The following is a 52,725-nucleotide window of genomic DNA, read 5'->3' as shown; positions in this document are numbered from 1 at the left end:
TGTTTGGCTGGGTTGATGTACTTCCCAAGTAGGACGGCACTCGTGGAATGTCGTGTGAATCTGGCGGGACCACCCGCTAAGCCTAAATACTTCTTGATGACCGATAGCGGACCAGTACCGTGAGGGAAAGGTGAAAAGTACCCCTGGCGGGGAGTGAAATAGTACCTGAAACCGTGTGCCTACAATCCGTCAGAGCCCGGCCGGCCTTTTGGCAGTGGGGGTGATGGCGTGCCTTTTGAAGAATGAGCCTGCGAGTTAGCGGTGTGTGGCAAGGTTAACCCGTGTGGGGAAGCCGTAGCGAAAGCGAGTCCTAATAGGGCGATTGAGTCGCGCGCTCTAGACCCGAAGCGAAGTGATCTAGCCATGGGCAGGTTGAAGCGCCGGTAAGACGGCGTGGAGGACCGAACCCACTTCAGTTGAAAATGGAGGGGATGACCTGTGGTTAGGGGTGAAAGGCCAATCAAACTTCGTGATAGCTGGTTCTCCCCGAAATGCATTTAGGTGCAGCGTTGCGTGTTTCTTGCCGGAGGTAGAGCACTGGATAGCCGATGGGCCCGACCAGGTTACTGACGTTAGCCAAACTCCGAATGCCGGTAAGTGAGAGCGCAGCAGTGAGACAGTGGGGGATAAGCTCCATTGTCGAGAGGGAAACAGCCCAGACCATCAGCTAAGGCCCCTAAGCGATAACTAAGTGGAAAAGGATGTGGAGTCGCAGTGACAACCAGGAGGTTGGCTTGGAAGCAGCCACCCTTGAAAGAGTGCGTAATAGCTCACTGGTCAAGTGATTCCGCGCCGACAATGTAGCGGGGCTCAAGTTATCCGCCGAAGCTATGGCACTCCGGTTTTCCGGGGTGGGTAGGGGAGCGTCGTGTAACCAGTGAAGCAGCGGAGTGATCCAGCGGTGGAGGTTACGCGAGTGAGAATGCAGGCATGAGTAGCGAATGATGTGTGAGAAACACATCCGCCGATTGATCAAGGGTTCCAGGGTCAAGCTAATCTGCCCTGGGTAAGTCGGGACCTAAGGCGAGGCCGACAGGCGTAGTCGATGGACAACGGGTTGATATTCCCGTACCGGCGAAGTGACGCCCATGATGAGGCGCATGATGCTAACCATCTGAAGCATGCGTGACCGATCCCTTCGGGGTGAGGCGTGTGTGTGGAACATGGGACCCAAGTGTGTAGTAGTCAAGTGATGGGGTGACGCAGGAAGGTAGTCGAACCGTAGCGATGGTTGTCTACGGGTAAGCGTGTAGGGCTGTGTGTAGGCAAATCCGCACACTGTATGCCTGAGACGTGATACGGACCCGTTTGGGGAAGTCGATGATCCTATGCTGTCGAGAAAAACCTCTAGCGAGTCATGAGCCGCCCGTACCCCAAACCGACTCAGGTGATCAGGTAGAGAATACCGAGGCGATCGAGCGAACCATGGTTAAGGAACTCGGCAAAATGCCCCCGTAACTTCGGGAGAAGGGGGGCCCGGATCGTGAACCCACTAGCTGGGGGAAGCGTGAAGGGCCGCAGAGACCAGGCCCAAGCGACTGTTTACTAAAAACACAGGTCCGTGCGAAGTTGTAAGACGATGTATACGGACTGACTCCTGCCCGGTGCTGGAAGGTTAAGAGGACGGGTTAGCCTCACGGCGAAGCTCAGAATTTAAGCCCCAGTAAACGGCGGTGGTAACTATAACCATCCTAAGGTAGCGAAATTCCTTGTCGGGTAAGTTCCGACCTGCACGAATGGAGTAACGACTTGGGCGCTGTCTCAACCGTGGACTCGGCGAAATTGCACTACGAGTAAAGATGCTCGTTACGCGCGGCAGGACGGAAAGACCCCGGGACCTTTACTATAGTTTGGTATTGGTGTTTGGTTCGGCTTGTGTAGGATAGGTGGGAGACTGTGAAGCGCACACGCCAGTGTGTGTGGAGTCAACGTTGAAATACCACTCTGGTCGTACTAGATGTCTAACTTCGGACCATGATCTGGTTCAGGGACAGTGCCTGATGGGTAGTTTAACTGGGGCGGTTGCCTCCTAAAGTGTAACGGAGGCGCTCAAAGGTTCCCTCAGCCTGGTTGGCAATCAGGTGGCGAGTGTAAGTGCACAAGGGAGCTTGACTGTGAGACAGACATGTCGAGCAGGGACGAAAGTCGGAACTAGTGATCTGGCCACGGCATGTGGAAGCGTGGTCACTCAACGGATAAAAGGTACCCCGGGGATAACAGGCTGATCTTCCCCAAGAGTCCATATCGACGGGATGGTTTGGCACCTCGATGTCGGCTCGTCGCATCCTGGGGCTGGAGTAGGTCCCAAGGGTTGGGCTGTTCGCCCATTAAAGCGGCACGCGAGCTGGGTTTAGAACGTCGTGAGACAGTTCGGTCCCTATCCGCCGCGCGCGTAGGAAACTTGAGAAAGGCTGTCCCTAGTACGAGAGGACCGGGATGGACGAACCTCTGGTGTGCCAGTTGTACCGCCAGGTGCATGGCTGGTTGGCTACGTTCGGAAGTGATAACCGCTGAACGCATCTAAGCGGGAAGCACGTTTCAAGATGAGGTTTCCCACCCTTTATGGGTTAAGGCCCCCTACAGACTATGGGGTTGATAGGCCGGAGGTGTACAGCAGTGATGCCCAGCCGACCGGTACTAATAGGCCGAGGGCTTATCTTTCATAAACCCTCAACAAAAACAACAAACGAAGACCGTCAAGTCTCGCGTCCACAACCAACTGTTGTAACACAGGTTTGGTCACCCCGATAGTGGTGATCTCTAGAGTTACGGCGGCCATAGCGAAGGGGAAATACCCGGTCCCATCCCGAACCCGGAAGTCAAGCCCTTCAGCGCCGATGGTACTGCAACCGAGAGGCTGTGGGAGAGTAGGACGCCGCCGGACATATCTTTGCGCAGGGCCACCTCTTCGGAGGTGGCCCTGCTGCTATTTGTGCGCATTTTCGATGCGCTGTGTCGAGCTGTCGAGGTGCGCCGTATTGGGCCCGTCGAGACGAATGTCGGGCCCTCTTCGCGCCACGCCCGGTTGACGTGGGCTGCCATGCGAGGTCCAATGTCATAGTTGCAGTCCGTACCAACAACACCTCGAACAAGGAGTTCCCATGGTCAAGAAGCTGCTCATCGCCGCCGTCGTTGCCGCGGGTCTCGGCGTGGCCATCAAGCTGGTCACCAGCCGCTGATTCAGAGCTTCTCCAGCTGCCCGGTGCCCTTCGAGGTGCCGGGCAGCTGTCATTTGGTGCCCTGTGAGGCTTCCTCGTCCGGGGTGACCGAGGCAGCAGGAGCGATGGGCTCTTCCTTCGGGACGTCGACCTCAGCCAGTGACCGGCGAGCGCCGGGGATGGCGAGGATGCCGCCGACCATGAGGAAGAGCAGCAGGCCGGCGAGGACGAGTAGGGACTCGACCGAGAACTGATCTGCGAGCGGGCCGAAGACCACCATGGAGAGCGGCATGGCAACGGACATGACGATCCCGACGATGCCGAAGACTCGCCCCTGCATCTCTGGTTCGACGCGCTCTTGAAGGATGGTGAATGCGGGTGCGGTCAGGGCCGAGAAGGCGACCCCGATCAGCAGGCCGAAGACGAAGAAGACCCACATGTTGGTGGAGACTCCGAGTCCGACGACGAACAGCCCGATGAGGACGACGGAGCCGACCATCAGGCGCATGCGGTGGACGATCTTGGGTCCGAGCACGGCCATGGCGGCGCCGCCGGCCAGCATGCCGAAGCCCCAGAACAGCTCGTTCGCGGTGAGCTTCCAGACCTCGTCGCCGAAGGTACGGGTGACCATGAGCGGGGTGAGGTAGGAGGGGGCTCCGACCATCACCATGACCAGCGTGAAGAGAACGAGGATCCAACGCACGTGCGCATGGGTGGAGACGTACTTGAGGCCGGCGCGGAGGTCGCCGAAGTAGGAGACCTTCCCCTGGTCGGGGCGTACGAGGCGGGCGACCGGGACGAGAGCGAGCAGGCCGACACCGATGAGAGCCGTGATCGCGTCGACGAAGAAGACCGCGACGATGTCCATGCTGGCGTAGATCACCGCGGCGAGTGCCGGGGCGAGGAGCGTCATTGCGGACTGGATCGTCTGGAAGGCTCCGTTGATGCGGAGCAGCTGAGACTCCGGCACGATCTGCGGGATCATCGCGGTGACCGCAGGCATCTGGATGCCGGCGAAGACCGAGCGGATGGCCAGGGCGAGATAGATGATCCAGAGGTCGTCGATCCCACTGACCATCAGGCCGGCCAGGATCAGGGTGGCGACCGCAATGGTGGCGTCGGATCCCATGATGAGGAACTTGCGGTGATGTCGGTCGGCCCAGACGCCGCCGAAGATCGACATGAACGCCTGCGGGAGCATCCCGAAGACGAGGCTCAGCATCAGCACTGACCCGGACCGGGTCTCGATGGTGAGGTGCCACATCACGGCGTACATCACCAGCATCGAGCCGAGCAAAGATACCGTTTGGCCGGCGAGGAAGATCGCTGCGTTGCGCCTCCAGCCGGAAAGCTCGTCGGCGGGCATGCCGAACAGCCTTAACCCGGACGCGGAACGCGTCAACCGACTTTGGTCTCGCGCGGCTACGCCAGGATCAGTGGCGGGCCGTGGTGGGTCGAGCGGGCGAGCACGTCGCCGTCGAGGTTGAGTGCGGGACCATCGGTGCGGATGTCCCAGCCCGAGGCCGTCTGCGCCGGCGGTACGCCTTCCATGCTGACGTGGGCGATGGGCAGGCGCCCACGCGCCTCGGCGACGGCAGCGCGTACGCCGGTGCGTACCTCGATCGGCCAGTACTGCTCGGTGATCGACTGCCAGACGACCGTGAGCACATCGGCGTCGGTCGCTTCGGTGAGCTGTTCCTTCAGCCAGGTGTCGGCCGAACCGACGTCGACGACGGGCGGGTCGCCGGCCGCGACCTGCAGGGCACCGGCGAGCCGGGCGTGACGATCGACCTGATGGGGCCATACGAACGAGGTCAGGTACTCGCGTCCCGCCGCGGTGGAGACATCGACAGGGGCGAGGTCGCAGCCACGGCGCGCGACTACCTCGAACGGAACCGGACGTACTCCGGAGCTCTGGGTGTCGATCGTCAGCGGGCTGTCCGTGGGACCGTACGCCCAGTCCTCGCCGTAGAAGTGGTAGCGGTCGACGAGCAGGTTGAGCCCCGCCGAAGCGCCCGGCTCGAGCAGCCGGATGCGGTGCAGGCCGGTGCGGCGTACGGCCTCGAAGATCCCGATGAGGAGACAGGCGGAGCGGCCGACCTCGTTGGTCTGGGGCGCCACCTCCAGACCTGCGCGGAGCTCATCGACGTGAGCTGCGAGCACCTCCTTGAACAATGGCCAGGCGGTGACGTACGCGTCGTTGCCTCCGAGGTTGGGATAGAAGCATTCGATCTCGGGAGCGTCGCCACGGAGAACGATGCGGTGAAGAGCCGCCAGGAGGCGCAGTTGCACGGCATCGGCACGGGAGGCGTCGAGGTGATCCCGGCAGATCTCAGCCACGGGACCACCCGCATCGAGGTCGTCCGCGAACCGGTTGAGCAGCCAGCCGTAGAGGTGCTCCTCGTGGCCGAAGTGGTCGCGGAAGAGCTCGGAGAGAGTCGCCATGGGCACATCCAAGCACTGACGCGCGCTTGCGAGTGTAGGTAAGGTAAGCCTTACTTAAACGGGAAATGGAGCTGGCATGGGATTCGACGACGGCCGCAAGCTGAAGGGCGTGTACGCGGCCGAGGTGCTGCACAACAAGCAGGTCACGCCGCACATGGTGCGGCTCACCTTGGGAGGCGATGATCTGCGACGCTTCCCGCAGCGCGGCTTCGACCAGTGGTTCCGGCTCTTCCTGCCGCGACCGAACGGAGAGGCCACCAACTTCGACGCGGTGCCCGAGAAGCTCGGGACGATCGACTACCTGAAGTATCTGAGGCATGGCGACCGGCCGCCGCTGCGCAACTACACCGTGCGCGAGCACCGGCCCGACCTCGGTGAGATCGACGTCGACTTCGTCGTGCACGGGGATCTCGGGATCGCGGGTCCGTGGGCGCGTACCGCACAGCCCGGGGAGAGGGTCGTGCTCATGGATCAGGGCACGGGCTTCGACTTCGCTGCGGACGCGTCGTTCCACCTGCTCGTCGGGGACGAGTCGGCCCTTCCGGCGATCGTCGGGATCCTCCGAGACATGCCCCGCGACGCACGCGGCCTGGCAATCATCGAGATCCCGGACATGGCCGACGTCCAGGACGTCGCCGGGCCCGAGGGGGTCGAGGTGCGGTGGCTGGCTCGAGGCGACTCCGCCGCACAGCCCGGGGCGCTGGCGATCGCCGAGGTGAAGGCGTTCACGCCCGAGGTGCCGACCACGCTCTCGGCCTATCTCGTCGGTGAGCGGACGATCCCGGCAGAGGGACGGCGCCATCTGGTCTCGGTCGGGGTGCCCAAGTCGCGGATCACCTTCGTCGGCTACTGGCGGATCGGCAAGGCGCAGGCGTAGAGCCTGGCGCTCGCCGATCCGCCGGGTGCCTGGACCTCAGTTGAGCAGGTCCTGGATGGAGGTGCGGATCTGGTCGAAGGCGAGCCAGGCGAAGATCAGGGCGCAGATGATGAGGCCGATGTTGGAGACCCACTTGTTGCGCCACTCCGCGGGAGTGTGGCTGGTGTTGAGGAGCCAGAGGAGCGTGACGGCCAGGAACGGCATGAAGAAGGCGCCCAGGACGCCGTAGATGAGGATCAGCCAGGTGGGCTCGTCGGCGAGCAGGAGCCAGATCATTGGCGGGAAGGTGAGCCAGAGGATGTAGGAGCGATACCAGATGCCGCCGCTCTTGGCCTCGGGCTCGTCGGCCTTTCCACGGATGGTCCCCATGAAGTCCGCGAACATCAGGCTGACGCCATTCCAGACGCCGACGAGGGACGACATCGCCGCGGCCCAGAAGCCGATCAGGAAGAGCTTGCCGAACCAGTTGCCGTAGCGGTCGGCGAGCACCCTGGACAGGTCGAGCATGCCCTGGTCGCCGGTGCCGATGGCGATGTTGGCCGAGTAGAGCAGCTCGGCGCCGACGATGAGGGTGGCGACCACGAAGATGCCGGTCACGACGTACGCCGTGGCGTTGTCGATCCGCATCACGCGCATGAACTGCGGCGTGTGCCAGCCCTTCTCCCGCAGCCAGTAGCCGTAGGCGGCCAGGGTGATCGTGCCGCCGACGCCGCCGGCGACCGAGAGGATGTTGACCAGGGAGCCTTCGGGGATCGTCGGGACCAGGCCGACGAGGAGGTCGGGGAGGTTAGGCAGGGTGACGAGCGCCGCGCCGACCATCGTCACGAACATGATGCCGACCAGGACCGCGAGGAACTTCTCGAAGAGGCCGTAGCGGCCGGCCCACACGATGGCGAGACCGATCAGGCCGGACAGGATGCCCCAGACCTTCACCGACGCGAACGAGAACAGCGCGGTCAGTGCCAGGCCGGTGCCGGCCATCGCGGCGGCACCGTAGATGAAGCCCCAGATCACGATGTAAGGACCGAAGTAGATCGTCGTCCAGATGCCCAGACGCCGCCATCCCTGGAAGATCGTCTCGCCGGTCGCCAGGGTGTAGCGCCCGGCGCCCTCGACCAGGACCACCTTCAGGACACATCCGACGACGACGGCCCACAGCAGGGCGTAGCCGTACTTGCTGCCAGCGATCAGGGTGGCGACCAGGTCGGCGGCACCGACACCGGTCGCGGCCACCACGAGACCGGGTCCCAGGATCCGCCATCGAGGGGCTTCGGTTGTCTCTGTCCTCGCTGCGTGTGACATGGGGGACAGGTATACCCCGTTTTAGGTAAGCTCCGCGATCTTTTGCTGAAGGACGGCACGTTCCCGGTTGTTCGTGCACATCCCTGCCGCCCGCTCCAGCTCCTTGCGTGCCTCGACGGTTCGGCCCAGCCGGCGCAGGAGCTCTCCGCGTACGGTCGGGAGGAGATGGGTGTGGTCGAGCCGCTTGTCCTCGGCGATCCGGTCGACGAGCTCCAGAGCTCGCAGCGGTCCGTGGGCCATCGCCACCGCCACGGCCCGGTTGAGGTCGACGATCGGGTTGGGTGCGATGCGGCCCAGGGCCTCGTAGAGGACGATGATCCGCTCCCAGTCGGTGGTCTCGACCGAGTCGGCGACCCCGTGGGTGGCGGCGATCGCGGCCTGGAGCCCATACGGGCCGAGGCCCCGTGGGGTCGCCTGCTCGAGGGCGGCCAGGCCGCGGCGTACGGCACCTTGGTCCCATCTGGTGCGGTCCTGGTCCTCGAGGAGGACCGGGTCGCCGGCGGCATCGGTGCGCGCCGGGAAGCGAGAGGCGGTCAGCTCCATGAGCGCGAGCAGTCCGTACGCCTCCGGCTCGTCGGGCAGCACGCCGATCAGCACCCGGGTCAGTCTCCGCGCCTCGCGCGCGAGGTCGGTGCGGATCAGATCCTCGCCGGACGTGGCGGTCGAACCCTCGGTGAAGATCAGGTAGAGGACGTTGAGCACGCCGGCCAGACGCTGCCGACGCTCGTCGGGAGACGGCACCTCGAAGGGGACCTTCGCGGCCGCGATCGTCTTCTTGGCGCGGGTGATCCGGGCCTGGATCGTCGGCACGGGCACCAGGAACGCCCGGGCGATCTCCTCGCTGCTGAGGCCGCCGACGACCCGGAGGGTGAGCGCCACCCGGGCCTCCTTGGACAGCACCGGGTGGCAGGAGACGAACATCAGCGCGAGGACGTCGTCATCGATCCGCTCGATGTCCAGCTCGTCGTCGTACGCCTCGTCCTGGTCGTGGGCGATCGCCTCGTACTTCTCGCGCTGGACCCCGGCGCGGCGGATCGTGTCGATCGCCCGCCGCTTGGCAGTGGTCATCAGCCAGCCGACCGGGTTGGCCGGCTGGCCGTCGCGCGGCCAGGAGACCAGCGCCTCAGCGAGGGCCTCCTGGGCCGCGTCCTCGGCGAGGGCGAAGTCGCCGGTGTAGCGCGCGAGCGCGCCGACGATGCGGGCGGACTCGATACGCCAGATCGCCTCGACGGCGCGCGTCGCGTCACTCATCGGTGTCTCCCCGGGTGGTTTCGGCCCTCAGAGCTGCCCGGTCTTGGTGCGCCAGTCGAGCTCCTTCTGGATCCACGGGTTGTCCTGCGGAAACTCGTCGATCGTGGGCACCCGGCGGATCTCGACGGCGGAACCGGGGAAGTAGCTGAGCCGCTTGGCCCACTCGACCGCCTCCTCCTTCGAGCCGACCGAGATCAGGTAGAAGCCCCCGAAGAGCTCCTTGGTCTCGCCGTACGGACCGTCGGTGACCACCGGCGGCTCGCCCGCGTCGGCGTAGGTGACGACCGTGTGCTCCTCGGGGTCGAGGCCCTCCATGGCGAGCACCACGCCCGCCTTGATGAGCTCGTCGTTGAGCTGCCCCATCTTCTCGAGCATCTGCTCGAAGGGGATCTCGGCCATCGCGGCGTTCTGCTTGTCCTCGTCGATGGTGCGCCAGATCAGCATGTACTTCGGCATCTCGGTTTCTCCTGTGTCGGTCGGGCCGTCTTGCCGGCCCGTTCACCCCTTGGTCGAACGAGGTCTACGCGGGATCGACAACGCTGCCAAGAATATTTTCGGGACCCTGTTCAGCGGGTGGGTAGGTTGGGGACGTGAAGATCTCGTTGTGGCCCAGTCCTGCCGTTCCCACTGCCGACATCCTTGCCGAGGCGCAGGCGGCTGACCAGGCCGGTTGGTACGGCGTCTGGTTCGCCGACCACTACATGCCCAACACCGGCTCCGAGGACAGCGACGACGGGCCGATGCACGAGGTCTGGGGGGTCCTCCCGGCGCTGGCCGCGACCACCGAGAACGTACGCATCGGGCCCCTCGTCTCCCCGACGACGATCCATCACCCGGCGCTGCTCGCGAACCGGTCCGCGACGATCGACCACATCGCCGGAGGGCGGTTCGTGCTCGGCATGGGTGCCGGCTGGCAGATCAACGAGCACAAGGCGTACGGCATCGACCTGCCGAGTGCGAAGGTGCTGGTCGACCGGTTCGAGGAGGCGATCGAGATCACCCGGTCGCTGCTCGACAAGCCACGTACGACCTTCGAGGGGACCCACTTCCAGCTCACCGACGCTCCGTGCGAGCCGAAGCCGGTGGCCTCGCCGCTGCCGATCCTGGTCGGTGCCAAGGGACCGCGGATGCTGCGCGTCGTCGCCCGGCACGCCGACGAGTGGAACACCTGGGGCACGCCCGAGAGCGCCGGCGCGGTGCGGGCCAAGCTCCTGGAGGCGTGCGAGCAGGTGGGCCGCGACCCCGCGACGATGAAGACGACCACCAACCTCATGCTCGACCTCGACGGTGCGAACCCGGGCTTCGCCAGGACGCAGACGGGCTCGGCCGGTGAGCTGCAGGACCTGATCGGCCGCTATGTCGAGGCCGGGTTCGACGAGTTCATCCTGCCGACCTGGAATCTGGGTGAGACCGGTGCCGAGCGGATCGAGCGGGCGGCACAGCTCAAGGCCGAGGTCCTCGACCCGGCACTCTAGGTCCGCGCGAGGATCGCACTGTTGATCACGTCGGTTCCCGGAGCGTCGACCTCGGGGTTGGCCTCGGCGACCACGTTCAGGCCGGCGAGAGCCTGCGGACCGACCTGCGGGTAGAGCAGCGTACGCAGCCCCCGGGCGCTCCGCGCCAGGACGAGGCCGCCCGGGGCGAGAGCGGTGACCGCCTTGCTGAGCACATCGGCTTTGGCGGCATCGTCGGACCCGACCAGGCCGGCGAGAAGCACGACGTCGACGGGGTGCGGTGGCGTGGCGGCGGAGGCCTCGGCGTGCTCGAACGTCACGCCGACGGCACCCAGGCGTCCGAACGCGGCGGAGGAGAGCCGGATCGCCTCGGCGTCGTGGTCGACGCAGTGCACCGCGATGCCCTGGACGGCCAGACAGAGCGCGGTCAGGGGGAGCGGCCCCGAGCCGAGGAGCAGCACGTGCCGTGGGACGGTGCCCTGGCGGCGTACGGCTTCCAGCTCCATCTCCACGAGGCGCCGGTAGTTCTCGCGGTAGGGGAAGCGGGCGAATGCCGCCGCGGGGTCGGGGGCGCGCGAAATCTGGCGGGCCCAGACCCGCTCGAGCGCATGCTCGCCGGCGGACGCGACCGAGCGGAAGAGAGCCGGTGACCGCGACGGCGGCAGTGCGGCCAGCACGGTCTCGGCCTCCGACTCGGGCACGCTCAGCACCGCGGTCACCAACCGGTTGAAGAGCGCGTCGACGACGATCCCGGGCTCCAGCGACGGCTGGTCGAGCAGGTCGTCGAGGGTGGAGACAAGACGTTCGTCGATGGCTTCGAACGTTCCCGGATTCACAACCGGCCACCCTTCCACATCGGTGACGGCCGCTGCACGGTGATCCGTCAGGAGCCCGCTCCGCGGCACGGAAGTCGCCTCACCCGTATCCCACGCGTCGGCGGCTCGGTTCTGGGACGATGTAGAACTACGCCACTCGGCTCCGACGTATCCCCGTAAGCACGCCTACGGAAGGCGCCGACGAAAGGGAAGAGCCATGAAGTACGTCATCCTGATCCACTCCAACCCGCAGCCGTGGGGTCACCCGACGGGTGACTTCATCCCCGAGTTCCAGTCGCTGCCGCAGGCCTCCAGGGAGAAGCTCAACGCGGCCTTCGAGGGGATCATGGAGGAGCTCTCGGCCAACGGTGAGCTCATCGGCGGGCAGGCGCTCGCGGATCCGGCGTCGGCCAAGCTCTACCGGTGGGAGGCCGGGGAGCCGATCTCCACCGACGGCCCCTACTCCGAGGCGAAGGAGCATCTGGCCGGCTTCTTCCTGATCGACGTCGAGTCTCAGGAGCGAGCCGAAGAGGTCGTACGCAGCTTCAGCGGCCCCGGTGAGACGGTCGAGCTACGGCCGGTGGCAACCTACTGACATGACGGTCACGGGAGTCGAGGACGTGTGGCGGCAGGAGTCCGCCCACGTCCTCGGCGCCCTGCTGCGAGTCCATCCGGACCTCCCCGACTGCGAGGACGCCGCCCAGGAGGCGCTGATCGCCGCCAGCCAGAAGTGGCCGTGCGACGGCCTGCCGGGCGACCCGCGGGCCTGGCTGATCCGGGTGGCTCATCGGCGGCTGATCGACCAGATGCGCGCGGACACGGCTCGGACCCGGCGCGAGGTCGCCGACGGGATCGCCCGGCGGCTCGACGAGCCGGACCCGGCGGCCGTGGAGATCGGCTCGGCCTACGACGACTCGCTGCGGCTGATGATGATGTGCGCCCATCCCGCGCTGCGGCGCCCCTCGCAGGTGGCGATCACGCTGCGGTGTGTGGGCGGTCTGACGACGTCGGAGATCGCGGCTGCGTACCTGGTTCCGGAGGCGACCATGGGGCAGCGGCTCAGCCGGGCGCGAGCGACGCTGAAGGACGAGGAGTTCTGCTCGCCGGCGCCTGACGAGCTGGCCGAGCGGATCGCCTGCGTGCTCGACGTCTGCCACCTGATCTTCAACGAGGGCCACACCCGCACCAGCGGCCCGGAGCTGCAGGGGATCGAGCTCACCGACGAAGCGATCCGGCTGACCCGGATCGTGCGCGGGGTGCTCCCCGAGCACGACGAGGCCACCGGCCTGCTCGCGCTCATGCTGCTGACGCAGGCCCGCTCGCGCGGTCGCGTCGACCACCTCGGCGACCTGATCCCGCTCAAGGACCAGGACCGCTCGCAGTGGGACCGGGAGCTGATCCGCGAAGGTGTGGCGCTGCTGGAGGACGTACTCCCCGAGGGGCCGGTGGGCCGCTATCAGCTGCAGGCCGCGATCGCCGCGGTCCACGCCGAGGCGGAGTCGTACGAGGCCACCGACTGGCTCCAGATCAACCTGCTCTACGGGATGCTCGCGCAGGTCGCGCCCTCGCCGGCGGTCACGCTCAACAGGGCCGTCGCCGTGGCGATGAGTCTCGGCCCCGAGCACGGGATCGAGATCGTACGCGACCTGCTGGAGCACCCGGCGATGCAGCGCCACCACCGCGCCCATGCCGTGCTGGCGCACCTGCTCGAGCAGTCCGGCGACGTCTCGACGGCTCGGGAGCACTACGTGCTGGCGGCCCGGCTGACCCAGAGCGTGCCGGAGCAGCGCTACCTGAACCGCCGGGTCGAGTCGCTCGACCAGGCGTGACTGCTCACATCTGACGGATCACATCTGTATGGCGCCATCGATGACGAGGATGATCCCGAAGATCGCGAACAGCGCGGCGGCGCCGTACTTGATCACGTTCTCGGGGAGCTTGCGGCCCAGGAGCGCGCCGACACCGATGGCGAGCGCGTCGGCGGCGACCATCCCGACGGTGGAGCCGATCCAGGTGCCGAGCCAGCCCTCCTGGGTGGCCAGGGTGATCGTCGCGAGCATCGTCTTGTCGCCGAGCTCGGCCAGGAAGAACGCGATGCCGACGGCGATGATCGCCATGCCCCGGCTGTTGCGGGCCTTCTTCGCCTCGTCCTCGGTGAGCTCGTCGCCCCGCAGGGTCCACCCGGCGAAGAACAGGAACGCGACTCCCGCGACGATGGTGATGTAGTGCTGCTGCTCGGCGAAGGCGTCTCCGATGAGGGCGCCGATGGCGACCGAGGCCAGATGGACGATCGCGGTGGCGGCGGTGATCCCGATGATCACGTCCCGAGCCCGGTAACGGGTGGCGAAGGTCATCGCCATGAGCTGGCTCTTGTCGCCGAGCTCGGCGACGAAGATGACCGCGGTCGAAAGCAGGAAGGCGTACACGGAGTTCCTCTCCGGCGCCGGCCGGAGGAGTCCCATGAGGGGTTGATCGTCCTTCGACCAGCACCGTCATGTTGATACGGATGCATGGTCGAAGGTCTCGTCCGCCACTTCGTGGCCGATCGCGCCGGGCCCTGAGGCCAGTATGTCGACGCGACTGTTGAGGACTACTCCCCTTCGCGGGCTCAAGTCTAGGCCAGAGGCCTCACCCAGTCGCACTCGGGAGGTCGGCTGGCTGTTCGCCGAATTCCCTCAGCAAGGATCCGATCCTGGTTAGGCTGACTTCATGGACGAGGCCGGAGTGCGCGCGGTCCTCTTCGACCTGCACGACACGCTCGTCCCGAGCGGCCACCCCGCCGAGCACGCCGCGGTGGCCAGGGGGATGGGCGCGGATCTCGGAGTCGACCCCGATGCGTTCGCGGCCGCGGTCGCGGACACCTTCGACGATCGCGTACGCGGTCTGATGGCCGATGTGCACCACACCGTGCGCTACCTGGCCCGACGGGTCGGCGGGTCGCCGACCGAGTCCCAGGTGGAGAGCGCGATCACGCGGAGGCTGAACTACTCGCTCTCTCTGCATGCGGCGACCTGGGCGCTGCCTGCACTCAAGGCACTGCGCAAACGAGGGTTCAAGCTCGGCCTCGTCGCCGACTGCGGGGCGGCGACGGTCGCGATCTGGCCGCAGAGCCCGCTCGCGGACCATCTGGACGCCGTCTCGTTCTCCTGCCAGACCGGCGTACGCAAGCCGGACTCGGGCGCCTACCTCGTCGCCGCGGCGGCACTGGAGGTGCGCACGAGCGAGTGTGTCTATGTCGGTGACGGAGCCGACCACGAGCTCAGTGGGGCCGAGGCGGTCGGGATGCGGGCGGTGCGGTTCCGGTCCAGGGCGCTCGAAGAGCTCGACGAGGCGGTGTATCGAGCTTGTCGAGATGACGTCGCCTCCGACCTGGACCCCGACTGGAGCGGGCCGACGATCAGCGACCTCGGCGAGCTCGTCGGGATGATCGGGATCCCGATTCCACGCGAAGGGTCCGAATCGCGGACGTTCGTCTCCGGAAATGTGGTGCCGTGGGGTTCCAAGAGATCGTCCCGCTGATCTCCGGCTGAGGTCTGCACTCGTCCGGTCATGGCCTCGAGACGACGTCCGGTGTCGGGTCAGGATCCCACTCCTGCGGGCCGATGTCAGCCGAACCAGCGATCCGCCGGGCTTTCGGTCCGCTCCTCGGCACGGTGCCGGAGTGCCATCGAAACGGTGTCCGATATCACACCGAACCTGTTACCTGTCCTTTGACAGGTTACGCGTCCGTCCGGCTGGCCCCGTCTTCGAGGAGATCGCTCCATCAGGCGGCACCGCACGCGGGAAATGGTCCTTCCCCCCTAGCGAGTTCCGACCGAAAACGGTAAGAATCGATCGACCGACAGGGAAGAAATTCTCCGACTCCGACCCCACATTTCGGACTCAGGTTTCCAACAGTCTTGGTTTGCCCCCGACGCCCTTGACCTACATGCTTACCTGTCAGTCGACAGGTTAATCATGCTTCAAGGAGGACCCGGGTGGCGCTAGCTGCAGACCACAGCACGGACACGGTGCTGAACGCACGGGCAGATGCTCGCGCGCAAGGGGGGCAGGTCAGCGACTGGATGCCGTACCTACCGGCTTCGTCGAGCCCGTTCTGTCCGGACGACGTCGACCCGGACACCCTGACGTGGGCCGAGACGGTCGCTCCAGGGAGCTACACCCACAAGGTCCTCGCCCGCGGTACGCGGTTCCGGCTCGAGGACCCGACCGGTGAGGCCTGCGCCCACACCCTCGTCTACAACGCGCTCGAGCCGACCGAGCGGCTCAACGTCGCCGACACCCAGAAGATCCCGTGGCAGGCCTACCTCGGTGCCGGCCACCCGTTGCTCTCCGGTGACGGCCGGGTGCTCGCCACGATCCTCGACGACACCTCGGGCCGGCACGACGCGTTCTGCGGAACGAGCACCGCCGCCTGGAACGCTCTGCGCTACGGCACCGCGCTGCCCGAGGGGCCCGCACCCGCCGGCCGTGATCTCTTCGTGAAGGCGGCCGCCAAGCACGGGCTCGGGCCTGCCGACGTACCTCCGTCGGTCTCGTTCTTCCAAGGAGTCCGGGTCGCCTCGGACGGGAGCTTCGACTGGTTCGGCTCCTCAGGAGCGGGGACGTCGGTCGAGCTCGTGGCCGAGCTGCCCCTTCTCGTGCTGATCGCCAACGTCCCGCACCCGCGCGACCCACGTCCGGAGTACGTCGTCGGGCCGCTGCGCGTGCACGCCTGGCGTACGCCGGAGACCAACCCCACGACCCCGGTGGACGAGCGTTTCGACGCCTCCCCCGAGGTTCGGCGGGCGTATCTGAACACACTCGACTATGCGGAGGCTCGGGGCCTGTGACTACCACGATCGACAACCCGGTGATGAGGCCTGTGACGACCATTCCCGTCCCTGTGACCACCTATCTGACGCCCGACGGGCAGCTGGTCTCCAGCGTCCCGGTCGGGGCGTCGTACGCCGATGACGACACTCACCTGGAGTGGGGTGACCCGCTGGTGCCGGGTGCCGTCGTGCTGGACGAGCAGGTGGCTCCGCGGGCCTCGTGGTCGGGTGTCGTACGTGCCGGGCAGGTGTTGACGATCGTCGATGTCGGCGGCAACCAGTCGGGTGACTGCCTGCTCTACAACGCGCACCACACCGACGAGCGCTACAGCGTTCCGGACACGCTCGCGTGGCAGGACAACGCCTACATCCGCACCGGGACCGTGCTGCGCAGTAACCTCGGTCGTGCCCTGATGACCGTCGTCGAGAACGAGATCGACCGCCAGGACACCATCGGCGGCGCGTGCTCGCGCGAGTCCAACACGCTGCGCTACGGCCACCACGTGATGTATCACCACGGCTGCCGGGAGAACTTCCTGACCGAGGGAGCCAAGCACGGGCTCGGCATGCGCGACATCGTCTCCAACATCAACTGGTTCATGAACGTGCCCGTCGAGGAGGACGGTGCCCTCGGCATCGTCGACGGCATGTCGGCGCCCGGGAAGCGGGTCGCGCTGCGTGCGGAGATCGACACGCTCGTGCTGATCTCCAACTGCCCGCAGATGAACAACCCCTGCAACGACTTCAACCCGACGCCGCTGCGGATGATCGTCTCCGAGCCGGATGTCGACTACGAGGCTGGCGCATGACGTTTGGTTCTGAAGCCGGACTGTCCTTCGACACCGTCCTGGTCGCCAACCGAGGGGAGATCGCCCGCCGGGTGATGCGCACCGCGCACGAGCTCGGGATGCGTACGGTCGCGGTCTTCTCCGAGGCCGACCGAGCGGCACCACACGTGCGGGAGGCCGACGAGGCGGTCTGTCTGGGCTCCGCGCCCGCACGGGACTCCTACCTCCGTGGCGACCTGATCATCGCGGCAGCCCTGCGCACCGGCGCGGGGCTGCTCCATCCCGGCTACGGCTTCCTCTCCGAGAGCGCGGCCTTCGCCCGCGAGGTGGAGGCGGCGGGGCTTCGGTTCGTCGGGCCGACGCCCGAGCAGATCAGCGCTTTCGGTGAGAAGCACTCGGCCCGCCGGCTCGCCGAGAACGCCGGGGTGCCGATGCTGGCCGGTACGGGGTTGCTCTCCGGGCCGGACGAGGCGGCCGAGGAGGCTGCTCGGATCGGGCTGCCGGTGATGGTCAAGGCGACCGGCGGCGGTGGCGGCATCGGGATGACCGCGTGCAGCTCGGCGGAGGACGTCCTGGTCGCGTTCGAGCGGGTCGCCCGGCTCGCCCAGACCAGCTTCGGCACCGCCGGGGTCTTCCTGGAGCATCTGGTGCGGCCCGCCCGCCACGTCGAGGTGCAGATCTTCGGCGACGGCGAGGGTCAGGTCGCCGTGCTCGGCGACCGCGACTGCTCGCTGCAGCGCCGCAACCAGAAGGTGATCGAGGAGGCGCCCGCGCCGGCGCTGCCCGAGCACGTACGGACCGTCCTGCACGACTCCGCGCGCCAGCTCGCCAAGTCGGTCTCCTACCGCTCGGCCGGGACCGTGGAGTTCGTCTACGACCCGGGTCGCGAGCTGATCTCCTTCCTGGAGATGAACACGCGCCTCCAGGTCGAGCACGCGGTCACCGAGCAGGTGATGGGCATCGACATCGTCGAGCTCATGCTGCGGCTCGCTCGCGACGGCGTCACCGCCCTGCGCGACGAGCTGTTCCGCAAGTGCCCCGCACCCAAGGCGTACGCCGTCGAAGCACGCGTCTACGCCGAGGACCCTGCCAAGGACTCGATGCCGTCGTCGGGCCTGGTCACGCGCGCGGTGTTGCCGACCGAAGCTCCTGGCGTCCGGGTCGACTCCTGGATCGAGACCGGGCTCGAGGTCTCGCCCCACTACGACCCGCTGCTCGCCAAGGTGATCGCCACCGGCGCGACCCGCGACGAGGCGCTGGACAGGCTGGGCGAGGCGCTCGCCCGGACCCGGATCGATGGGATCGTCACCAACGTCTCGGCGCTGCGCGCGATGACGACGTACGCCGAGCTCCGATCGGCCACGCACTCGACCTCGACCTTGTCCGAACGTGCCAAGGAGGGCCGCGGCGGGGACCCCGATCCGCGCATCGACGTGCTCGACCCGGGCGTGCTCACGACCGTTCAGGACCTTCCCGGCCGGGTGGGCTACTGGCAGGTCGGTGTACCTCCGTCGGGTCCGTTCGACCCGGTCTCCTTCGCCGAGGCCAACCTGGCCGTCGGCAACCACCGGGGTGCCCCGGGCCTCGAGGTCACGGTGCCGCTGGCAACCGGCCGGGCGACGGCCGTGGGGCCGACGCTGGTCTTCTCCGATCCCGCCGTCGTCTGCGTGACCGGTGCCCCCATGCCGGTCAGCGTCGACGGCGCCCCCGTCCCGCAGTGGGAGCCGATCGAGCTCCCCGCCGGGGCGACGTTGACGCTGGGTCGAACCGACGGGCCGGGCCTGCGGACCTACATCGCGGTCCGAGGGGGCCTGGACGTACCCGACTACCTCGGCAGCGCCTCGACGTTCACGCTCGGCGGGTTCGGCGGTCACGCCGGGCGTACGCTCCAGCGCGGTGACGTGCTCCGCCCCGGAACCGCGGTCGACCCGGAGGCGCAGCCCGCGGCGACCCCGGTGTCGCGGCGGCCGGCGCTGACCAACACCTGGGAGATCGGCGTCACCGAGGGCCCGCACGGCGCCCCGGAGTTCTTCACGCGCTCGGACCTGGACCAGCTCTACTCGGCGAGCTACCGGGTGCACCACAACTCGGCTCGCACCGGCGTACGCCTGATCGGGCCGAAGCCGACCTGGGCCCGTGCCGACGGTGGCGAGGCCGGACTGCATCCCTCGAACATCCACGACACCCCCTACACGGTGGGGTCGCTCGACTTCACCGGCGACACCCCGATCATCCTCGGCCCCGACGGCCCGTCGCTGGGCGGCTTCGTCTGCCCGGCGGTGGTCGCCAGCGGCGAGCTCTGGAAGATCGGGCAGCTGCGCCCGGGCGACACGGTGCGGTTCGTGCCGGTGCGGGAGGGCAAGGCCGCCGGCCTGGTCAACCACCGGGCCTCCCTGACGGTGGCCGGCGGTGCGGGTGGCGACGGCGACGACGGCGTGCTGGGCCGGTTGCCCGAGACGTCGGCGCGACCGGAGGTCACCTATCGGCGCAGCGGGGACAACTCCCTGCTGGTGGAGTACGGGCCGATGACGCTCGACCTGGGGCTCCGGATGCGGGTGCACGCGCTGCAATCGGCCCTGGCCGAGCACGCGCCCGCCGGCATCATCGACGTCACCCCCGGGATCCGGTCGCTGCAGGTGCACACCGACTCCTCGGTCCTGCGGGCCGGTCAGGTCGCGGGGCTGCTGCGGGAGCTGGAGGAGGACCTTCCGGCCACCTCGGAGCTGACCGTGCCCTCGCGACGGGTGCGGCTGCCGCTCTCCTGGGACGACCCGGCGACCCGGGAGGCGATCGAGCGCTACACCGCCGGCGTACGCGACGACGCGCCATGGGCGCCGTGGAACATCGAGTTCATCCGCCGGATCAACGGGCTCGGCTCGGTCGAGGAGGTCCACCGGACCGTCTTCGACGCGACGTACCTGGTGCTCGGGCTGGGCGACGTCTATCTGGGCGCGCCGGTCGCGACGCCGTTGGACCCGCGGCACCGGCTGGTGACGACGAAGTACAACCCGGCCCGCACCTGGACGGCGGAGAACTCCGTCGGCATCGGCGGTGCGTACATGTGCATCTACGGGATGGAGGGGCCGGGCGGATATCAGCTCGTCGGACGGACGACGCAGGTGTTCAACCGATTCCGGCGGTCGACGACCGCGGGCGGACTGTTCCGCGACGACCCGTGGGCGCTGCGGTTCTTCGACCGGATCGAGTGGTATCCAGTCTCCGCCGAGGAGCTCCTGGAGCTTCGCGCGGAGGTCGACGCCGGGCGTGGCCCCGCGATAAGCGCAGCCGAGACCGAGGAGGGCACCTTCTCGATCAAGGAGTACGACCGCTTCCTGACCGCCAACGAGGACTCGATCGCAACCTTCCGTGACCAGCAGTCCGCTGCCTTCGAGGAGGAGCGCGAGCGCTGGAAGGCCGCCGGGGAGTTCGACATCTGCGACCGCATCGACGCGCGGGGCGAACCGTCGGAGGTCGAGGTGCCGGAGGGGTGCGTGCAGGTGACCGCGCCGTTCACCTCGACCGTCTGGAAGGTCGTCGCGAGTCGCGGTGCGCGGTTGACCCAGGACGCCCCGCTGATGGTCGTCGAGGCGATGAAGATGGAGGCGAGCGTCCCGGTTCCGGTCGCCGGCGAGGTGGTCGAGGTCTACGTGAAGCCGGGCGAGCAGATCGTCCCGGGGCAGGTCATCGCTGCGGTGCGACCGCTCGACGGGCTCGGCTCTTGATCCACTCACTGCCAGGCGGTGCGGTCGCCCGCGCCACCGAGGCCCTCGACCGCATCGAGGCGTCGGATCGTCCGGAGATCTGGATCTCGCTGCGTACGCGTGAGGACCTGCTCGAGGAGGCCGCCGCCATCGACGCGAAGGTGGCCAGCGGAGAGGTCCTGCCGCTGGCCGGACGCCTGCTGGCGGTCAAGGACAACATCGACGTCCGCGGCCTGCCGACCACCGCCGGAGCGCCCTCGTTCGCCTACCCGCCCACCGCTGACGCCACTGCGGTCGCCCGGTTGCGAGCCGCCGGGGCGTTGGTCGTGGGAAAGACCAATCTGGACCAGTTCGCGACCGGCCTGGTCGGCACCCGCAGCCCGTACGGAGCGGTCCGCAACGCCTGGGACCCGAGCCGGATCTCGGGCGGATCCTCGTCGGGCTCAGCGGTCGCGGTCGCCCTCGGCCTGGTCGACCTCGCGCTGGGGACCGACACCGCGGGTTCCGGCCGGGTGCCGGCGGCGCTCAACGGCATCGTCGGGGTGAAGCCGTCGCGCGGGCTGGTTCCGGTCACCGGCGTCGTACCCGCCTGCTACACGCTCGACTGCGTCACCGTCTTCGCCCGGGATCTCGGGTCTGCCCGCGCGGCCGCGGAGCTGATGGCCGGTCTCGACCCGTCGGACCCGTTGTCGCGTACGTTGCCGGCGGATGCCGGTCTGCCGCCGGCGCCGAGGGTGGCTGTACCGACCGGGGAGCATCTCGACGGGCTCGCTCCGGGGTGGGCGGCAGCCTTCCGGGCCGTGGCAGCGCGGCTGGCCGACGCCGGGGTCGAGATCGTCGAGACCGACATCTCGCCGTTGCTCGAGGCCGCCAGACTGCTCTACGACGGCGCCTTCGTCGCCGAGAGGTACGCCGCGGTGGGCTCCCACCTCGAAGCCAACCGCGGCCTCATCGGGACCGACCTGGACCCGACGGTCGCCGAGATCGTGCTCGCCGGGGCATCGGCCAGCGCAGCGGACTGGGCACGCGACGTGGCTCACCTGGCGCGCCTCGGGGCGGCGGGGAGAGAGGCCCTCGCGGGTTGCTCGGCGTTGCTGACGCCGACGACGACGGGGCATCCGACGTTGGCCGAGGTGGCCGCGGATCCGGTGGGCGCGAACGCGCGCCTGGGCCGCTACACGAACTTCGCGAACCTGCTCGACATGGCCTCGCTCGCGATCCCGGCCGGCCAGGTCGGCGGGCTGCCCTTCGGTGTGATGCTTACCGGGGCGGCCGGCAGCGACCGCACCCTGGCCGCACTCGGCCGCACGCTGCTCAGTCCCTGTGTCGATCTCTTCGTGGTCGGCGCGCATCTGTCGGGACAGCCCCTCAACCACCAGCTGGTCGAGGCCGGCGCGACGCTGCTGCGCCCGGTGTCGACCTCGGCCGACTACCGGCTGTTCGCGCTGGAGACGGTGCCGCCCAAGCCCGGACTGGTCCGGGTGGGTGCCGCCGGGAACGGGGTACCGATCGAGGGCGAGCTGTGGCGCGTCCCGGCCGCGGGCTTCGGGACATTCGTGGGTGGCGTACCTGCTCCGATGGTCATCGGGAAGGTCACGCTGTCAGACGGCTCCTCGGTCTCGGGCTTTCTCGTCGAGCCTTTTGCCGTCGAAAAGGCTGCTGATATCTCGGCGCACGGGGGTTGGCGCCGTTACCGGTCTGAGCAGGGCCTTTAACGTTCAGCGTGGATATCGGTTACGGGACTGGGGTCATTCCTCCAGGTGGCACACGACTCTGTTCACGGTCCGAAAACCCCGTCACACTGGGCAGAATTCGCCAGCATTATCGCCCCGGGAGGATGCTGTGCCGCGCTTATCGGCTCGTCGTGTCATACACTTTGTTGACAGGGAATTCAACCCTCCTGTGGGACTTTCGACTCTGTTCTTTAGGGGAAGAAGACTCTTTCAAGTCTTCCCCGAAACTCGGGAGGCCGCTTAGATGGCGTACATGACAACTAGGCGTTCTCGGCCCGGCCGCCCCAGGCATGTGCCCGATTCGGGTACCGCCTCACCCCGCGACCAGATCCTCGATGCCGCTGCGCGACTCTTCGTGTCCCAGGGCTTCGCGGCGACGTCCACCCGCGAGATCGCCGACCAGGTCGGCATCCGTCAGGCCTCTCTCTACTACCACTTCGCAGGCAAGGACGAGATCCTCGTCGAGCTGCTCCGTAAGTCGGTTCGTCCGACCACGGACAAGGTCGACAAGATCCGCAACCAGGTGCCACCGCTCGATTATGAGACGGCTCTTTATCTGCTGGTTCTCGTCGACGTACGCACTCTTGCCGATGTGGATCACAACGTCGGGATGCTCTACATGCTGCCGGATGTGACCAACGGCGAGGTCTACACCGAGTTCCGCCAAGAGCACGAAGAGCTCGCTGCCGCCTACGCCGATCTGGCCAGCAAGGTGGCCTCGGAGAAGGTGCTCGAGGGCGTCGGTCTGAAGCAGCTGGGCAACATGCTCATCCAGCAGGTCGAAGGCGTCATTAGCATGCGCGCCGAGATGATCACCAAGGACGCGGTCCGGAGGATCACGTGCCCGGAGGCGTGGGCGATCGCTTCCTCGTGCCTGCGGATCTGCGGTGTCAGCCAGGACAAGATCCAAGCCGCGAACGCGGTCGCCGTGGACATGCTCGACGACTTCCTCGAGGACAGGGTTCGCGAGCCCGCCTGACAAGGCAGGCTGACAAGTCGGTAACTGGTGGGTAGGGCTTGCGCGTGTGAGTTGCCCTGTTGAGGCTTGAACGACACACTTTCCGAGCCCGTTGCCCGCTTCCCCACCGCGAGGACCCCACACGTGTGCATTGACCCTTCCGGAGGCCGCTGATGGCCCGGAAGCAGACAGCCATCCTCTCCGTCACCCGCGGGGTCACGACGCTCAACGGCCTGGTGGTGGATCGTCCGTGGGGTGAGGACCCGCACCAGGCAGGGATACGCGCCGTGCGGGAACAGTTGGCCGGCCCGAGCCGCAAGCCCGTCCAGGTCGTCGCCACCGACGACGAGGCCCGCGTCCGGATGGTCGTCCATCCCGACGGGCAGGTCACCGACGTCGAGACCCTCGAGGTCTTCGGGAGCTACGGCTCACCCGACGACGTACCCGGTGCGGCCTGGCTCCCCGCCGGCGCCGGGCCCTTGATCATCCAGGGCGTCGTCGAGCCGGACCCCGAGCCCGAGCCCGATCCAGAGCCGTACGTGCCACCGGTCCTGGCTGTTCCGGCGCCGGCTGTCGAGCCACCACCTGCGCCCGACCCGGAACCTCAGCCGGAACCAGAACCCGAGCCGGAACCAGAACCAGAACCAGCGCCTCCGCCGGCACCTGCGCCGCCTCCGGCGCCGGTCCCGCCTCCAGCCCCAGCGCCGGTGCCTGAGCCGGAACCAGAGGTGGAACCAGAGCTGGAAGCGGAACCCGAGCCCGAACCAGAGCCCGACCCAGAGCGAGGAACCCCCGCCAGGAGGGCTGTCGCCGGACCGTTGGTGCCGCTGCACCATCTGGAATCGACCCCCTACCGGCGGTCGCGGATGACGCGTCGCGGCCGGGTGGTGCTGGTCGTCCTCGCCGTCCTGCTGCTCATCCTGATCTACGAGGTCGTACGCGGCGTCGTCACCGGTTCGGACCCGGACTCCTCCGACAAGAAGGAGCCGCAGAGTCAGCAGTCGGCGCCGAGCGCGGGGGCCAGCGACGAGGCGCCCTCGGAGACGCCCTCGCCGAGCGCGTCGGCGTCCTCGGTCCGCGTCGAGCCCACGCCGACCCCTACCCCGACGCCGACTCCGACGCCCAAGCCGACTAAGAAGCCGGCGCCGCCGGAGCCGACCAGGACGCTGTCGGTGGACGCGATCGCGATGACCGAGGCCATCGGGCTGCGGATCGACGCCAGCAGGCTGCCGGTGACGGCCACGATCGCGATGGATCCGTGGGGTGCGCCGGAGCGGTTCACGCGTACGGTCACGATCACCGAGCCCAACCAGCTCGTCGTGGTCAAGCCGGTCGCCTCCGGGCACGCGGAGTGGAGCGTCCGGGTCGACGGTGCCAAGAAGGTCACCGGCTACACCCACTCCTGGCCCAAGGGCGATCGCGAGTTCGTCAAGCGCTGAATTGCTACCACGGTCGGATGTGGCGGCCCCCGGTGCGGCGTACGCTGCATGAGAACGTGTTCCTGCGCCTCGGAGGTCTCGCATGCCGCTCAAGATCACGCCGCCCGTCGGCACCCGCACGATTGCTGGCCGGACGCTGGGGTCTGTGGAGCGCACCGCCAAGCAGGGCGTGCGCTGGGCGTTGGGGCACGGGTTGCCGCGTACGGCCATCGTCCGGTCCGCCCGGAAGGGTGATCTCCAGGGCGACCTGATCCTCAGCGGGCCCGGGTCGCACACCTTCGACCTGGTCGACCTGTTCGAGGAGTTCCGTGCGCGCGGGCCGCTCTATCAGGGCGGGTTCAGCCACCTCGCGGTCGACCACGAGGTCATCAAGGAGGTGCTGACCAGCAACGACTTCATCACCGGGTTCTTCGCGCCCGACGAGTCGGGCACCGGTCTGCTGGCGAGGGCGGCGAACTGGTCGGCCAGCGACATCTTCGCCCCGCTCCAGCCGCCGTCGCTGCTGGCGACCGAGCCGCCGGAGCACACCCGCTACCGCAAGCTGGTCACCCGAGTCTTCACGGTGCGTGCCGTCGAGAAGCTGCGCGCTCGCACCGAGGAGATCGCCCGGGAGCTCCTCGACGACCTGGAGAAGGAGGCCTCGTCGGGGGCCGACGTCGACCTGGTCACGGGCTACTGCGGGCTGCTGCCGATCACGGTGATCTCCGAGGTGCTCGGCGTCCCCGTTGACCTGCGCGAACGCATGCTCGAGCTCGGCAAGGGCGCGGCGCTGAGCCTCGACATCGGGCTGGGCTGGCGCACGTTCCGGGACATGGAGGCCTCCTTGGAGGAGTTCGACACCTGGCTGCGTGGCCACCTCGAGTATCTCGCCGAGCATCCCGGTGACGACCTCCTCAGCCAGCTCGTCGCCCTCCGCGACGACGGCGACCGGCTCAGCGAGCGGGAGCTGCGGGCGATCGCCGGGCTGGTCTTCGCGGCCGGTTTCGAGACCACCGTGAACCTGATCGGCAACGGCATCGCGCTGCTCCACGACAACCCCGATCAGCTCGAGGTGCTCAAGGCCCGGCCCGACCTCTGGTCCAACGCCTCCGACGAGATCCTGCGGCTCGACCCGCCGGTGCTGCTCACCGGCCGGGTCGCCCGGCGCGACTCCACCATCGCCGGCCAGGCGATCCCGCGCGGCACGATCATCAACACCGTGCTGGCCGCCGCCAACCGCGACCCCGCCGTCTTCACCGACCCGCACACCTTCGACGTCACCCGCGAGAACGCCCGCGACCACCTCTCGTTCTCCAGCGGCCGCCACTTCTGCCTCGGTGCCGCGCTGGCCCGGATGGAGGGCGAGATCGGCCTCCGCCTTCTCTTCGAGCGCTTCCCCGGCCTCGAGCTCGTCGGCGACCGCGAGCGCCACCCCACCCGCATCCTCCGCGGCTACTCGCATCTGCCGGCAAGGCTCTCCTGAGCTCCGCTGGTCGAGCCGCCGGAGCCGCTCGCGGCTCGACCAGCGGAGGTCAGCGGCGTTCAGCGCGCGGCGGCGTCGAGGAGTCGCTGGCCGAGGAGGGCTACGCAGCGGCGTACCTCGTCGCCTTCGACCACCCGGAAGGGGACGGCGCGGCGGGCGAGCTCCTGGGCGTACCAGTCCGGGCTGTTGGTGCTTCCGACGAGACGGCAGTGGCCGTCGTCGATCGGCTCGAGGCGGCCCAGGACGCGTGGAAGATAGCGGTCGACCTGCGCGAACGGGGCGTCGAAGACGACCTCGACCGCGTAGGCCCAGCCCTCGCCGAGGTGTTCCTCGACCTCGGTGACGGGGTCGATCTCGGGACGTACGAAGCGGGTCTCCTCGATGTCGACGGCGCCCATCCGGTCGACCCGGAGCACCCGGCGCGCGTCGGCGGTGTGTGACCAGCAGAGCAGGTACCAGCGGGCGTGGCGTACGACGACCGCCCAGGGGTCGACGACCATCTTGCGCTCGTTGCCGTTCTCGGTCGTGTAGGCGATGGTGGTGCGCCGCCGGGAGTCGCAGGCCTGGACCAGGCTGGTGGTGACGTCCGGGTCGGGCGAGACCGCGCTCTGGTCGGGGACGGCCGAGATCGTACGCCGCACCGCGGCCACCGTCTGGGACAGCGACTCGGGCAGCACCCGGCCGATCTTGCCGACCGCGCTCCCGACCGGCCCGGTGGCGTCGGCGATGTCGTGATGGCCGTCGAGCAGGGCCATCACCAGGCCGAGCGCCTCCGCGGTGGTGAAGATGAGCGGCGTACGCATCCCTCGGCCGAGGCGATAGCCACCATAGGGACCGCGCTCGGACTCGACCGGGATCCCCGCCTCGCGCAGGATCGCGACATAGCGCCGGGCGGCGCGCTCGGTGACTCGCAGCCGCTCGCCCAGGCGCTCGGCGGTGATGCCGGGGGAGGACTGCAGCAGCTCGAGGGTGAGCAGCGCCCGAGCGGTCGGGCTCTCGTCATGTCCCATCGTGGCGGCTCCCGGAAGTAGGTCGTCCGGATTCACATTAGTCCGTCACTTCCAGCACGGTGGGTCCCGTACCCTTACCGGCATATGAGACTTCTGCTGATCAGACACGGCCAGACCCCGAGCAACGTCTCGGGGGCGCTCGACACTGCCTTCCCGGGGGCGGGGTTGACCGAGCTCGGACTCTCCCAGGCCGCGGCGGTGCCGGATGCGCTGGCGGGGGAGCGGATCGCGGGTCTGTACGCCTCCCGGCTGCTGCGTACGCAGCTGACCGCCGAGCCGCTCGCCAACCGGCTCGGGATACCGGTCGTCGTGCAGGAGGGGTTCGAGGAGATCAGTGCCGGCCACCTGGAGATGGCCACCGACAAGGAGTCGGTGACGGCCTATCTCGAGGCACTCGGCGACTGGATCCGCGGCACGCTCGAGACTCCGGTCCCGGGCGGCGAGGCGGGCCACGAGTTCCTGGCGCGCTACGACGCAGCGGTGCAGTCCGTGGTCAAGCAGCACGAGCCCGATGACACGGTCGCGATCGTCTCGCACGGTGCGGCGATCCGGATGTGGACCGGGCTGCGCACCACGCGGTCGCCCGCCTTCGGCGACGACAACCGGATCCGCAACACCGGCCTCGCGGTCGTCGAGGGCAGCCTGGAGGAGGGCTGGACGACGATCTCCTGGAACAACGACCCGCTGGGCGGTGCGCACCTGATCGGCGACGGCTTTTGATCCTCCGCTCGCTCCTGCTGTTCGTGCTGGCCGCGATCGCCGAGATCGGTGGCGCCTGGTTGGTCTGGCAAGGGCTGCGGGAGCATCGCGGCTGGCTCTGGGTGGGCGCCGGATTCGTCGCGCTCGGCCTCTACGGCGTCGTCGCCACGCTGCAGCCCGATGCCCACTTCGGGCGGATCCTGGCTGCGTACGGCGGTGTCTTCGTCGTCGGCTCGATCGCCTGGGGGATGGCGATGGACGGCTACCGGCCCGACCGCTGGGACATCGCCGGCGCGGCGCTGTGCCTGGCCGGGATGGGCGTGATCATGTACGCGCCGCGTGGGTGAGGATGGGGCCATGGCCTCCGAGGAAGACTCCCCGCGCACCTTCGTCCCGGTCGCTCCCGAGGAGCGGCCACGCCGCACCCGGAGCACGGTCCGGGTGCTCCTGATCGACGACCGCGACCGGATCCTGCTCTTCGCCGACTCCGACCCGGGCATCCCGGGAGCGCGCTGGTGGATCACCCCCGGCGGTGGCATCGATCCGGGCGAGAGCGAGCGAATCGCCGCGGTGCGCGAGCTCGAGGAGGAGACCGGCCTCCTGGTCACCGAGGCCGACCTGTTCGGGCCGACGATGCGGCGCACCGTGGTGCACGGCTACAGCGACGTGGTCATCGACCAGGACGACGTCTTCTACGCGTGCTGGGTGCCGGCCTTCGAGGTCTCCACCGCCGGCCACACCGAGGAGGAGCTGCTCACCATGGCCGAGCACCGCTGGTGGACGCGGGCGGAGCTCGCGGCGACCGACGAGGAGATCTGGCCGGCGGTGCTGCTCGACCTGTGGAAGGACGCCGACGTACGCCGCGACGCGGCCGCCGCCGATCCTGTCGACGGCGGATGGGTGGAGGAGTCGTCGGTCCCGGCCTGACATCCGCGCTCTGGAAACGCCGCAGCCGACCATCCCCCTCGATGGTCGGCTGCGGTCTTGCGAGATCTGGTCGATGACCCTCGGTGCGACGAGATCTCTCGCATGTGCCGTCTGCTCGAGCGTGAATCCCCCGATCCGCTCGTGCGACGACACTCAGTCCGTGGTGCGGCCCCCCGACCGCGCCCTGGCCCTCCCCCTCAGTAGGCCCAGGGCGTCCACCCACAGCATCAGGCTGTGTACGACGGACCGAAGATGTAGGCGCATGGTCAGCGGAAGGCGCCGAGCGCGACGATGCCGGTGGCTGCCACGGCGGCGACGCCGAACATCGTGGTGCCTACGGCCGGCGGCATCCCGCCGCGGTGCTTGTGCTCGGACGGGTCGGGCTTGCGGAGGCTGCGGACGGCGTCGACGACGTTGTTGCGGAGCGACTCGACGGCGGTCAGGTCACTGCGGTGACGTGCGGTGATCGTGGTGGTAGCCATGGTGTTCCTCTTCTCGGACGGCGCTGGCCGTCCGTTGTCCGGCGGCCTTCACGTGAGAGAAACGGGGTCGCGGCCAGGTCATGACGCAGCTTTTCGCCACCTTAGGGTTACAGAAGATCCACAAGTGAGAAACATCGCGCCGAGCCCGTACGCTGCGCGTCATGACCACGACGCTGGTGGAGATCACTCGGGAGTGGGGCCGGATCGGTGTCATCGGGTTCGGCGGTCCGCCCGCCCACATCCGCCTGCTGCGCGAGACCGTCGTCGAGCGCCGTGGCTGGGTGGAGCCGGAGGAGTTCGAGGACGCGATCGCGACCTGCAACCTGCTCCCCGGACCCTCCTCGACCCAGCTGGCGATCTTCACCGCCTGGCGGGTACGCGGAGCGCTCGGCGCGTTGGTCGGCGGGCTCGCGTTCATCCTGCCGGGGCTGGTGCTGATCGTCGCCCTGGCCGCGCTGTTCCTGGGCGACCCGCCAGCGTGGGTGCTGGGCGCGGGCGCCGGGGCCGGTGCGGCGGTCGCCGCGGTCGCGGTCGCGGCGGGCTGGGCGCTGGTGCCGTCCTCCTACCAGCGGACCCCGTCGCGTCCGCGATGGATCCTCTACGCCGTCGTCGGCACCGTCGCCGCCGCGACCACCGGGGCCTGGGTGGTCCTCGTGCTCGTGGGCGCCGGGCTCGTCGAGGTGGCGATGCGGAGGCCGTGGCGTACGAACTCCTTCCAGTCCGTCCTCACCCTGCCTTTGTTGGCTCAAGGAGCGCTCACCGCAGCGGTGGCAGCACCGCTGGCGTGGACGGCCTTCAAGGTCGGCGCGCTGTCGTACGGCGGCGGGTTCGTGATCATCCCGCTGATGCAGTCCGATGCGGTCGACCGCTACGGCTGGATGAGCGACGCCGAGTTCCTCAACGCGGTCGCGCTCGGGCAGATCACTCCGGGCCCGGTCGTCCACACCGTCGCGGTCGTCGGCTTCGCGGCCGCCGGACTCCTCGGGGCGCTGGGTGCTGCCGTGATCGCGTTCGGGCCGTCGTTCGTGATGATCATCGCGGGCGGACGGCATTTCGAGGCGCTGCGCTCCTCGCCGCTCGCCCGTGCCTTCCTCGACGGCGCCGGGCCGGCTGCGATCGGTGCCATCCTCGGGTCCGCGGTCCCGCTGGCGCTGGCGACGAGCGAATGGTGGCAGTGGGTGGTGCTGGCTGCCGCCGGCGTACTCCTGCTGCTGCTCAAGCGTGGGGTGGTCCTCACGCTGCTGCTCGCGGCAGGGGTCGGGGTCGTCGTGGCTCTCGCCGGTGGGCCGCTGCCTTAGAGGTAGAGCCCGCCGGAGGAGTCGCCGTGGTCGTGCTGGCCGCCCTGCTGCGGCCCGCCCTGGCCGGGGGTCGGCTGACCCTCGGGGGAGAGGCTCACGCCCGGCGGCAGGCCCTTGCGGATCTGCTCGAACTGGGCGCGCGCGGCGACCTGCTGGGCGTAGATGGCGGTCTGGATGCCGTGGAAGAGACCCTCGAGCCAGCCGACCAGCTGCGCCTGCGCGATCCGCAGCTCACCCTCGGACGGCGTCTGCTGCTCGGCGAACGGCAGCGAGAGCCGCTCCAGCTCCTCGACCAGCTCGGGCGCGAGCCCGGACTCGAGCTCCTTTATCGACGCCTGGTGGATCTCACGGAGCCGGTTGCGGGAGGCCTCGTCGAGCGGGGCGGCCTTCACCTCCTCGAGCAGCTGGCGGATCATCGAACCGATCCGCATCACCTTCGCGGGCTGCTCCACGAGGTCGGTCACATCGCGCTCTTCGTCCCCGTCGGCCTCCGGCGCGGTGGCGCCCTTGAGTACGTCGGCGGGCACCGCGATCGGCTGCCCGTCGGGTCCGATGACCACGACTTCCCCGGTCTGCTCCTGCGTCATGCGCTCAACCCTACCTAGCCTGCGGTGGTCAGCAGGATCTTGCCGGTGTGCGTGCCGGACTCCATGAGCCGGTGTGCTTCGGCGGCCTCCGCGAGCGGAAGTACGTCCTGCACGACCGCCTTCACCTCACCGGCCTCGACCATCGGCCAGATGCGCTCGACGACCTCGGTGCAGATCGTCGCCTTCTGCTCGACCGGGCGGCCGCGGAGGTTGGTGGCGATCACCGCGGCCCGCTTGCGGAGCAGGGCGTTGATGTCGAGCTCGGCCTTGGTGCCGCCCTGCATGCCGATGATGACCAGACGGCCCTCGGGGTTGAGGGCGTCGATGTTGCGGGCGAGGTATTTCGCGCCCATGTTGTCGAGGATGACGTCGGCGCCGCCGTAGACCTTGGCGACCTCGACGAAGTCCTGGTCCTTGTAGTTGATGGCCACCTCGGCGCCGAGCGACTTGGCGAGCTCAGCCTTCTCGGCCGACCCGACCGTGGTGATCACCCGGGCGCCGATCTGGCTGGCGAGCTGGATCGCCATCGTGCCGATCCCGCCGGCGCCGCCGTGGACCAGAAACGTCTCGTCGGGAGTCAGCCCGCCGACCATGAACACGTTGGACCACACGGTGGTGGTGACCTCGGGAAGCGCTGCTGCGGTGACCAGGTCGACCCCCTCGGGCACCGGCATCACCTGTCCGGCCGGGACGGCGACCTTCGTCGCGTAGCCGCCGCCGGCCAGGAGCGCGCACACCTCGTCGCCCTCCTGCCACCCCTCGACGCCGTCGCCGACCGCCGAGACGACGCCGCTGCACTCCATCCCGATGATGTCGCTCGCGCCCTTCGGGGGCGGGTAGAAGCCCTGTCGCTGCAGCAGGTCGGCCCGGTTGAGCCCCGCGGCGGCGACGTCGATGACGACCTCACCCGGTGCCGCGACGGGGTCGGGGAGCTCGGTGACGGTGAGGACCTCGGGTCCTCCGGGCTGCTGGGCTACGACTGCTCGCATGCCCCCACACTAGGAGCCTAGAGGGACTTCAGGTCCGTCCAGGTGTCGATGTCGCGGTGCTCGTCGCCCTCGGAGGAGACCTCGACGAGCTCCAGGTCGGCGAGCAGCTCGCGCAACGCCATCCCGTGCTGCCCCTCGTGGTCAGGCCGGACCTCGGCGAGCCGCGCGGTGGAGAGCACGAGAGCCAGCTGCCGGCGTCCGTCCGGCCCGACGAGAACGGCGCCGTCCCGTCCGAACGCCGCCTCGCGGAGACGCGAGAGTGTCCGCGGGCGCAGGAACGGCATGTCGACAGCGGTCACCCCGACGTACGCCCTGGGAGTCAGCAGCGCGTCCACGCCGGTCAGCAGGGCGGCGACCGGGCCGCCGAAGCGAGGATCCTCGCGGACGAAGGTCACCGGGCGCTCGGTGCTCACCGCGTCGCCGACGACGACGACCTCCATCGCGTCGACGGCGGCGTCCAGCGCCCAGGCCAGCATCGTGCGGCCACCTAGCTCGATCCCGGACTTGTCGATCCCGTCGAGCCGGGAGCTGCGGCCCCCGGCCAGGAGCACGGCGGCGTACGGCTCCCATTCGTCCCAAGCGGTCACACCGGGACTGTAGTGGTGCGTCCCAGAAGTTCCTACTGCTACAGCCGCTCTTATGGCGAGGCGCCTCGAGCGCTCTCCGGGTAGGGTCAGCCCGTGCCCCGTTCGACGGCCAGGCCGGCAATCAGGTCTCGCCGGTGGCCACAGGCGCTGGCCGAGCAAGCCTCGGGTGCCACCGATATCGCGGTTGCCGTCCTCGTGCTCGTGGCGGTGTCGGTGCCGTTTGCCTTTCCTGTCGACGCTGGTGCGCCGACGCCCGGGGTGCTCGGTTATTGTCTCGCCGCCGGGACCGCAGTCCCATTGGTGTGGCGGCGTCGCGCCCCTTTCGGTTGCGCGCTCGTCGTCGCGGCATTCACGGTCGGCTCGGTGTTCTACGACCGCCCCGGACAACCGTTTCAGTACGGCGCCGCTGTCGCGGTCTATAGCGTCGCGGCTTTCGGTGCCCGCTGGCAACGTCGGGGGCTCCTGGCGGCATGGGTGTCGGGCATCGTCGTCGTCTCCTTTGTGGCCGGAGACCGAGACCCGGTGGGCATCGGGTTCGCCGTGGTGACCGTCGTCTGCGCCTACGGCCTGGGCCGGCTGGCTTCCATCGGGCGCGAGCAGGTTGAGCGCGCCGAGAATGAGGCCCGACGCCAGGGCCTGCTAGCCGTGCTGGAGTCCGACCGAGCCGCCGACGCGGAGCGCCGACGCATCGCCCGGGATATGCATGACATCGTGGCGCACGCGGTCAGCGTGATGATCGTCCAGGCCGAGGCTGGTGCCGCCACTGCGGCTGCGGGCACCCCGGCGACTCCCGCCCACTACGACGCCATATCCGAGGCCGGGCGGGGTGCGATGGAGCAGTTGCGTCGGGCCCTGAGCGTGCTTCGCGACGGCGAGCGGCCCGATGACCTGGCGCTCGGCGGGTCGGCCGGCCTCACCCGGGTGGTGGAGCGGGTCGAGGCGGCCGGCCTGTCGGTCGAATTGCACGCGCCCGAGCTCGCCGACCACGTGCCCGCCGAGATCGGCGTCGCCATCCACCGCGTCGTCCAGGAGTCGCTGACGAACACCCTCCGCCATGCGGGCGCGACCTCGGCGGTCGTGGACCTGTCCCTGCGAGGCGACGACCTGCTCCTGACCATCACCGACGACGGCCAATCCTCAGCCGCCATGGGCCAACCGATCGCAGGACGCGGACTCATCGGCATCCGAGAGCGCGCCGCGGCCTGCGGAGGCGCCGCCGATGCCGGGCCAGGAGCGGATGGCGGTTTCCAGGTGCGGGTCGTGCTGCCCTTGCGAGGTGATGAGAAGGTGAGTACGTGACGATCGGCGTTCTGGTCGCGGATGACCAAGACCTCGTCCGGGCAGGTTTCGCGTCCATCCTGGACGCCCAGCCCGACATCACCGTGATCGCGGAGGCCGGCGACGGGGAAGCCGCCGTGGCGCTCGCGCGTCGGTTCCGCCCCGACGTCGCGCTGCTCGACGTCCGGATGCCCGGGACGGACGGCCTGGAGGCCGCCCGGCTCATCTGCGCCGAGTCCGAGACCCGGGTGATCATGTTGACCACCTTCGACGTCGACTCCTACGTCTACGAGGCTCTCCGCGTCGGCGCCAGTGGATTCCTGCTCAAGGACGTACGCCGCGACGACCTCATCCACGCCGTCCGGGTTGTCGCCGCCGGCGAGGCCCTCCTCGCTCCGAGCGTCACCCGCAGGCTGATCACCGAGTTCAGCCGCGTGCGTACAGTGCCTGCCGCTGCGCCGTCCGAGCCGGGCCTGACGCCGCGTGAACAAGAGACGCTGGTGCTGATCGCGCGGGGGCTGTCCAACGCCGAGATCGCCGCCGCGCTGGTCGTCAGTACGCACACTGCCAAGACGCACGTCAGCAACGTGCTGGGAAAGCTGGGGCTCCGCGATCGCGTGCAGGCAACGATCCACGCCTACGAGACCGGTGTCGTGACCCTCGGGGCAGAGCCCGGAGCACCGGGTCCTCACCCGATCGGGTGAGACGCAGAATCGCTCGCTCCGGCGATGTGCCGGGCCCTTCTCGCGGAGAGGATTGTCGGCATGACCACGACGCCACACTCCCGACCTGACAGTCCGACGACCGCCCCGTCCCGCGCCACGACGGCCCTGCTTTGGATCGCCCCAGGCCTCCTGGCGGCGGGGACGGCCCTCATGATCACCCCCAACGCGTGGACGCTGTCCCACGCGATCTACCTCTCCGGCGCGGTGGCCATGCTGGTCGTCGTCGATACGTTGGCCAGGCTCCCGTTCGCGCCCGGGCTACCGAAACGGCTCGGCCGGGTCGGTGCGGGACTCACCATGGCCGGCGCCCTTGCGCTGTCGGGGCAGTTCGTCATCGACTTCACGGTCATGCAGCTCGCCGGCGGCGAGAGCGACGTCGCCGGCGACATGTTCAGACGGTTGCAGGATTCGTTTGCATTCAGCGCCGTCTTCTACACGGTGGGCCCGACGCTGCTCTTCCTCGGTCTGGGCCTCGTGGGGCTGGCGCTGGTGTCGTGCTCCATGTCCGCGGCCGGCTGGACCCTGGCAGGCGGATCCCTGGCCATGGGGATCGCCCGCGTGATCGATGAACGCGCCGCCGAGGTGGGTGCCCTGGTCCTGATCATGGGGGCGCTGTGGTGGACGGTGCGGCTCCAGGACAGAGACCCGGCGTCGGCTGAAGCCCACCGCCGAGATGTGACCCGCTCCGCGCGTCGCTGACTCCAAGACTGCGTGACGCCCGCCTCGCGATGTACCCACCCTGACGCCGCGAAGTGTTCAGGACCTTCTAGAACGCGCCATTAGTCTGGACACGTGACCACCTGGAAAAGCCTCCGGATCAGTCTCGTGCAGCAGGCGTCGGGTCTCGAGCCCGACGCCAATCGGTCGCTCCTGGCCGAGCTGACACCGAGCGACAGCGACCTGGTCGTCTTCCCCGAGGTCTTCGCCAGGGACTTCGGCAAGCCGGGATCCGACCTGAGTCCGTACGCCGAGGCCCAGGACGGGCCCTTCGGGACCGAGCTGTCCCGGGTGGCTGAGAAGCGCGGCGCCACCGTGGTGGCCGGGATGCTCGAGACCAGCGGCGATGCCGACGGCCGGCCGTTCAACACCCTGCTCGTGCGGGGCGGTGCGGAGGCGGCGTACCGGAAGATCCATCTCTACGACTCCTTCGGCTACAAGGAGTCGGACGCGCTGGTCGCGGGCGCGATCGAGCCGGTCGTGGTCGACATTGACGGGGTGCCGACGGGGCTGATGACCTGCTACGACCTGCGCTTCCCCGAGCTCGCCCGGCGTCTGGTCGACCAGGGAGCCGAGCTGATCGTGCTGCCGGCTGCCTGGGTCGCCGGTCCGCGCAAGGTCGACCACTGGCGCACCCTCGTGCGAGCACGCGCGATCGAGAACACCGTCTTCATCGCGGCGGCCGCCCAGTCGGCCCCTCGTTACTGCGGTCACTCGATGGTCGTCGACCCTCTCGGCGACGTTCTGGCCGAGGCCGGCGAGGGCGACGAGATCGTCTCCGCGACGATCGATCGAGCCGTGCTCGAGGAGGCGCGTCGCACCAACCCCTCCCTGGTCAACCGCAGAATGTGACCTCGGTCAACAACTCCCCGTCACAGCGGTAAACGGATATCGATGACTCGTTAGGTTCACCCCTTCCCCGGTATCCTCGCCTGTTATGGACCGAGCCCCCCGCCGTCGCGCTGACAAGAGCAAGCGTGGCCGTCGTGCAGCCGGTCGCAGCGAGCCCACACCCGCCTACGTGGAGCCGACCTCGAGCGAGGCGCTGGCGTATGACCAGTGGGCGGAGGACGACTGGAACGGCTATCAGGACACCGGCCAGACCTTCGGCGGGCAGAGCAACGGCCCGAGCTGGAGCGAGAACGGCTGGACCGACGAGACGTGGTACGACGAGCGTCAGCCGGCTCAGGAGCCTCCCTCCACGGGCGGTGGTCGCCGGATCGCCGGTCGTGCTGAGCCCGAGCAGTTCGACGAGCCGAACGGCTACACGGGCAAGCGTGCCGCGCGGACGGCACCGGAGGAGCCCTCCTACGGCGGCTACCCGGCGCCGGAGTACCGGGCCGAGCCCGAGCCGGCCCTGAGCGGGCCGACCGCGCCGCCGCCGAGTGCCTGGCAGGCGCCGGCCTACTCCACGCCTGCTCCCTACCTCGGCACGACCGGCCTGGCGCAGGCGCCGCAGACGCCGCCCCACGTCCAGCAGCCCGCCTATCAGCCCGACCCCTACCAGTCCGGCCATCTCGAGCCGATCCACGATTCCGCCGGCCCCTACGACACCGAGACGTCAGGTCGGCCCACGACCGCCGCCAAGGTGACCTCGTTCCTCGCGCAGCCGCGGGTCCCCGGAGCCGGCGCCGCCCGCGCGGGCCTCGGCATCATCGAGAGCCTGACCGCCGGCACCGTCCGGGCGATCTGGCTGGTCGCGCTAGTCGTCGGAGTGCTCGGCCTCGTGGTCAGTGCCTTCGACCTGGGCCCGGAGATCTTCGGCGGCCTCGGCGCCGTCGTGGTCGGGACCGCCTACACCTTCGCGCTGGCGCACCGCACCGGTGGCCGCCCGCTGATCTTCGGCTCCCTGGCAGGGGTTGCCGGGCTCGTCGTGGTGCTCATGGACAACGAGGCGCTGCGTACGGGTGCGGCGGTTCTGGTCGCATCGGTGGCGGCGGTCCTCGCGGTGATGGCCACCGTGCCGTCGCGTCGCTTCCCGAAGACGATCCGGGAGACGTTCATCGCTGTCGGCATCGCCGCGCTGGGCAGCTTCGCCGCGCTCGGCTTCGAGCCGGTGGTGATGGTCTCCCGATTCGAGTACGCAACGCTGGCCTGCTCGCTCGCGATCGCCTTCTTCGCGGTCTACCGCCTCGGTGCCGGCCTGCACGGCCTCGGCAGGCGCGGAGCGATCATCGTCGGCATCGGTGGCCTGATGCTCGCGCTCACCCTGATCTACGCCGAGATGCTGCGCCGCTACGGCAGCACCGGCCTGATGGACTCGGTCGACGACATGCAGCGCTGGTGCCGCATCCACATCGGTGGCTACCCCCACCCGATCCAGGCGCTCTTCGGTGTCCCGGCGCTGGTCTGGGGCACCCACATGCGCTCCCGGCGCCGCCAGGGCTGGTGGGTCTGCCTCTTCGGTGTCGCGCTCACCGCGCCGGTCGCCAGCACGTTCCTCAACCCCGATGTGGGGCTCGCCGAGGCCGCTCTCTCGGTCGTCTACAGCATCCTCATCGGCCTTGTGATCGCGTTCGTCATCATCCGCATCGACCTCGCGCTCACCGGCTCGACGGCCGCAGGCAGCGGTCGCAGGGCGGCCCGTGAGGCCGACGAGGCCAGCGCCGTCCGCCCCGAGCCCGGCCGCACGCACGCGCTTCTCTGAGGCGCCCTCTAGCTAGGGCTACCATGCGGTAACCCATAGGTTCTGGGGTATGAGCCGCAGAACCCCCACCACGATCGCTGCCGAGATGGTCGCGAACGTCATGAGCGTCGGAGTGCAACCCGGGGACAAGGTGGCCGTCGGGGACACCGTCATGCTGCTGGAGTCCATGAAGATGGAGATCCCGGTCCTCGCCGAGGCCCCGGGCACCGTGGTGGCGGTCAAGGTCGCCTCCGGAGACGTCGTCCAGGAAGGCGACGTTCTCGTCGAGTTGAGCGCCTGAGGCTTCGGGCTACTAGACTCCATTGACGCGCCCACGGGCGCATGGAGGGGTGCCGGAGTGGCCGATCGGAACCGCCTTGAAAGCGGTCGTAGGGAGACCTACCGCGGGTTCGAATCCCGCCCCCTCTGCCAGAGCTAGACCTCTTGCAGGTGGCGATCCACGTCGATCATCAACCGCCGCAGCTCGAGGAGCAGATCCTCGAGGTCGGTGCGGTCGAGGACGTCGTCCGCGAGGACGGCGAGCCTGCTCAGCAGCGTGCCGCGGTCGCGGAGCGCGCTGACATCGCTGAGGGCGTGCCACTCCTGACCGGTGTCGAGGACCAGCAACGCATCACGTACGCCTCCGAGGCGCTGGCGCACCGACCAGCGCCAGAGACCGACGTTGGCCCCCGGACGGGGAGCGGCGATTGCGGTATCCAGGGCCCGAAGAGCATCCGACATATTGGGAAGCACACCTGTCATGAGCAGATTGTGACCTAGGTCACGTAAAGGAGCAAGCCGATGCGGCTCTCGGCTCCCGTGTCGGCCACAATGGGGAGCGTGTCATCTGCTGAGCTCACCTACTACCGCCTCGCGCCAGCCGTGCAGGCCCGCCTCGTCGGCGCCGCCATGGTCGGCCTGGCGCTCCTGGTCTTCGCCGGCACGGCCGTCGTGATCGCGGCCCGGATCGACTTCGCGTGGCTCTTCATCCCGCTCGTCGTCGGCGTCGCCGCGGTGATCGGGTTCGGCTGGTGGCTTCGCAACAAGGCGTACGTCCTGCGCGCGAGCGCCCAGGGCTACCGGGTCGCGTTCGTGCGAGGCGCCGGTGTGCGCGAGGCTCGCTGGGTCGACATCCAGGAGGCGGTGACCACCATGCCCGCCGGCACTCCGTGCCTGGAGCTGCGGCTCAAGAAGGGCGGCGCCACCACGATCCCGGTGACCATCCTCAGCATCGACCGAGAGCAGTTCGTACGCGAGCTCCAGGGCTACCTGAAGGCCACCATCAAGCCTCTCGACACCACTTCGGGTTCGTCCGACGCGCCCTGATTGGCCCCGGGAGTGCGGGTCTTGTAGCCTGTTCGAGCGGTATGGAGGCGTCGCCTAGTCCGGTCTATGGCGCTCGACTGCTAATCGAGTTTGGGGCTTAAACCCCATCGAGGGTTCAAATCCCTCCGCCTCCGCCAGTTTCCATGTGTTTGGCCCCCTTCAACAAAGGGGGCCAAACGTATTCTGACCTGCATCTTTGTGTTGTGCAGAGGTTCGTACATCGGCACACAGGTTGTTCGTAACCTGCGGCTGGCAGCATACTTGGATGCGTAGGCCTCTCGGCGACAACCGCGGCCTCGAGACCATGAAGGGAAATCTATGAAGCTCGTACGCACTGCGGCGGCTCTTGCTCTGGCCTCCGCTGCAACGGTCGTCGTTAGCTTGTTCGCTACGGCCCCGGCTCAGGCCGACACCAGCTGGATCAATCAGGCTGACACCAGCTGGATCGCTGGGAGCGACGACACCAGCTGGTGATGTGCGGCGCCCGATGCCGGTGATCAGTGGTCACATCGTTCACCGGCATCAGTTGCGCGATGGAGGCGTAGCGCTGCCGAGCCTGTCGGTCTCGGCATCGCTGCGGCCGATTTCATAGCCAAGTTGGAACCGAGTGTCCGCTCCGAACTCGTCCTTGAGATCGGAGACATAGCCGGCGTACGTTCGCGGGCTCACGCCAAGGCGTTTCGATGCAGCGGGGTCGGAATGCCCTTCGATCAACATGCGCAGGGTCATCGAACGCTGCTCGCCGGCCACCTCTTTCATCGTCGATGTGTCCGCTGCGGAGAAGGGGCGGGCTCGTTCCCACGATCGCTCATAGACATCGACCAGATAGGCCACGATGGCAGGCTCCCGCACTGCTATGGCCGTATCGATCCCGTCGGGTCCCGGGATGATCGCAACACGCCGGTCGAAAATGAGGATCTTGTTGAAGAACTCGTCCAGTGTCCGGACTTCGCCTCCCGCTTGTGAGACCGCGACGACGTAGTCCCTGGTCGCAGAGTGGCGGCGGGCCGCATGCTGGTAGAGCGTCCGCATCTTCACGCCGCGCCTGAGGAGCGCGGCGTCTTTACGGGCGGTTTCCGCGAGCACGCTGGGATCACGCGTTGCCTGCGGCTGCGCGGTGAGCGCCTCGAATTCGCATTCCGCAACCAGAGAATCGATGTACGGCTGGATCTGTGGCCGATGGAGGTTGGTGATGCCACCCCCACGTTGATCGGCCGGCGTCGAGCGGCGCCAAGCGCTGTGCAGGGCGGTGAAGTCGTTGGCCCACTCAGCCGACTCCTGGAGGAGCCTGATCCCCTCCTGGGTAATGGGTGTGACGACTTGCGCCTGCACGGTCGCCGGGTCGACGGTCACCCAGGTGTCTGGTGCCTCGTCGGGATTGCGGACGAGCCCCAGCTCCGCAAGAGCTGCCAACGCGCCCGCGTACTCCCCGTCCTCGCTGACCCGTGGGTCCGACACGGGGATCCCGCCCTGATTCGCGATGAGTTCGAAGAGCTCGATGCCCTTGGCCTCGATCAGCGCACGCGTCCTGGGTGCGTGTCGTTCGTCCTTCACGTTCATCTCCTCGCCGGACGGCGTGGGTCGACGTCTGCTCACGCTCCACCTCCCCGATGCTGTGGCTAGCGCCAGATCTTCTCACACGTGGCGATTTCTGGTCACGGACCATCTTCCGCTAATCTTCTACACGTTGCTTCGGTAACACTGCGCCTGTAGCTCAACGGATAGAGCATCTGACTACGGATCAGAAGGTTTGGGGTTCGAATCCCTACAGGCGCGCAGCACGTTGAAACCGCCTCATCTCAGCCAGATCGCTGGGACGAGGCGGTTCTTCTTTTCCCACCTTGAGCCCCGGCTCCACGTCGCTTCCCCGACGCACGCCAAGGTTGGCGGGGTCGAGGACGCGCCCGTGAACGAGCCCGCTGGTTCCTCTGCATCGATGCACAGCGTCCAAACGCTCGAACACGGTGCGAAACTCAATGGGTCCGGAGTCGTTGGATCTCGGCGCGGGAGTGCTGTACGGACGAGGTGTCCTTGCCGTTGCTCTCGGAGAGATCGTGGGCTAGATCGAGGCTGGCGGCGAGGACGTGTTTCTGGCGGCGCTTGCTGACGCCGTCGGCACGCCCTCCGATTGCCGCTTTGCGGTCCTTGCGCCGGCGCGACGGCTCACCGGTAAGGGCGGTGAGCTCGAGGTCGGTGATGGTGCCGTTGGCGACCTCCGGTGCCAGCACGTCGCGCAGCCAGCCGCGCTCGCGGTGCGCGCCCCAGCGAAGTGCCACGAGGAGCGTCCCGATGCTGGTGAGGGTGATGCCGATCATCAGCGCAGCCATGACGAAACCGTTGGCGTTGCTGAGGGCGAGCATCGAGTCCCAGAGGCCGTGGACGAGCACGGCCGCCGCCATCAGCAGTAGCCCGCGGCCGACACGGCGTGGCTGGGCGCGGGTGCCGACGAGGTAGAGGATGCCGGCCGCGAAGATCGCGGTGTACATCGCGTGGGAGGCGACCCCGGTTGCGGACCGGAGGACGAAGGTGTGCAGCACCGACCCGACCTGGTCGACCCCGAAGTTCTGGTAGGCGCTGTTCTGGCCGTAGAGCATGTCCTCGAGGACCTGGAAGCCCAGGCCGACGTAGGCCCCGACGATGAGTGCGTCGTAGACGGTGCGGATGACCACCGGCGCGAGCCCGAGCATCAGCAGGAATACCGCGCCCTTGGTGGTCTCCTCCACGAAGGGTGCTGTGAGGCCGGCCTTCCAGTCTGTTGCCCAGGCTTGGCCGAAGGTCTTGGTGTAGATGTCCATCAACGCGGCATTGCCGGGTAGAGCCATCGCCCACGGGGCGCCGATCCCGCCACCGATGAACGCGGTCGCAGCCAGCAGTGCCGGGGTGCGCTCGTAGCGGTCGAAGTAATGGAGGAACAGCAGGAACACCAGACAGAAGACGCCGGCCGACGCGACCCCGGCGATGTCGGCCTCCGCGAACACCCCCGCCGTGGGGACTGCGATCTGATAGAGCTGGTGAGCGCCGATGACGACGAGCACCAGGTAGACCCACAGACACAGGTTGCGGGGCTGGAAGAGGTGGAAGCTGGCTCCCCAACCGGACTCCGCCATCGCCGCCGTACGCCGCGCTAGCAGTTCAGGGGTCGCGGGGATGTCGGGCGTGCTGGCCGCGTCGGTCGTGGTGCTCATCAGGACTCGTCTCCACTCTTGGCGAGGGAGTCGATCATCGCGTCGGTCTCCGTCCGCATCGCGGTTAGCTGGGACTGCGGGCCCGCGGTCTGGATCTCGATGCCGCGGCCATCGACGACGAACGCGGTCACGACTCCCGCGCCCTCGGGGGTGGTGAACTCTGAGGCAACCCCGCGCAGCCCTGCAGCCGTCGTGACATCACGTGTCTCGCTCGAGACGTGGTACCCCTCCGTCGACGCGCCGGTGATCCGCGCGGCCTGGTCGAGCAGCCGCACCGGGCTCTCGTCGAACGGGCCCTGCAGAATCGAGAACGCCACCCCGTTCTTGACCAGCACGACCTGATCGGCCGCCTGTTCACCCGTGCGCGGGTCGTCCGTCGTCCGCAGACCGGCGACCACTCCCCACCCGGGCGGGACCGCCATCGTCACATCCTCGGTCACCTGGAATGCCTCACCCGTACGTGTCGAGTCGTCCCATGCCACCTGGTCGTCGACCCAAGGCATCACCCACGCCCAGAGGGCCAAGACCGCGAACGCAACCAATGCGTACGGAATCGACCTCCGGTCCAGACCCAGCCACCTGTGTTCCACAGGCACCCGTCGATCCACCTGCGACGACGTCATCCCACCCCCTCACGCCATGACGTCCACCGTCGCAGCCCGGCCCCCTGCCGACCTGCTTGGTTCCTCGACGATACGTCGTGGACGAAGGTACGCTGCGGTGCCCACGGCTCGCAGCCGATCTGCCAGACTGCGGCTGACGTCACGTTGCTCGGGCGCCTAGGCCCGATCCGCGACCGTCCCGGGCAGGCTGAGAAAGACGAAGGCGCCGGTTGCGGTGAGGGTTCGTAGGGTGTGGAAGATCAGCCACGGCTTCTCGAACGAGGACACGGCGCCGCCGTTGGCCAGGGCGTCGTTCAGCGGCAGGTTCGCCGCGAAGGTGATGACGACGGCGGCCACGGCGAGGCAGGCGGCGGTGATGGAGAGCGGGCCCCGGTGCCATCCGAGGAGGATCAGCGCCAGGAGCGGGGCGCCCAGGAAGAAGGCCAGGAACACCGGGTTGACGATGACCACGTTGAGCCGGTTCATGACCCGCGCGTAGACGTCGTCGGGCTGGCCGTGCAATGCCGGCATGAAGGCGACCAGGAACGCGATGTAGATGCCGGCGGTGACGCCGTTGAGCAGTCTCGCGCCGGTGAGTACGACCTCGCTCATGACTGCTCACCCCGGTCGAGATCATCGATGCTTCGTGCTGCGCGGCCCAGGACCGCCTCGACATCGCCGGTCACGTAGGCGTTGCGTCCGTCGAGAACCTCCTCGAACAGGTACGCCAGTCCCGCCGCGTCGGCCGGCGGCAGCCCGGCCGCGGTCAGGACCGCGACGTAGTCCTCGGTGGGCATGGAGCGGTACGTCACGGTGGGCCCGCCGATGGCGTGCGCGGCCTCCTCGAAGGTGAGCAGCTGCGGCCCGGTGAGCTCCAGGACCCGGCCGACGTAGCCCTTGTCGAGGAGGGCTGCGACGGCGACGGCGGCGATGTCGTCGGCGTCGACGAACGGCTCGGCGACGGTGTGCTCGACCATGGTGAGCGACCCAGCGGCTAGCTCGTCCGCGAACGCACCTTCGGTGAAGTTCTGCATGAAGAAGGCCGAACGCAGGATCGTCCACTCGGCACCCGAGGCCATCATGGCCTGCTCGGCTCGCTGGGCACCCTCCTCGCCACGGCCGGAGAGCAGTACGAGCCGGCTGCAGCCCGCGGCGACCGCCTGGGCGGCGAACGCGCCGATGATCTCGTCGGCACCCGGCAGACCGAGGTCGGGCTGGAAGGTCAGGTAGGCCGACTCGCAACCTTCGACGGCCTCGGACCAAGTGGTCTGGTCGTGCCAGTCGAACCGGGGTGCCGTGTGGCGGGTGACGGCACGTACGTCGTGGTCGAGGGTCTGGAGACGGCGGGCGACGCGCTGGCCGGTCTTGCCGGTGGCGCCGGTGATGAGAGTTGTCATGCCTCTAATCTGTCCTCAGGCGAGCGACGGTGGAATACGTTCGGCTCCAGGCAGCATGCGTTATCGTCTCACCATGTCGTCACTGGATCTGCTCATGGATGGTCCACGGGCCCAGGCCGCCTTCCTGTTGAAGGCCGTGTTCGCCGGCGAGTGGTCGATCACCGCCGAGGACGAGGTGCCGCTCACGGTCATCGCGATCGCACGCGGCCAGGCGGTCTTCACCGGCTGCGAGGGACCACAGGAGGTGGCGGCAGGTGACGTGATCGTGTGCCGCGGGCCGGCGACCTATGTCATCGCCGACTCGGCCGATCGCCCCGCCGACATCCGGATCCTGCCCGGCCAGGTCTGTGTCGACCCGAACGGGGCGCTGCTGGCCGAGGAGCTGGCCTTGGGCGTACGCACCTGGGGGAACAGCCGCTCGCCGGAGGCGACCGTGATGCTCATCGGGACCTATGAGCGCGAGACCTCGGTGGGCGCGCTGCTGTTGTCCCGGCTGCCAACCAGCGTGGTGCTGCGCGGCTTCGACACCGCCGTCGTCGACCTCCTGTCCGCAGAGCTGGTGCGCGAGGAGGCCGGCCAGGCGGCCCTGCTCGACCGGCTGCTGGACGTACTCGTGGTCAAAGCCGTGCGCGAGGTGCTCTCGGCCTCCCCGGCACTTCCCGCCGATGACGCGGTGGCCGCGGTGCTGCGGGCCATGGAACAGCACCCGCAGCTGCCCTGGACGGTCGCCGGCCTCGGTGAGCAGGTCGGTCTCTCGCGAGCCGCTCTGGCCCGGCGCTTCACCGAGCATGTCGGCGAGCCGCCGTTGGCGTACCTGACCCGGTGGCGTCTCGCCCTCGCCGCCGACCTGCTGATCGGCACGGACCTGACCCTGTCGGCGATCGCCGCCCGCGTCGGCTACGCGAACCCGTTCGCCCTCAGCGCGGCCTTCAAGCGTCTCCACGGCACCTCACCGACATCCTTCCGGAGCCGCCACGTCGCCTGAAGCCCTGTGGGACCTCGACCGCCTGTGGGGATCGTTATTACGTCAAGCAACTACCCGCTAGCCTCGTTGGTATGGATGGTCGGCGTGCAGCAGCTGGGGAGGTGGCCCCACTGTCGCCCGAGGAGGAGACTGCCTGGCGTGCGTTGGGGCGGGCAGTCGTGGTGATTCCGCGGGTGCTCGACTCCGATCTCATACAGTCGGAGGGCCTGAGTCTCACGGAGTACACCGTGCTGATGAACCTGTCGGAGGCTCCCGAGCGCTCGTTGCGCATGAGCGAGCTCGCCAACTACGTATCGATCTCGGTCAGCGGGCTGACCCGTGTCGTGGAGCGGTTGGAGCGGACGGGCTTGGTCGAGCGGGTCCGTTCGACGGCGGACGGTCGCGGCCAGCTGGCGCGCTTGACCCCGGCCGGATTGAAGTGTCTGAAGAAGGCTTGGCCGGTGCACCTGGAGAGCGTCCGGCGCCACGTGATGGATCATCTCCAGAACGTCGATCTGGCCGCGTTCGCCGATGCTCTCGCGGCGATCGCTCAGGCCGAGGTCGGGCCGCCGGTTCGCCGCCGAGGCCGCTGATCAGTAGACGTTGGCCCGGACGGCCTCGCGGACCGGGGTGGTGCCGGTGTTGAGTTCGAGGATCTGTCGTCGGATGCGTGGCTCGAGAAGCAGTTCGGTGAGGGTCTCGGCGACGTCTGCGCGGGCGATCTCGCCGTGGGCCTCGGCCGGGCCGAGTGAGATCGTGCCGAGCGCGGGGTCGTCGACAAGGAGCGAGGGGCGGAGGATCACCCAGTCGAGGTCGCTGCGGGTGACGGCGATGTCAGCCTGCTTCTTGACGGCGAAGTAGTACTCGACCTCGTCCGGGTTGTCCCGCTCGCGCCACGACTCGGGGAGGACAGAGACCAGTACGAACCGGCTGACTCCCGCCAGGCGTGCTGCCTCCAGAGCCTTGGTGACGCCGTCACCATCGATCGCCTTGGTCACTTCGCGGGCGCCGCCGTTGGAGCCTGCGGTGTAGACGATCGCATCAGATCCGCTTGCGGCGCGTGCCAGCTCCGCGGCTGACATCGTGCTCAGTTCGCCGAGCGTGGTCTCGGCGCCGCGGGCAGCGAGGTCGACTTGCTGTGCCGGTTTTCTGACCAGCCCGTGAACCTCGGTCCCTCCCGCGGTCAGCTTGTCGGCCAGCAGAGCGCCGATCGCCCCGCTGATGCCGAGAATGAATACCTTCACGTTCCTTGCTCCCTTTCGCCGCCGGCCGCGAGACGCATCAGGTCGGTCGAGAAGTCGACATCGTCGACCGATTGTGGCGCGCCCACAGCGGTGCCGCCGAACTGATGTCGATGGCGGCCCCAGTTCTGTTCGGCGATCTGGGGGCCGGTGCCGTTCCGCAGGAAGATGGCCAGCTCGCCGGCCGCTCGGGAGATCCGGTCGCCCAGCTCTGGGGAGCTCCAGTCCTCGGGGGCGGCGTACAGGGATGTCGGCATCGGGATCGCACGCAGGAACGCGAACAGTGGCCGGAGCTGCTCGTCGACGACCATGGCGTGCCGGCTCGTGCCTCCTGTGGCGGCCAGGATGACGGGCTTGGCGATGAGCAGGTCGTTGTCGAGAAGGTCCGCGAAGGACTTGAACAGCCCGCTGATCCCGGCCTTGTAGACCGGCGTGCTCGCGATGATCGCGTCGGACTCCGCGAGGTCCTCGATGGCGGCGGTGACCTTTCGACTCGGCATGCCTGAGACCAGTGCCTGGGCGATGTCGACCGCGACCGTCGACAGATCGATCGAGAGGAACGTCGCGCTCAGGTCGGAGGCGCCCAGGGCGTCGGCAGTACGTTGGGCCGCTCGGTCGGCGAGGAGCCGGGTCGAGGACGGGTCGCTGACGCCGGCGGTGAGGACGGCGATGGTCACGTCGCTCATCACAGCGCCGCCGGGAACTGGGCGGTGACGGTCGGGTCGCTGTCCTGGTAGGGGGAGGGGCCGGACAGGTTGTCGCCACGATTCGGGTTCGGCCGCGGCTGGCGGGGCTCGCCGTCGCCGTACTTGGCTGCGACCAACGAGGCATGGGTCGGTGCCTCGGGAACACCTGGCGCGCGGCGCGACTCCATCTCCTTGCGCAGAACTGGAACGACCTCGGTTCCGAGGATCTCGACCTGCTCCAGTGCGACCTCGACAGGCAGCCCCATGCTGTCGACCGAGAAGAGCTGGCGCTGGTAGTCGCCGAAGCCTTCCTGGAACGTCAGCGTCTTGTCGATGACCTCCTGCGGACTGCCGACCGTCAGCGGCGTACCCGTCATCCAGTCCTCCAGGCGCGCTCCGCGGAAGACGGGGAACGCCTCGAAGTACGGGCGGAACCTTTCGACCGCATCCTGCGACCGACGGGCGATGAACGCCTGCCCACCGAGACCGACGATCGCCTGCTCCGCGGTTCCGTGGCCATAGTGCTCGAACCGCTTGCGGTAGAGGTCGACGAGCGGCTTGAAGGCGAGATTGGGGGCCAGGATGTGATTGGCGAAGAAGCCGTTGCCGTAGTACGCCGCCTGCTCGGCGATCTCGGGAGTTCTGATCGAGCCGTGCCAGACGAACGGCGCGACATCGTCCAGTGGTCGCGGCGTCGAGGTGAAACCCTGCAATGGAGTCCTGAACTTGCCCTCCCAATCCACGACGTCCTCCCGCCACAGCCGGTGGAGCAGGTTGTAGTTCTCCAGCGCCAGGGCAACGCCCTGGCGGATGTCCTTCCCGAACCAGGGGTAGACCGGGACGGTGTTGCCCCTTCCGAGCATCACGTCGAGCCGGCCATCGGCGAGGTGCTGGAGCATCGCGTAGTCCTCGGCGACCTTGACGGGGTCGTTGGTCGTCATCAGCGTCACCGATGTGCTGAGGATGATTCGCTCCGTCAGTGCCGCGATGTGACCGAGCAGGGTCGTGGGCGACGAGGGGATGAACGGCGGGTTGTGGTGCTCGCCGATGGCGAAGACGTCCAGGCCCACCTCGTCGGCTCGCTGCGCGATGCGGACGATGTTGCGGATGCGTTCCGCCTCGCTCTGGGTGTAGCCGGTGGTCGGGTCCTGGGTGACGTCCCCGACGCTGAAGATCCCGAACTGCATGCGTGGTCCTTACGCTGGAAGGGAGCAACTTGACTGCACGAGTAGATTACTTGTGCGCACAAACAAATACACAGACCGAGCAAGGACGAGAGATGACAGACGTCGATATTGAGGTCGCACATGCGCCGGAGCGCCTGCGCTACGAAGCGCGCGTGGACGGATCCGTGGTGGGGTTCGCGGAGTACATCCTCGCCACCGACCTGATCGTGTTCACCCACACCGAGGTCGACCCGGCCTACGAGGGGAAGGGCGTCGGCTCCGCGATCGCCAGGTTCGCGCTCGACGACGTCCGCGACGGCAGCGAGCGCAAGGTGATGCCGCTGTGCCCGTTCATCAAGGGCTGGATCGGGAACCACCGCGAGTACGTCGCACTCGTGAAGCGTGTGCCCCCGTCGACGGCGAAGGACTGACCATGGCGCGCAAGACCTACACCGGGCCCGTGGTCGACGTCTCGTTCGACGGTGATGTGTGTCAGCACGCGGCCGAGTGCGTACGTGGGATGCCCGCCGTCTTCGATCCATCCGCTCGGCCGTGGATCGACCCCACGCAAGCCGGTTCGGAGGGAACCGCTCAGACCCTGCGAGAGGTGATCGGGCGCTGTCCTTCCGGCGCCCTTCGCGTCGTCGATCACCCCGACGGGTCGTGGTCGGCATGAACATCACAGTGATCGGGCGCGGCAACATCGGCGGTGGACTGGCCGATCTGTGGGAGCGTGCCGGCCACCAGGTGATCAGGCTGGGGCGAGCCGGTGGTGACGCCGGTGGCGCCGAAGCTGTGCTGCTCGCCGTCCCAGGAGCCGCGGTAGAGGCAGCGCTGTCATCGGTCGCCGGGCTCGATGGCAAGACCGTGCTCGACGCCACCAACCTCTACGGCGACGCGCGCCCTCCGGCCGGGTTCTCCTCCAACGCCGAGTACGTCAAGTCGGTGACCGGCGGGACCACGGCCAAGGCGTTCAGCACCAACTTCGCCTCGCTCTTCGGCCGGGTCGCCGGTGCTCGCGTACGGCCGAGCAACCTGTGGTCCGGCGACGACGAAGCCCACGACGTGGTCAGCCGGCTCAGCCACGATGCCGGGTTCGACGCGGTCCGCCTGGGCGACTTGAGCATGGCCGCCACTCAAGAGGGCCTCGCCGGCACGATCTTCGCTATCTCGCAGTCCGGCCTCGGCGAGTTCGTCTACCGCATGGCGCCGCCGGAACAGCTCTGACCCCCGCCTCGAATGTCCCCCTATATCGATACCCCCTACGCAGACAGAAGGGAAAGATGATGGCTTTCATCACTGTTGGGCAGGAGAACAGCACGCCGGTCGAGCTGTACTACGAGGATCAGGGAATCGGACAGCCCGTGGTTCTCATCCACGGGTATCCGCTGAACGGCCACAGCTGGGAGAAGCAGACGCGCGAGCTGCTCGCGGCGGGCTACCGGGTGATCACCTACGATCGCCGCGGCTTCGGGCGCTCGTCCAAGGTCGGCAGCGGCTACGACTACGACACCTTCGCCGCCGACCTGAACACGGTCCTCGAGACCCTCGAGCTGAGCGACGTCGTACTCGTGGGGTTCTCGATGGGCACCGGTGAACTCGCGCGGTACGTCGCCCGATACGGGCATGAGCGCGTCGCGAAGCTCGCGTTCCTCGCGTCCCTCGAGCCGTTCCTCGTTCAGCGCGACGACAACCCCGAGGGCGTCCCGCAGGACGTGTTCGACGGCATCGCCGCGGCGGCCAAGGACGACCGCTACGCCTGGTTCACCCAGTTCTTCAAGGACTTCTACAACCTGGATGAGAACCTCGGCTCTCGCATCAGCCAGGAGGCCGTCACCGGTAGCTGGAACGTCGCGATCGGCAGCGCGCCGGTGGCCGCGTACGCAGTCGTCCCGGCCTGGATCGAGGACTTCCGCAGCGATGTCGACGCGGTTCGCGCGGCCGGCAAGCCGACGCTGATCCTGCACGGTACGAAGGACAACATCCTTCCCATCGACGCCACGGCACGCCGTTTCCACATGGCGGTCCCTGACGCCGATTACGTCGAGGTCGAGGGCGCTCCTCACGGCCTCCTGTGGACCCATGCGGACGAGGTCAACGTTGCCCTCAAGGAGTTCCTCCGTAGGTGATCATCGCCCGCGCGAAGGACCTCGAGAACGGCAACTGGGCGGCGACGTCGATGGCCCCATCGGTGGAACGGCTCGTGCCCTTCTCAGGTCTGGGCTCAGGTCTGGTTCTCTCCGCCGTCGACGTAGAGGTTCGAGCCGACGACGTAGCTGCTCTGCTCCGAGGCCAGGAACGCCACGACCGCGGCGGCCTCCTCAGGCTGACCCATGCGGCCCTTGGCCACGGTCGCTGCGACATGTTCCTTCATGGCCCGGGCGGTCTCCTCGTCGCCGAAAGCCGCGGTTCCCCCGGGAGTCTCGATCCATGCCGGCGAGATCACGTTGACCCGGATGCCCCGGCTCTTGAGCTCGGTGGACCAGGTCCGCGCGAAGGAGCGTACCGCCGCCTTCGATGCCGCGTACGCGCCGAACGCCTCCATGCCACGGTCGGCCGCCGTGGAGCCGGTCAGGATGACCGAGGCGCCGTCGTTGAGCAGCGGGAGCGCCTTCTGCACGGTGAACAGAGTGCCTCGGGTGTTGACCCCGAAGGTCTGGTCGAAGTGCTCCTCGGTGGTCTGCTCCAACGTCACGAACGTGCCAACCGCCGCGTTCGCCACGAGTACGTCCAACCCGTTGCCGTGGGTCCGGACCGCGTCGTAGAGCCGGTCCAGGTCGGCCAACTTGGAGATATCTCCCGTCACGCCCGTGGCCCGGTCCGATCCGATGGTCTTGACGGCGGCCTCCAGTTCGGCCTCACGCCGCCCGGTGACGAACACATACGCGCCCTCGTCCGCCAGTCGCACGGCGGCGGCTAGGCCGATCCCGCTGCTTCCGCCGGTGACTACCGCGGTCTTGCCGTCCAAATGTCCCATGTGAGTCTTCTCCATCACTTCGCTAGTTGCCGATCTGTATTCGTGGCCGGTGATCTACCTACGACATCGATACTGCGACGCCATTGCAGTAAGATCCATAATCCAAAGTCCGCGATCCTTTACGTATCGTCCAGGAGGTGTCGGTGGTGCTCGGCTTCCAGGATCCAGTGGCCGACGCGATCGGCCTGCTCAAGCCCCACACGGTGATCGGGCCCAGCCTTCGGGCCGTGGGTGAGTGGGCGTTGAGCTTCGACACGTTCCTGCACGTGCGGATCGGCGGTCTGGTACGCGGCAAGTGCTGGCTGATCCTCGAAGGGCATGAACCGGTGCTCCTGCGCGAGGGTGACACCTTCATGCTGGGCAACCCGCCGCCGTACGTACTGGCCAGCACGCCCGACGTCAGCCCGCGGCCGGCGGAGGCGGTGTGGGCGGGGGCCGAGGACGGGTTCGTCCGGATCGGCCCGGAGTCCGAGAACGACCTCTACCTCTGCGTCGGGCACATCGCGTTCGACGACCAGAACGCGGCCCTCCTGACCGATCTACTGCCGCCGCTCGTGATCGTCCGCGCTGCTGATCCTCATGGCAGCCGACTCGGTCAGCTGATCGATCTCCTGGCCACCGAGGTCGCGGTCACCGCTGCCGGCGGCCCGCTGGTGCAGAACCATCTCGCACAGATCCTGCTGGTTCACATGCTGCGCGCTCACGCCGGCCAGACAGACCGGCCCACCGGCTGGCTGGGCGCCCTGAACGAGGACGGCATCGGCGCCGCGCTACGTGCAGTGCACGCGGACGTGGCCCACTCCTGGAACCTCAACGAACTCGCCGAGATCAGCCACATGTCCCGCTCCGCGTTCGCCCAGGCCTTCAAGAGCCACGTCGGGGTCCCGCCCCTGGAGTACCTCATTCAGTGGCGCATGAGCCTCGCTCGCGACGCCCTCGCTCGCGACGCGCTGTCGATCTCTGAGCTCGCACGAGCCACCGGCTACCAGTCCGAGAGCGCGTTCAGCACCGCGTTCCGCCGCGTGGTCGGCTCATCACCCACGAAGTTCCGGGACCAGG

General features: G+C 68.2%; 52 protein-coding genes, 3 tRNA genes and 2 rRNA genes (2 of these 57 cut by a window edge). 35 read left to right on the top strand and 22 right to left on the bottom strand.

Annotation, left to right across the window (positions count from 1 at the left end; genetic code table 11):
- Together OG801_RS14410 and rrf are read left to right on the top strand one after the other, a co-directional pair.
- Positions 1-2,661: ribosomal RNA gene (locus OG801_RS14410) — 23S ribosomal RNA — on the top strand; it begins 430 nt to the left of the window's first position.
- A gap of 106 nt (positions 2,662-2,767) precedes the next feature.
- Positions 2,768-2,884: ribosomal RNA gene (gene rrf / locus OG801_RS14405) — 5S ribosomal RNA — on the top strand.
- 344 nt (positions 2,885-3,228) lie between these two features.
- Here the strand turns inward: rrf and OG801_RS14400 are convergent.
- Together OG801_RS14400 and OG801_RS14395 are read right to left on the bottom strand one after the other, a co-directional pair.
- Positions 3,229-4,524, bottom strand: coding sequence for an MFS transporter (locus OG801_RS14400; RefSeq protein ID WP_406036214.1), 1,296 nt, complete (start codon positions 4,522-4,524; stop codon positions 3,229-3,231).
- 56 nt (positions 4,525-4,580) lie between these two features.
- Positions 4,581-5,603 carry a DUF2332 domain-containing protein gene (locus OG801_RS14395; RefSeq protein ID WP_406036213.1) on the bottom strand — a complete coding sequence of 341 codons (1,023 nt, stop codon included), beginning with the start codon at positions 5,601-5,603 and terminating at the stop codon, positions 4,581-4,583.
- 76 nt (positions 5,604-5,679) lie between these two features.
- Here OG801_RS14395 and OG801_RS14390 point away from each other — a divergent pair, with 76 nt between their 5' ends.
- A complete protein-coding gene (locus tag OG801_RS14390; protein WP_406036212.1) occupies positions 5,680-6,480 on the top strand; it encodes a siderophore-interacting protein in 801 nt (266 codons plus the stop codon).
- Positions 6,481-6,516: 36 nt separating this feature from the next.
- On the opposite strand, the gene OG801_RS14385 is transcribed toward OG801_RS14390, so the two are convergent.
- From OG801_RS14385 to OG801_RS14375, 3 genes are all read right to left on the bottom strand, one after another.
- Positions 6,517-7,713 (bottom strand): Nramp family divalent metal transporter, encoded by a 1,197-nt coding sequence (locus tag OG801_RS14385; protein ID WP_406036211.1) that lies wholly within the window; start codon positions 7,711-7,713, stop codon positions 6,517-6,519.
- 90 nt (positions 7,714-7,803) lie between these two features.
- On the bottom strand, positions 7,804-9,033 hold the full coding sequence (locus OG801_RS14380) for an RNA polymerase sigma factor (protein WP_406036210.1): 1,230 nt from the start codon (positions 9,031-9,033) through the stop codon (positions 7,804-7,806).
- Between the two features lie 27 nt (positions 9,034-9,060).
- Positions 9,061-9,489, bottom strand: a complete 429-nt coding sequence (locus tag OG801_RS14375) for a YciI family protein (RefSeq protein ID WP_355021951.1) — start codon at positions 9,487-9,489, stop codon at positions 9,061-9,063.
- 134 nt (positions 9,490-9,623) lie between these two features.
- Between OG801_RS14375 and OG801_RS14370 the strand changes: the two genes are divergently transcribed.
- Positions 9,624-10,508 (top strand): LLM class flavin-dependent oxidoreductase, encoded by an 885-nt coding sequence (locus OG801_RS14370; RefSeq protein ID WP_406036209.1) that lies wholly within the window; start codon positions 9,624-9,626, stop codon positions 10,506-10,508.
- Here the strand turns inward: OG801_RS14370 and OG801_RS14365 are convergent.
- On the bottom strand, positions 10,505-11,323 hold the full coding sequence (locus OG801_RS14365; protein WP_406036208.1) for a nicotianamine synthase family protein: 819 nt from the start codon (positions 11,321-11,323) through the stop codon (positions 10,505-10,507). The two genes, OG801_RS14370 and OG801_RS14365, sit on opposite strands and share 4 nt — an antisense overlap.
- A 196-nt stretch (positions 11,324-11,519) precedes the next feature.
- Between OG801_RS14365 and OG801_RS14360 the strand changes: the two genes are divergently transcribed.
- Both OG801_RS14360 and OG801_RS14355 read left to right on the top strand, forming a co-directional pair.
- Entirely contained in the window at positions 11,520-11,897 is a 378-nt protein-coding gene (locus tag OG801_RS14360) for a YciI family protein (protein WP_091044421.1), read from the top strand.
- Between the two features lies 1 nt (position 11,898).
- Entirely contained in the window at positions 11,899-13,131 is a 1,233-nt protein-coding gene (locus tag OG801_RS14355; RefSeq protein ID WP_406036207.1) for an RNA polymerase sigma factor, read from the top strand.
- A gap of 18 nt (positions 13,132-13,149) precedes the next feature.
- On the opposite strand, the gene OG801_RS14350 is transcribed toward OG801_RS14355, so the two are convergent.
- On the bottom strand, positions 13,150-13,764 hold the full coding sequence (locus OG801_RS14350) for a TMEM165/GDT1 family protein (RefSeq protein WP_406036206.1): 615 nt from the start codon (positions 13,762-13,764) through the stop codon (positions 13,150-13,152).
- A 247-nt stretch (positions 13,765-14,011) separates the two neighbouring features.
- On the opposite strand from OG801_RS14350, the gene OG801_RS14345 reads away from it, so the two are divergent.
- The 8 genes from OG801_RS14345 to OG801_RS14310 all read left to right on the top strand — a co-directional run bounded on the left by OG801_RS14345 (position 14,012) and on the right by OG801_RS14310 (position 26,197).
- On the top strand, positions 14,012-14,821 hold the full coding sequence (locus OG801_RS14345) for an HAD family hydrolase (RefSeq protein ID WP_406036205.1): 810 nt from the start codon (positions 14,012-14,014) through the stop codon (positions 14,819-14,821).
- A 458-nt stretch (positions 14,822-15,279) separates the two neighbouring features.
- Positions 15,280-16,134, top strand: coding sequence for an urea amidolyase associated protein UAAP1 (locus OG801_RS14340; protein ID WP_406036204.1), 855 nt, complete (start codon positions 15,280-15,282; stop codon positions 16,132-16,134).
- Positions 16,131-16,925: an urea amidolyase associated protein UAAP2 gene (locus tag OG801_RS14335; RefSeq protein WP_406036203.1), complete on the top strand. Its 795-nt coding sequence runs from the start codon at positions 16,131-16,133 to the stop codon at positions 16,923-16,925. Before OG801_RS14340 ends, OG801_RS14335 begins: the two co-directional genes overlap by 4 nt.
- Positions 16,922-20,626 carry an urea carboxylase gene (gene uca, locus OG801_RS14330; protein ID WP_406036202.1) on the top strand — a complete coding sequence of 1,235 codons (3,705 nt, stop codon included), beginning with the start codon at positions 16,922-16,924 and terminating at the stop codon, positions 20,624-20,626. Before OG801_RS14335 ends, uca begins: the two co-directional genes overlap by 4 nt.
- The gene (gene atzF / locus OG801_RS14325; protein WP_406036201.1) at positions 20,623-22,320 is read left to right on the top strand and encodes an allophanate hydrolase; all 1,698 of its coding nucleotides are present in this window, start codon (positions 20,623-20,625) and stop codon (positions 22,318-22,320) included. Before uca ends, atzF begins: the two co-directional genes overlap by 4 nt.
- Before the next feature lie 310 nt (positions 22,321-22,630).
- Positions 22,631-23,317 carry a TetR/AcrR family transcriptional regulator gene (locus tag OG801_RS14320; RefSeq protein ID WP_406036200.1) on the top strand — a complete coding sequence of 229 codons (687 nt, stop codon included), beginning with the start codon at positions 22,631-22,633 and terminating at the stop codon, positions 23,315-23,317.
- 152 nt (positions 23,318-23,469) lie between these two features.
- On the top strand, positions 23,470-24,735 hold the full coding sequence (locus OG801_RS14315) for a hypothetical protein (protein WP_406036199.1): 1,266 nt from the start codon (positions 23,470-23,472) through the stop codon (positions 24,733-24,735).
- Positions 24,736-24,817: 82 nt separating this feature from the next.
- The gene (locus OG801_RS14310; RefSeq protein ID WP_406036198.1) at positions 24,818-26,197 is read left to right on the top strand and encodes a cytochrome P450; all 1,380 of its coding nucleotides are present in this window, start codon (positions 24,818-24,820) and stop codon (positions 26,195-26,197) included.
- Between the two features lie 59 nt (positions 26,198-26,256).
- On the opposite strand, the gene OG801_RS14305 is transcribed toward OG801_RS14310, so the two are convergent.
- The gene (locus OG801_RS14305; RefSeq protein WP_406036197.1) at positions 26,257-27,207 is read right to left on the bottom strand and encodes a helix-turn-helix transcriptional regulator; all 951 of its coding nucleotides are present in this window, start codon (positions 27,205-27,207) and stop codon (positions 26,257-26,259) included.
- A gap of 84 nt (positions 27,208-27,291) precedes the next feature.
- Here OG801_RS14305 and OG801_RS14300 point away from each other — a divergent pair, with 84 nt between their 5' ends.
- The 3 genes from OG801_RS14300 to OG801_RS14290 are packed head-to-tail and all read left to right on the top strand — an operon-like array spanning position 27,292 to position 28,833.
- Entirely contained in the window at positions 27,292-27,927 is a 636-nt protein-coding gene (locus OG801_RS14300) for a histidine phosphatase family protein (RefSeq protein ID WP_355021965.1), read from the top strand.
- On the top strand, positions 27,924-28,253 hold the full coding sequence (locus tag OG801_RS14295; RefSeq protein ID WP_406036196.1) for a YnfA family protein: 330 nt from the start codon (positions 27,924-27,926) through the stop codon (positions 28,251-28,253). The genes OG801_RS14300 and OG801_RS14295 overlap by 4 nt, the downstream gene beginning before the upstream one ends.
- A gap of 10 nt (positions 28,254-28,263) precedes the next feature.
- Complete coding sequence (locus tag OG801_RS14290) at positions 28,264-28,833, top strand: NUDIX domain-containing protein (protein ID WP_355021966.1); 570 nt, start codon at positions 28,264-28,266, stop codon at positions 28,831-28,833.
- A 266-nt stretch (positions 28,834-29,099) separates the two neighbouring features.
- Here the strand turns inward: OG801_RS14290 and OG801_RS14285 are convergent, their stop codons facing one another.
- The gene (locus tag OG801_RS14285) at positions 29,100-29,315 is read right to left on the bottom strand and encodes a hypothetical protein (RefSeq protein ID WP_350660394.1); all 216 of its coding nucleotides are present in this window, start codon (positions 29,313-29,315) and stop codon (positions 29,100-29,102) included.
- Positions 29,316-29,476: 161 nt separating this feature from the next.
- Between OG801_RS14285 and chrA the strand changes: the two genes are divergently transcribed.
- On the top strand, positions 29,477-30,613 hold the full coding sequence (gene chrA, locus OG801_RS14280; protein WP_406036195.1) for a chromate efflux transporter: 1,137 nt from the start codon (positions 29,477-29,479) through the stop codon (positions 30,611-30,613).
- On the opposite strand, the gene OG801_RS14275 is transcribed toward chrA, so the two are convergent.
- Genes OG801_RS14275 through OG801_RS14265 form a run of 3 tightly spaced genes read right to left on the bottom strand, consistent with a single transcriptional unit; the run spans position 30,610 to position 32,776 of the window.
- Entirely contained in the window at positions 30,610-31,200 is a 591-nt protein-coding gene (locus tag OG801_RS14275) for a bacterial proteasome activator family protein (protein WP_355021820.1), read from the bottom strand. The genes chrA and OG801_RS14275 overlap by 4 nt on opposite strands.
- A 14-nt stretch (positions 31,201-31,214) precedes the next feature.
- A complete protein-coding gene (locus OG801_RS14270) occupies positions 31,215-32,189 on the bottom strand; it encodes an NAD(P)H-quinone oxidoreductase (RefSeq protein ID WP_406036194.1) in 975 nt (324 codons plus the stop codon).
- 17 nt (positions 32,190-32,206) lie between these two features.
- Complete coding sequence (locus tag OG801_RS14265) at positions 32,207-32,776, bottom strand: molybdenum cofactor guanylyltransferase (RefSeq protein WP_355021822.1); 570 nt, start codon at positions 32,774-32,776, stop codon at positions 32,207-32,209.
- 93 nt (positions 32,777-32,869) lie between these two features.
- Between OG801_RS14265 and OG801_RS14260 the strand changes: the two genes are divergently transcribed.
- From OG801_RS14260 to OG801_RS14230, 7 genes are all read left to right on the top strand, one after another.
- Entirely contained in the window at positions 32,870-34,075 is a 1,206-nt protein-coding gene (locus OG801_RS14260) for a sensor histidine kinase (protein ID WP_406036193.1), read from the top strand.
- Positions 34,072-34,758 carry a response regulator gene (locus OG801_RS14255; RefSeq protein ID WP_406036192.1) on the top strand — a complete coding sequence of 229 codons (687 nt, stop codon included), beginning with the start codon at positions 34,072-34,074 and terminating at the stop codon, positions 34,756-34,758. The genes OG801_RS14260 and OG801_RS14255 overlap by 4 nt, the downstream gene beginning before the upstream one ends.
- A 60-nt stretch (positions 34,759-34,818) precedes the next feature.
- Positions 34,819-35,478, top strand: coding sequence for a hypothetical protein (locus tag OG801_RS14250; protein ID WP_406036191.1), 660 nt, complete (start codon positions 34,819-34,821; stop codon positions 35,476-35,478).
- 93 nt (positions 35,479-35,571) lie between these two features.
- Positions 35,572-36,348, top strand: coding sequence for a carbon-nitrogen hydrolase family protein (locus tag OG801_RS14245; protein ID WP_355021826.1), 777 nt, complete (start codon positions 35,572-35,574; stop codon positions 36,346-36,348).
- Between the two features lie 85 nt (positions 36,349-36,433).
- Positions 36,434-38,143, top strand: a complete 1,710-nt coding sequence (locus OG801_RS14240) for a hypothetical protein (protein WP_406036190.1) — start codon at positions 36,434-36,436, stop codon at positions 38,141-38,143.
- Between the two features lie 49 nt (positions 38,144-38,192).
- The gene (locus tag OG801_RS14235) at positions 38,193-38,423 is read left to right on the top strand and encodes a biotin/lipoyl-binding carrier protein (protein WP_355021828.1); all 231 of its coding nucleotides are present in this window, start codon (positions 38,193-38,195) and stop codon (positions 38,421-38,423) included.
- A 43-nt stretch (positions 38,424-38,466) separates the two neighbouring features.
- A tRNA-Ser gene (locus OG801_RS14230) sits at positions 38,467-38,554 on the top strand.
- 3 nt (positions 38,555-38,557) lie between these two features.
- On the opposite strand, the gene OG801_RS14225 is transcribed toward OG801_RS14230, so the two are convergent.
- Positions 38,558-38,884, bottom strand: coding sequence for a hypothetical protein (locus tag OG801_RS14225; RefSeq protein WP_406036189.1), 327 nt, complete (start codon positions 38,882-38,884; stop codon positions 38,558-38,560).
- 69 nt (positions 38,885-38,953) lie between these two features.
- Here OG801_RS14225 and OG801_RS14220 point away from each other — a divergent pair, with 69 nt between their 5' ends.
- Positions 38,954-39,448 carry a hypothetical protein gene (locus OG801_RS14220; protein WP_406036274.1) on the top strand — a complete coding sequence of 165 codons (495 nt, stop codon included), beginning with the start codon at positions 38,954-38,956 and terminating at the stop codon, positions 39,446-39,448.
- Positions 39,449-39,491: 43 nt separating this feature from the next.
- Positions 39,492-39,585 (top strand) — tRNA-Ser (locus OG801_RS14215).
- Positions 39,586-39,970: 385 nt separating this feature from the next.
- On the opposite strand, the gene OG801_RS14210 is transcribed toward OG801_RS14215, so the two are convergent.
- Positions 39,971-41,002, bottom strand: a complete 1,032-nt coding sequence (locus tag OG801_RS14210) for a LuxR family transcriptional regulator (protein ID WP_355021830.1) — start codon at positions 41,000-41,002, stop codon at positions 39,971-39,973.
- Positions 41,003-41,151: 149 nt separating this feature from the next.
- Between OG801_RS14210 and OG801_RS14205 the strand changes: the two genes are divergently transcribed.
- Positions 41,152-41,224, top strand: a tRNA-Arg gene (locus OG801_RS14205).
- A gap of 197 nt (positions 41,225-41,421) precedes the next feature.
- Here the strand turns inward: OG801_RS14205 and OG801_RS14200 are convergent.
- From OG801_RS14200 to OG801_RS14185, 4 genes are all read right to left on the bottom strand, one after another.
- Entirely contained in the window at positions 41,422-42,633 is a 1,212-nt protein-coding gene (locus OG801_RS14200; protein WP_355021831.1) for a PrsW family intramembrane metalloprotease, read from the bottom strand.
- On the bottom strand, positions 42,633-43,136 hold the full coding sequence (locus tag OG801_RS14195) for a hypothetical protein (protein ID WP_406036188.1): 504 nt from the start codon (positions 43,134-43,136) through the stop codon (positions 42,633-42,635). The genes OG801_RS14200 and OG801_RS14195 overlap by 1 nt, the downstream gene beginning before the upstream one ends.
- A gap of 276 nt (positions 43,137-43,412) precedes the next feature.
- Positions 43,413-43,847, bottom strand: coding sequence for an anthrone oxygenase family protein (locus tag OG801_RS14190; RefSeq protein ID WP_406036187.1), 435 nt, complete (start codon positions 43,845-43,847; stop codon positions 43,413-43,415).
- Positions 43,844-44,632 carry an NAD(P)H-binding protein gene (locus OG801_RS14185; RefSeq protein WP_406036186.1) on the bottom strand — a complete coding sequence of 263 codons (789 nt, stop codon included), beginning with the start codon at positions 44,630-44,632 and terminating at the stop codon, positions 43,844-43,846. Before OG801_RS14185 ends, OG801_RS14190 begins: the two co-directional genes overlap by 4 nt.
- Before the next feature lie 73 nt (positions 44,633-44,705).
- Here OG801_RS14185 and OG801_RS14180 point away from each other — a divergent pair, with 73 nt between their 5' ends.
- Together OG801_RS14180 and OG801_RS14175 are read left to right on the top strand one after the other, a co-directional pair.
- Positions 44,706-45,617, top strand: coding sequence for an AraC family transcriptional regulator (locus OG801_RS14180; protein WP_355021835.1), 912 nt, complete (start codon positions 44,706-44,708; stop codon positions 45,615-45,617).
- A 173-nt stretch (positions 45,618-45,790) separates the two neighbouring features.
- Complete coding sequence (locus OG801_RS14175) at positions 45,791-46,189, top strand: MarR family winged helix-turn-helix transcriptional regulator (protein ID WP_406036185.1); 399 nt, start codon at positions 45,791-45,793, stop codon at positions 46,187-46,189.
- Here the strand turns inward: OG801_RS14175 and OG801_RS14170 are convergent, their stop codons facing one another.
- From OG801_RS14170 to OG801_RS14160, 3 genes are read right to left on the bottom strand one after another with little or no spacing between them, the layout of a single operon-like run.
- Positions 46,190-46,840, bottom strand: coding sequence for an NAD(P)H-binding protein (locus tag OG801_RS14170; RefSeq protein ID WP_406036184.1), 651 nt, complete (start codon positions 46,838-46,840; stop codon positions 46,190-46,192).
- A complete protein-coding gene (locus OG801_RS14165) occupies positions 46,837-47,523 on the bottom strand; it encodes a CE1759 family FMN reductase (RefSeq protein ID WP_406036183.1) in 687 nt (228 codons plus the stop codon). Before OG801_RS14165 ends, OG801_RS14170 begins: the two co-directional genes overlap by 4 nt.
- Positions 47,523-48,710: a CE1758 family FMN-dependent luciferase-like monooxygenase gene (locus tag OG801_RS14160; protein WP_406036182.1), complete on the bottom strand. Its 1,188-nt coding sequence runs from the start codon at positions 48,708-48,710 to the stop codon at positions 47,523-47,525. The genes OG801_RS14165 and OG801_RS14160 overlap by 1 nt, the downstream gene beginning before the upstream one ends.
- Before the next feature lie 92 nt (positions 48,711-48,802).
- Between OG801_RS14160 and OG801_RS14155 the strand changes: the two genes are divergently transcribed.
- The 4 genes from OG801_RS14155 to OG801_RS14140 are packed head-to-tail and all read left to right on the top strand — an operon-like array spanning position 48,803 to position 50,818.
- Positions 48,803-49,120, top strand: a complete 318-nt coding sequence (locus OG801_RS14155) for a GNAT family N-acetyltransferase (RefSeq protein WP_406036181.1) — start codon at positions 48,803-48,805, stop codon at positions 49,118-49,120.
- Positions 49,121-49,122: 2 nt separating this feature from the next.
- Entirely contained in the window at positions 49,123-49,365 is a 243-nt protein-coding gene (locus OG801_RS14150) for a (4Fe-4S)-binding protein (protein ID WP_355021838.1), read from the top strand.
- Positions 49,362-49,916, top strand: coding sequence for an NADPH-dependent F420 reductase (locus tag OG801_RS14145; RefSeq protein ID WP_406036180.1), 555 nt, complete (start codon positions 49,362-49,364; stop codon positions 49,914-49,916). The genes OG801_RS14150 and OG801_RS14145 overlap by 4 nt, the downstream gene beginning before the upstream one ends.
- 59 nt (positions 49,917-49,975) lie before the next feature.
- Positions 49,976-50,818, top strand: coding sequence for an alpha/beta fold hydrolase (locus OG801_RS14140; RefSeq protein ID WP_406036179.1), 843 nt, complete (start codon positions 49,976-49,978; stop codon positions 50,816-50,818).
- 95 nt (positions 50,819-50,913) lie between these two features.
- On the opposite strand, the gene OG801_RS14135 is transcribed toward OG801_RS14140, so the two are convergent.
- On the bottom strand, positions 50,914-51,666 hold the full coding sequence (locus OG801_RS14135; RefSeq protein ID WP_355021841.1) for an SDR family oxidoreductase: 753 nt from the start codon (positions 51,664-51,666) through the stop codon (positions 50,914-50,916).
- Between the two features lie 137 nt (positions 51,667-51,803).
- Here OG801_RS14135 and OG801_RS14130 point away from each other — a divergent pair, with 137 nt between their 5' ends.
- On the top strand, positions 51,804-52,725 hold the 5' portion of the coding sequence (locus OG801_RS14130) for an AraC family transcriptional regulator (protein WP_406036178.1). Its footprint extends 29 nt past the window's final position; the window shows 922 of its 951 coding nt (coding positions 1-922); the start codon lies at positions 51,804-51,806; its stop codon lies beyond the right edge, outside the window.

Origin of the sequence: Nocardioides sp. NBC_00163, assembly GCF_045206295.1 — a bacterium.
Classification (GTDB): domain Bacteria; phylum Actinomycetota; class Actinomycetes; order Propionibacteriales; family Nocardioidaceae; genus Nocardioides.
Note: the sequence above shows the minus strand (reverse complement) of the source record. Positions and strands in the feature narration are given on the sequence as shown.

What these genes read in the sequence shown, in the direction of transcription:
- OG801_RS14400 (WP_406036214.1), bottom strand. Translation starts at nt 4,524, where the DNA reads ATGCCCGCCGACGAGCTTTCCGGCTGGAGGCGCAACGCAGCGATCTTC.
- OG801_RS14395 (WP_406036213.1), bottom strand. Translation starts at nt 5,603, where the DNA reads ATGGCGACTCTCTCCGAGCTCTTCCGCGACCACTTCGGCCACGAGGAG.
- OG801_RS14390 (WP_406036212.1), top strand. Translation starts at nt 5,680, where the DNA reads ATGGGATTCGACGACGGCCGCAAGCTGAAGGGCGTGTACGCGGCCGAG.
- OG801_RS14380 (WP_406036210.1), bottom strand. Translation starts at nt 9,033, where the DNA reads ATGAGTGACGCGACGCGCGCCGTCGAGGCGATCTGGCGTATCGAGTCC.
- OG801_RS14375 (WP_355021951.1), bottom strand. Translation starts at nt 9,489, where the DNA reads ATGCCGAAGTACATGCTGATCTGGCGCACCATCGACGAGGACAAGCAG.
- OG801_RS14360 (WP_091044421.1), top strand. Translation starts at nt 11,520, where the DNA reads ATGAAGTACGTCATCCTGATCCACTCCAACCCGCAGCCGTGGGGTCAC.
- OG801_RS14355 (WP_406036207.1), top strand. Translation starts at nt 11,899, where the DNA reads ATGACGGTCACGGGAGTCGAGGACGTGTGGCGGCAGGAGTCCGCCCAC.
- OG801_RS14350 (WP_406036206.1), bottom strand. Translation starts at nt 13,764, where the DNA reads ATGGGACTCCTCCGGCCGGCGCCGGAGAGGAACTCCGTGTACGCCTTC.
- OG801_RS14345 (WP_406036205.1), top strand. Translation starts at nt 14,012, where the DNA reads ATGGACGAGGCCGGAGTGCGCGCGGTCCTCTTCGACCTGCACGACACG.
- uca (WP_406036202.1), top strand. Translation starts at nt 16,922, where the DNA reads ATGACGTTTGGTTCTGAAGCCGGACTGTCCTTCGACACCGTCCTGGTC.
- OG801_RS14315 (WP_406036199.1), top strand. Translation starts at nt 23,470, where the DNA reads ATGGCCCGGAAGCAGACAGCCATCCTCTCCGTCACCCGCGGGGTCACG.
- OG801_RS14310 (WP_406036198.1), top strand. Translation starts at nt 24,818, where the DNA reads ATGCCGCTCAAGATCACGCCGCCCGTCGGCACCCGCACGATTGCTGGC.
- OG801_RS14305 (WP_406036197.1), bottom strand. Translation starts at nt 27,207, where the DNA reads ATGGGACATGACGAGAGCCCGACCGCTCGGGCGCTGCTCACCCTCGAG.
- OG801_RS14300 (WP_355021965.1), top strand. Translation starts at nt 27,292, where the DNA reads ATGAGACTTCTGCTGATCAGACACGGCCAGACCCCGAGCAACGTCTCG.
- OG801_RS14290 (WP_355021966.1), top strand. Translation starts at nt 28,264, where the DNA reads ATGGCCTCCGAGGAAGACTCCCCGCGCACCTTCGTCCCGGTCGCTCCC.
- OG801_RS14285 (WP_350660394.1), bottom strand. Translation starts at nt 29,315, where the DNA reads ATGGCTACCACCACGATCACCGCACGTCACCGCAGTGACCTGACCGCC.
- chrA (WP_406036195.1), top strand. Translation starts at nt 29,477, where the DNA reads ATGACCACGACGCTGGTGGAGATCACTCGGGAGTGGGGCCGGATCGGT.
- OG801_RS14275 (WP_355021820.1), bottom strand. Translation starts at nt 31,200, where the DNA reads ATGACGCAGGAGCAGACCGGGGAAGTCGTGGTCATCGGACCCGACGGG.
- OG801_RS14270 (WP_406036194.1), bottom strand. Translation starts at nt 32,189, where the DNA reads ATGCGAGCAGTCGTAGCCCAGCAGCCCGGAGGACCCGAGGTCCTCACC.
- OG801_RS14250 (WP_406036191.1), top strand. Translation starts at nt 34,819, where the DNA reads ATGACCACGACGCCACACTCCCGACCTGACAGTCCGACGACCGCCCCG.
- OG801_RS14240 (WP_406036190.1), top strand. Translation starts at nt 36,434, where the DNA reads ATGGACCGAGCCCCCCGCCGTCGCGCTGACAAGAGCAAGCGTGGCCGT.
- OG801_RS14235 (WP_355021828.1), top strand. Translation starts at nt 38,193, where the DNA reads ATGAGCCGCAGAACCCCCACCACGATCGCTGCCGAGATGGTCGCGAAC.
- OG801_RS14225 (WP_406036189.1), bottom strand. Translation starts at nt 38,884, where the DNA reads ATGACAGGTGTGCTTCCCAATATGTCGGATGCTCTTCGGGCCCTGGAT.
- OG801_RS14220 (WP_406036274.1), top strand. Translation starts at nt 38,954, where the DNA reads ATGGGGAGCGTGTCATCTGCTGAGCTCACCTACTACCGCCTCGCGCCA.
- OG801_RS14200 (WP_355021831.1), bottom strand. Translation starts at nt 42,633, where the DNA reads ATGAGCACCACGACCGACGCGGCCAGCACGCCCGACATCCCCGCGACC.
- OG801_RS14195 (WP_406036188.1), bottom strand. Translation starts at nt 43,136, where the DNA reads ATGCCTTGGGTCGACGACCAGGTGGCATGGGACGACTCGACACGTACG.
- OG801_RS14190 (WP_406036187.1), bottom strand. Translation starts at nt 43,847, where the DNA reads ATGAGCGAGGTCGTACTCACCGGCGCGAGACTGCTCAACGGCGTCACC.
- OG801_RS14185 (WP_406036186.1), bottom strand. Translation starts at nt 44,632, where the DNA reads ATGACAACTCTCATCACCGGCGCCACCGGCAAGACCGGCCAGCGCGTC.
- OG801_RS14180 (WP_355021835.1), top strand. Translation starts at nt 44,706, where the DNA reads ATGTCGTCACTGGATCTGCTCATGGATGGTCCACGGGCCCAGGCCGCC.
- OG801_RS14165 (WP_406036183.1), bottom strand. Translation starts at nt 47,523, where the DNA reads ATGAGCGACGTGACCATCGCCGTCCTCACCGCCGGCGTCAGCGACCCG.
- OG801_RS14160 (WP_406036182.1), bottom strand. Translation starts at nt 48,710, where the DNA reads ATGCAGTTCGGGATCTTCAGCGTCGGGGACGTCACCCAGGACCCGACC.
- OG801_RS14155 (WP_406036181.1), top strand. Translation starts at nt 48,803, where the DNA reads ATGACAGACGTCGATATTGAGGTCGCACATGCGCCGGAGCGCCTGCGC.
- OG801_RS14150 (WP_355021838.1), top strand. Translation starts at nt 49,123, where the DNA reads ATGGCGCGCAAGACCTACACCGGGCCCGTGGTCGACGTCTCGTTCGAC.
- OG801_RS14145 (WP_406036180.1), top strand. Translation starts at nt 49,362, where the DNA reads ATGAACATCACAGTGATCGGGCGCGGCAACATCGGCGGTGGACTGGCC.
- OG801_RS14140 (WP_406036179.1), top strand. Translation starts at nt 49,976, where the DNA reads ATGGCTTTCATCACTGTTGGGCAGGAGAACAGCACGCCGGTCGAGCTG.
- OG801_RS14135 (WP_355021841.1), bottom strand. Translation starts at nt 51,666, where the DNA reads ATGGGACATTTGGACGGCAAGACCGCGGTAGTCACCGGCGGAAGCAGC.